Origin of the sequence: Aeromonas sp. 600948 (assembly GCF_049174875.1) — a bacterium.
In the GTDB taxonomy this organism is placed as follows: Bacteria; Pseudomonadota; Gammaproteobacteria; order Enterobacterales; family Aeromonadaceae; genus Aeromonas; species Aeromonas veronii_A.
The window spans coordinates 344,387-402,057 of the sequence record NZ_JAAKTY010000001.1; the positions used below are offsets into that span (position 1 = coordinate 344,387).

Consider the following 57,671-nt stretch of genomic DNA (forward strand, 5'->3'; position numbering starts at 1 on the left):
ATCCCGACCTGGATCATGCAGGGTTACTCCACTCTGGCCGACGAAGCGGTCGAGCAGATGCAGGCCATGGGCATCAAGCAACCGACCCACGTGCTGCTGCAGGCCGGGGTCGGGGCGCTGGCGGGCGGCGTGCTCGGTTATCTGGTGGACTGCTTCGGGGCGAAAAACCTGCACAGCATCGTGGTCGAGCCGGATCAGGCCGACTGCATCTACCGCTCCGGCGTGGCGGGGGAGATGGTCAACGTGGGGGGCGACATGCGCACCATCATGGCCGGTCTCGCCTGCGGCGAACCCAACCCCCTAGGTTGGCCACTGCTCAGAAGCTGCACCACCCAGTTCATCTCCTGCCACGACAAGGTGTCGGCATTGGGAATGAGAGTGCTCGGCAACCCTCTTGGCAATGATCCGCGCATCATCTCCGGCGAATCCGGCTCGGTCGGCACCGGCGTGTTGGCGGCGGTGCGTCACCACCCGGATCGTGAGGCGCTGATGGATCGTCTCGGGCTGGATAGCAACTCGGTCGTACTCATCATCAACACCGAAGGTGACACCGATGTGACCCACTACCGGGAAGTGGTGTGGGAAGGCAAACATCCTGCCTGCGACTAACTCTCCCGTCAGAGCAGAGACACGAATTGAAGCATTGATCGCGCCTCGCCAACGGGGTGCGGTAACGGGCACAGGGCGCTGCCGACGAACAGGCCGCGCACTCTCAGTTGTTATGGAGAATCACAATGAGCAAGCAAATTCCGTTTGAAATGGTGTTGGAGAAGGCCTACCAGTACAAGGCCGAGATGACTCAGTTCCTGCGCGACATGATCGCCATCCCGAGCGAGAGCTGCGATGAAGAGCGGGTGGTGCTGCGCATCAAGCAGGAGATGGAAAAAGTCGGCTTCGACAAGGTGGAGATCGACCCCATGGGCAACGTGCTGGGCTATATCGGTCACGGCCCGCACCTGATCGCCATGGATGCCCACATCGATACCGTGGGGGTCGGCAACATGGCCAACTGGACCTTCGACCCTTATGAGGGGATGGAAGATCACGAGATCATCGGTGGCCGCGGCGCCTCCGATCAGGAAGGGGGCATGGCCTCCATGGTCTACGCCGGCAAGATCATCAAGGATCTGGGGCTGGAAGACGAGTATACCCTGCTGGTGACCGGCACCGTGCAGGAGGAGGACTGCGACGGCCTCTGCTGGCAGTACATCATCGAGCAGAGCAAGATCCGTCCCGAGTTCGTGGTCAGTACCGAACCGACCGACTGCCAGATCTACCGTGGCCAGCGTGGCCGCATGGAGATCCGCGTGGAGGTGCAGGGGGTCAGCTGCCACGGCTCCGCGCCGGAGCGCGGTGACAACGCCATCTTCAAGATGGGCCCGATCCTGGGCGAATTGCAGGAGCTGAGTCACAACCTCGGCAACGACGACTTCCTCGGCAAGGGCACCCTGACCGTCTCCGAGATCTTCTTCACTTCGCCAAGCCGCTGCGCCGTGGCGGACAGCTGCGCCGTCTCCATCGACCGTCGTCTCACCTGGGGCGAGACCTGGCAAGGTGCACTGGACGAGATCCGCGCCCTGCCTGCGGTGAAAGCCGCCGGTGCCGAGGTCTCCATGTATCAGTACGACCGTCCGGCCTACACCGGCCTGGTCTATCCGACCGAGTGCTACTTCCCGACCTGGAAGGTGGAAGAGGATCACATCACCGTTAAAACCCTCTCCAAGGCTTATCGCGAGCTGTTCAACAAGGCGCCGGTGGTGGACAAGTGGACCTTCTCGACCAACGGGGTCTCCATCATGGGTCGCCACGGTATCCCGGTGATCGGTTTTGGCCCGGGTAAAGAGCCGGAGGCCCACGCCCCGAACGAGAAGACCTGGAAGGAGCATCTGGTCAAGTGCGCCGCCATGTACGCCGTGATCCCCATGCTCTATCTGGCCGAGCTGGACAAGTAAGGGGGCTGCCGGGTGGTGACTCTCATCACCGCCCGGTGTTGCCTGTGTGGCCAGTGCCCCGTCTTTAGCAGGCGGGGCCTTGCTGTTTGACGCGATCGGATGTGCGAGGGGGTGGGGATGAAACGGCTGATCAAACACGGTGTGCTGGTCGATGCGCAGGGTGAATATCGTCAGGATCTGCTGATCGAGAACGGGGTGATCCTTGAGCGCGCCGCCGCTATCGAGCCCGATGGCGAGACCGAGCTGATCGATGCCAGTGGCTGCTACGTGATGCCGGGTGGTATCGACGTCCATACCCACTTCAACATCGATGTCGGGATTGCCCGCAGTTGCGATGATTTCTTCAGCGGAACCCGTGCCGCCGCCTGTGGTGGGACCACCACCATCGTCGATCACATGGGATTTGGCCCGGCGGGCTGCAACCTGCATCACCAGCTGGCTCGCTATCACGACTACGCTGCCGATCAGGCAGTGGTCGATTACAGCTTTCATGGCGTTGTTCAGCATGTGGATGACGCCATCCTCCACGAAATGGCCGCCATGGTGCAGGAGGAGGGGATCAGCAGCTTCAAGCTCTATCTCACCTACCAGTACAAGCTGGGGGACCACGACGTGCTGCGTGCGCTGGTTCGCCTCAAAGAGGTGGGGGCGCTCGCCACCGTCCACCCCGAGAACGATGCCGCCATCGCGGCGCGCCGGGCGGCCCTGCTGGCCGCCGGCCACTGTGAGCCCTGGTATCACCCGCAAAGCCGCCCGCTGGAGTGCGAGGCGGAGGCGATCGCCAGGATGATCAATCTGGCGGGTCTCGCGGGCAATGCGCCGCTCTATATCGTCCACCTCTCCAACGGCTTGGGGCTGGAGTATCTGAAACTGGCGCGCCGGCAGGGGCAGCCGGTCTGGGTGGAGACCTGCCCGCAATACCTGCTGCTCGATGAGCAGTGTTATTACAAGGAGAACGGGGTCGACTATCTGCTGAGCCCGCCGCTGCGCTCGCGCCGCGAGCAGGACAAGCTGTGGGTCGGTATCGCTGCGGGTGACATCGACACGGTGGCGACCGATCACTGCAACTTCTCCCACGCCCAGCGCATGACCCTCTCGGGGGGCGATTTCAGCCGCTGCCCCAACGGCTTGCCCGGGGTCGAAAACCGGATGCTGCTGCTGTTTGCCTACGGGGTATTGGGGGGGCGCATCTCGCCGTCCCGCTTCGTGGCGCTCACCTGCGCCAACCCGGCGCGCCTGTTTGGCCTCTGGCCGCGCAAGGGCAACCTGCAACTTGGATCTGACGCCGATCTGGTGTTGATGGATCCCCGCGGTGACACCCTGATTTCTCACCCACTGCTGCACGACAACGGCGACTACAGCCCCTACGAGGGGATGCGTTGTCCCGGCCAGATCAGGCTGACCCTGAGTCGCGGCGAGACAGTCGCGCGCGACGGCGAGTTTCTGGGGCGCCGTGGTCACGGCCGTTTTCTGGCCAGAGCGCCGTTTGATCCGGCGTTGGTGCCGGAGCTGCACTCGCCTTGCCCCGTGGTGGCAGGCTAACAATCCGTTCAAAACACGCAGAGCAGCAAGGTTATGTGAACAACGAAAGGTGGGCCGGTATCGCGCTGGCTTGTCCCATCACTGGAGATAACAAGATGAAACAGAGAATCGTACTGGCCCTGGGGGGCAATGCGCTGGGCAATAACCTGCCCGAGCAGATGAAGGCGGTGCAGAGCACGGCGCACACCATCGCCGACCTGATCGCCCGGGGGCATGAGGTGGTGGTGACCCACGGCAACGGGCCGCAGGTGGGGATGATCCAGCAGGCGTTCGAAGTTGCGGCCCGCCACGAGCCAAAATCCCCCCATCTGCCGATGTCGGTCTGCGTGGCCCTGAGTCAGGGGTATATCGGCTATGACCTGCAAAATGCCCTGCGCGAAGCCCTGCTGGAACTCGGCATCCACAAGCCGGTCGCCACTCTGGTGACCCAGGTTGAGGTGGATAAAAACGATCCCGCCTTCCTTGACCCGAGCAAGCCCATCGGCGGCTTCTTCAGCAAGGAGGAGGCCGAGGCATTGATGGCCAAGGGCGAGCGGCTCAAAGAGGATGCCGGCCGTGGCTATCGCCGGGTGGTCGCATCCCCCAAACCCGTCGATATCATCGAGAAAGAGACCGTCTCTGCCATGCTGGCCGCCGGTCAGGTGGTGATCACCGTCGGGGGCGGCGGTATTCCGGTGCTGCGCGAGGGCAATCACCTGCGCGGTGCCAGCGCGGTGATCGACAAGGATTGGGCCAGTGCCAAGCTGGCGGAACTGATTGACGCCGACATGCTGATCATCCTTACCGCGGTAGAGAAAGTGGCCATCAACTTCGGCAAGCCCGAGGTGCAGTGGCTCGATCAGCTGAGCGTGGGTGATGCCCAGTGTTTTATCGAGCAGGGGCAGTTTGCCAAGGGATCCATGCTGCCCAAGGTGGAGGCGGCGCTCTCGTTCGCTACATCCTTGCCCGGGCGAAAATCCCTGATCACCCTGCTGGAAAAGGCAGCCGAGGGCATTGCCGGCAAGACGGGAACCCTTATCAGCCGCTAGGCGTTCCAGCTCGGGTTGAGTGTGATTGCGGGGGCCGTCGGCCCCCTTGTTCATTTCGGGGCGGCCATGGTCAGCAGAGGATGGGAGGCGTAAGATGGCCGCCTTCAAGCGCGGGCAAGACGCCGAGAGCAGACCCGGCGCAATGAGTGACAAGAGGTGAGTAACAAGCAAATGAGCGGAAAGATCAATATGGCGGCGTTGGTGGGATTGATCCTGCTCACCACCATCTGGAGTTACAGCTGGATCGTGATGAAGCAGGTGATGCTCTACGCGGGGGCCTTCGAGTTCACCGCCCTGCGCTGCCTGTGCGGGTCTCTGGTTCTGCTGCTGGTACTGGCCCTGCGCGGGCGGCGTTATCTCAAACCCACCCCGTTTCGCTATACCCTCGCCATCGCCCTGTTCCAGACCTGCGGCATGGTGGGGTTGGCCCAGTGGGCGCTGATCAGCGGCGGGGCGGGCAAGGTGGCTATTCTGAGCTACACCATGCCGTTCTGGGTGGTGATCTTCGCGGCGCTCTTTCTCGGCGAGCGGATGCGCAAGCTACATTATCTGGCGGTCGGGGTGGCCGCCTGCGGCCTGCTGCTGGTGATCGAGCCCTGGCAATTGCATCTGGATTCCATGAAGAGTGCGCTGCTGGGGATTGCCTCCGGCATCTGCTGGGGGATCAGCGCCATCATCGCCAAGCGGATGTATGCCCGCCATCCCGCGGTGGATCTGATGTCCCTCACCACCTGGCAGATGATCTACGCCACCATGGTGATGGCCGTGGTGGCGGCGTTGGTGCCGGAGCGCCCCATCGACTGGCAGCCCTACGTGATGGGGGCGCTGGCCTATAGCGCTATTTTTGCCACCGCCATTGCCTGGAGTCTCTGGCAGTTTGTGTTGAAAAAACTGCCGGCGGGTATCGCCAGTCTCAGTACCCTGGCGGTGCCGGTGAGCGGCGTGCTGCTCTCCTGGTGGCTGCTGGGCGAAAATCCGGGGCCGGTGGAGGGGAGCGGCATTGCCCTTATCGTGCTGGCGCTTCTCGTCATCAGCCGCAAGGGCAAGCGCTCTGTGGTGTCGGTGGCGGGGGAAACCCGTATCAAGCACGGTTGAGTGGTGACTGAGCTGCCAGTGCTACGATAAACGGCACTCAAAAGAGCCCGCGACAGGGGACCAGCCCCTAGTTACAATGGCGTGGTCTGACTGTGCTGGAGCACAGGTATCTGATTTATTGTGATTATTTCAACGAACCTAACGGCAAGGATGAGACCGTATGATGACGCTGGTGTGGTTGGCTGTAGGCCTGGTGTGTCTGGTTGTGGGGGCCGAATCTCTGGTGCGGGGCGCATCTCGCCTCGCCACCATGATGGGGATATCGCCACTGGTGGTGGGATTGACCATAGTGGCCTTTGGGACCAGTGCTCCCGAGCTGGCTGTGAGCATCCAGTCTGGCCTCGAGGGTCAGGCAGGGATAGCGGTGGGGAACGTGGTTGGCAGCAATATCTTCAACGTGCTGTTTATTTTAGGTATTTCGGCACTGATCGTACCGTTGACCGTCTCCCAGCAACTGGTACGTCTCGACGTTCCCTTGATGATAGTGGTCTCTTTTCTGGTGTTGTTGCTGGGCTACGATGGCCGTATTGCGCCACTGGAAGGGGCGCTGCTGTTTGCCGGCATCATCGCCTACACCGTGTTTCTCTTTGTCCAAAGTCGACGGGAAAATAAAGCGGTGCAGGCGGAGTACGAGCAGGAGTTTGGTACCCGTGAAGCGAGTACGGCGGGCAACTGGTTGCGCAATCTGCTCTTTATTGCCGCAGGTCTGGGTCTGCTGATCCTCGGCTCCCGTCTGCTGGTTGGCAGTGCGGTTGAGATTGCCCACTACTTCGGGGTGAGCGATCTGATCATCGGCTTGACCATAGTGGCGGCCGGTACCTCCTTGCCCGAAGTGGTGACCTCCATCGTCGCAGCCCTGCGCGGGGAGCGGGATATCGCTGTGGGGAACGTGGTGGGCAGCAATATCTTCAATATCCTCTGCGTGCTGGGGCTCACCTCCATCGTCACTCCCGGTGGGCTTGAAGTGTCGGCCACCGCCCTTCAGTTCGATATTCCGGTAATGATTGCGGTGGCGCTTGCCTGCCTGCCCATCTTCTTTACCGGTTACACCATCGCCCGCTGGGAAGGGGCGCTGTTTCTGGCCTACTACATCGGCTACACCTGCTGGCTGATCCTCCACGCCACGTCCAGTCCGCTGCAAGGTCAGTTCAGTGCAGCGCTAACCGGTTTTGTGTTGCCGCTCACCGCCATCACTCTGGTTGTGCTGGCGGTGCGAGCCTGGCGATTGCAACGAACCCGGTCGTGATGCAGGTTCTCCTGATGTAAAGGAGCTGCATCAACCGACAGGCCGAAAAAAGCCCCACCATCATGGTGGGGCTTTTGCTAGGTGAGGGGGACGCGAAGAGCCGTTATCGGCGCTGGGCCAGATGCATCATGGCTTCGAGTACGGCGCCACCGATAGCGCGCGCCTTGTCCGATACCGTAGTGGCGTCGGCCCGCTCGCCTCTGGGGTCGATGTCACCGATCTTGAAGCCGACGGTGACCTCGATGCCATCGCTGAGCAGACCTCGCACCATGCCGGAGAGCGGCGCGATAATGGGAGCGTCCCCTACATGGGCAATCACATCCCCCTCCTGCACCAGATCACCGAGCTTGATAAAGCTCTTCATCACTCCGGCGACGGGCGCGCGCACCACCCGGCGGGCGGAGTGCCCCTCGATCACCCCGGGAATACCGGTATTGGGCTGGGCAGGGCCCTGATAGATGACCCGGCCCAGATGATGACCGCGGTTGGTCTCAATGACCGCATCGCAGTCGCGCCCCGCCTCAAACCCCGGGCCAAGGGCCACCGTAATGGGGGCCATCTCCTTGTGGGTGCCGAGATTCTGCTTGGCGAGGATGGCATCCACCAGATAGCGGGGCTTGAGCTCGGCGAGGGTGGCACAGTCAGGGTCAACCAGTAGCGGAATGACGCCCCGATCCAGCTGCTCGAACGCCTGTTCGACGCTCTCGACCCGCTTGGCACGCACTCCCTCGACCCTTGTTTCACCGTCGAACATCCCCTGGGCGAAGGCGACAGTGCGGCGGATCACGGTGGGCTTGTCGAGATCCAGCATTACCACCTTGAAGCCGGCATTGTGCAGGCGCAGCGCCACGCCGGTGGCGATATCGCCGGAGCCACGCATCACCACCAGCTGATCCCGCTTGAGGCGCACATCATCCTGCATCAGTCCACCCGCTTTGCCGTTTTTCACCTGCAGCAGCTCGGCGAGAATGCTGATGGCGATCTCCTCGGGGGTTTCGGCACCTATGTTGTAGCCGATGGGGGCGTGCAGCTGCTGCAGTTGATCCTGGCTCACCCCTTGCTGGCGCAGCGCCTGGGTGAAGGTCTGCACCTTGCGCTTGCTAGCGAGCAGCCCCAGATAGGCGAGGGGACGGCTGATGAGCCGATCCAGCGCCTCCTTGTCCTGATGGTTGGTGGCGATGATGACGAAGTTGGCGGGCTCGATGGCCAGTTTCTCGATCACCGCGCTGATGGTATCGGCCTGCACCAGATGGGTACCGGCGGGGAAGAGATCAGGGTTGAGGCTCCCCTCGAAGCAATCCCCTACATGGACATCAAAGCCGAGCGGCGCCGCAGCATGGGCCACAGCCCGGTTGACGTGACCGGCACCAATGAGCACCAGCCGTGGCCGCAGACCATAGACATCGATATAGACCGACATGGCACCACCGCAATCCGACCCGACCGCATGCTCACCGTTGCGTGCCATCCGGCCGTGGAAGATACGGGGCTTGCGTTCGGCAATGGCGGCCATCGCTTCCTCGATCACCAGCCGCTCGATCATGCCGCCGCCGATGGTACCGAGGATCTGGCCATCGGCCATCACCAGCATCTGGGCCTGATGGCGCGGGGTGGAGCCCCGGCTCTCGATGATCTGGGCCATGGCAAACGGCGTGTTCTCCTGTTCCAGTCGGGCTGCGTGTGCAAACAGATTCATAAGGTACCTCTTTTCATCCTTAAAACGTCAGGGGTGAGGCTAAAGCGCCTCCCCGTGCGGAGCTGTGCAGATCAGGTGACGGATGGGGGGGGATTCGCGCACGGCCCCCTGCCAGATGGCGTGGATCTCGGGGTGGCGGCTCTGCAGCTTTATCAATTCCGCCAGCCACGACGCCTCATTTTGATAATCGCCATTGATAAACCAGATCCGGCGCGCCCCGGGCGGGGTGCCCTTGAACACCCCCTCGGGGTGGGAGAGCAGCCTGTCAAACAGTGCCCAATCCAGTGGCTCACCGGCCGCAATCTCGCACAGGGCCTGAAGCTCTGCCCAGCGGTGGATCTGCTGCGGGTCGGCCTTGGCCCCCACCATGGCGCCGCCCGTCAGGGCGATCACCCAATCACTGCTTTGGGGAATGCAAGGTTCGTGCAAAGCGGGCACTTTCAATAACTTGTGATGGGCGCCATCTGCTTCGACCAGGATCAGATCGAAGCGCTGCTGTCCTTTGAGCAGGTCGATTTGGCGCAGATCCGGCCCTGCAACCTTGCCGGTGCGCTCGTCGAGATGGCTGAACAGGGCAACCAGGGTCGGGCCATCCGGCAGCGCCTGACAGCGAGTAAGTTGACGAACGGGATCCGTCTCGATAATCAATTCCCGATAGTGTGATGGGGCTGGCAGAAACATCCGGGTGGTGGTGGTAATTAGCACCCTTTTGCCCTGTTGATAAAAATATTCCGCCAACCAGAACAGGGTGCTGGTTTTTCCACCGGCCCCGCAGAGGCTAATTAAGGTAGTATGGCTATCAATATTTTTGGTGAGCGGGTTTAATAGCGGATCTATATCTGGAAATGCGACAGCAACAACGTGTGGGTGCGACATAATGACGACCAAAATAAATATCGAAGGGAGTGGAAAACAACGTTGCCAGGAACAAGTGCAGTGTGACTGTATAATAACGGCGGCGGGTTTATCTTCCCGAATGGGGGCCTGGAAAATGATGCTACCTTATTGCCAGGGGACAATGCTTGATGCAAGTCTCAAAAATGCCCTGGCCTTTTGTCAGCGGGTTATTCTGGTGGTGGGCCATCGTGGCGAGGAGCTTGAAGCGCGCTACGGATCACGGCCGGATATTGTTGTCGTCCACAACCTCTACTATCTACAGGGGCTGGGCAGCTCCATCCGCAGCGCGCTGGCGGCCAGTGACGCTGACTACCTCTTTATCAGCCACGGGGATCTCCCCTGTATCCCGCGCGAGGTCTATCAACAGCTCTGGCTGGCACGGGGCAGGGAGGCGCTCTTTCCCACCTGGCAGGGAGAGGCGGGCCATCCGGTGTTGCTGCCCAAATCCCTTGCCCGCGAGCTGGCTGCGGCCCCGGTGCAGCCGTCGGTACGGCGCTGGTTGCAAGGGCATCCCCACCGCCTGGTGCCCGTCGACAGCCCCGCCATCCTGTTTGATGTGGATACCCCGGAGCGCTATCAGGCGCTGCTGGGTGGCATTCTTGAAAATGAGAGTTAGCCCACGAAATAACCCAGTTTAAAAAGATAACGGGGAGATAAATGGCGTATCAAAGTGATATTTCTCGCACTTGATCTGATAGGGCGAGTTCTTTTTGAACTGCTCATTAAGTAAATTCCAGAGTGATTGATAACTACTCGCAATACCCATAATGGTGGTATCGTAAATTCTCTCCATTAATTGGAGCTGTCTCACGCTTTTACCGTAAAAAATAGTTTTGTAACTGTAGTGGCCTGATTGTTGCTCTTCTCCTTGCCAAGGGGGAACACCCGTGCGGGATACCCCATTTATTCATGCTGCCAATGGGCAGAACAGCTGCAAGGAGATAGCCATGGGCGATATTATGCGACCCGTTCCGTTCAAGAACCTGCTGACCCGTATTTTTGCGGAATATAAAGAGAGTCAGAGCATTTTCGGTATTCCCGCCGCGCAATTCTATCGCAAGCAGGACGAGCGCAAGATCAAGGTGTTCGGTGAAACCTGCGAGACCCCCATTGGCCCGGCAGCCGGCCCCCATACCCAGTTGGCCCAGAACATCGTCACCTCCTGGCTGACTGGCGGGCGCTTTATCGAGCTCAAGACGGTGCAGATCCTGGACCGTCTCGAACTGGAAAAGCCCTGCATCGATGCCGAAGACGAGTGCTTCAACACCGAGTGGTCTACCGAGTTCACCCTGCCCAAGGCGTTTGATGAGTATCTGAAAGCCTGGTTTGCCCTCTACCTGCTGGAGGAGGTGTTCGACCCGCGCCTCGACGGAGAGGCCAAGTCCTTTATCTTCAACATGAGCGTGGGTTACAACCTCGATGGCATCAAACAGCCACCGATGCAGCAGTTCATCCACAGCCTGATGGATGCCAGCAGCAATCCGAAATTTGCCGAGTACCAGCAGGTGGTACGTGAGCTGTTGGCCGACGAGCAGTTTATCGCCGAGCTGGGACTGGGGGCGCGCCGCGATCGCCTGCAACAGCTGGTAGATCGTATCCCGGCCAATCTGGTGCACGGCGTTACCCTCTCTACCATGCATGGCTGCCCGCCCAACGAGATTGAGGCCATCTGCCGCTACATGCTGGAAGAGAAGGGGCTCAACACCTTCGTCAAGCTGAACCCGACTCTGCTGGGCTACCCGCGGGTGCGCGAGATCCTCGATACCTGCGGCTTTGATTACATTGGTCTGAGCGAAGAGTCGTTCGATCACGACCTCAAGCTGGATCAGGCCAAGGCGATGCTGACCCGCTTGATGGCGCTGGGGGCCGAGAAGGGGCTCACCTTCGGGGTCAAGCTGACCAATACCCTTGGCACCATCAACCGCAAGGGGGCGCTGCCCGGCGATGAGATGTATATGTCCGGCCGGGCGCTGTTCCCGCTCTCCATCAACGTGGCCGCCGTGCTGTCCCGCGCCTTCGAGGGCAAGCTGCCCATCTCCTACTCGGGCGGTGCCAGCAAGTTCAACATCGCCGAGATCTTCGAGACCGGTATCCGTCCCATCACCATGGCCACCGACCTGCTGAAACCGGGCGGCTACCTGCGTCAGATCGAGTGCCTCAAAGAGATCGACGCCTCTGACAGCTGGGGCATGAGTCAGGTGGATGTGGCCAAGCTGGAAGCGCTTGCCGCCAAGGCGCTCACCATGGATTACACCCAGAAGGAGTGGAAGTCCGAGGATCGGATCGAAGTGGGTGGTGGCCTGCCGCTGACCGACTGCTACGTGGCGCCCTGCGTCACCGCCTGCGCCGTGCATCAGGATATCCCCGAGTACATTCGTCTGATGGGCGAGGGAGAGTATGTGGCAGCCCTTGAGCTGATTTATCAGCGCAACGCCTTGCCCGCCATCACCAGCCACATCTGCGATCACCAGTGTCAGTACAACTGCACCCGTCTCGACTACGACAGCGCGCTCAATATCCGCGAGCTGAAAAAAGTGGCGCTGGAGCGCGGCTGGGAAGGGTACAAGGCCCGCTGGCACAAACCGGCCGGCAGTGGTGACAAGCACCCGGTGGCGGTGATTGGCGCAGGCCCGGCCGGTCTCTCCGCCGGTTACTTCCTGGCCCGTGCCGGCCATCCGGTCACCGTGTTCGAGCGCGAAGCGGATGCCGGTGGCGTGGTCAAGCACATCATCCCCGAGTTCCGCATTCCGGCCGAGCTTATCCAGCACGATATCGACTTTGTCGCCGCCCACGGGGTCAAGTTCGAGTTTGGCTGTGATCCGGCGCTCACCGTCGACAAGCTGCACGCCCAGGGCTTTACCTATGTATTCGTCGGCATCGGCGCCGACAAGAATGGCGGCATGCGCCTCGAGGGGGGTCACGAGCGGATTTACAAATCCTTCCACTTCCTGCGCAGCTTCAATCAGGGCAAACCGCTGCCACTCGGCCGCCATGTGGCGGTGATCGGCGCCGGTAACACCGCCATGGACTGCGCCCGCGCCGCCCTCAAGGTGCCGGGTGTCAGCGATGTGACTGTTATCTACCGTCGCAGCGAAAAAGAGATGCCCGCCTATCGCGAGGAGTATCTGGAAGCGGTGGAGGATGGGGTACGTTTCTGCTTCCTCACCAATCCGGAGCGTTTTGACAAAGATGGCAAGCTTGTCGTGCGGATGATGGCACTGGGGGAACCTGACGAGCAGGGCCGCCGCCGTCCGGTGCCCACCGAGCAGACCGAAGTGATGCAGATGGATGCCCTGATCACCGCCATCGGCGAGCAGCCTGACTGCGAGGTGCTCAAAGCCATGGGCATTCCTCTTGGCAGCGATGGCTGGCCCGAGGTGGACAGCCAGACCGGCGAAACCAGCCGTCGCAACGTCTTCCTCATCGGTGACGTGCAGAGTGGCCCATCCTCCATCGTCGGAGCCATCGGTGGTGCCCGCCGCGCCGCGGATCTGGTGCTCTCTCGCGAGCATATCGCTGGCAGTCAGGCCGAGGTCTCAATCCAGCCGTCGGGCAAGGACGAGATCTACCGTCGCAAGGGGAGCATCGCCGTCACTATGGTAGACAAGAGCGAGCGCGATGCCTTCGTGGCGCAAGAGGCGCACCGTTGCCTCGAGTGCAACTACCTCTGCAGCAAGTGCGTGGATGTCTGCCCCAACCGGGCCAACGTCGCCATCGCGGTGCAGGGCTTCAAAGACCAGTTCCAGACCCTGCACCTGGATGCCTACTGCAACGAATGTGGCAACTGCGCCCAGTTCTGCCCGTGGCAGGGCAAGCCCTATCAGGACAAGGTCACCATCTTCAGCCTGCCCGAGGATTTCGACAACAGCCGCAACCCCGGTTTCTATCTGGCGGATAGTGGCGAACTGCGGGTGCGTCAGGATGGCGAGACCTATCGCCTGACCATAGACGCCCAGAGCCGGATCAAGGATGCGCCTGCGGCCCTTGGCGATATGTGCCGGATCATCAGCCATGTCCATGCTCATCACCACTACCTGCTGGGGGCCGTCGAGGCCTGAGCGAACCACGAATAAGCGAAGGAGCACACCATGTTTATTCTGAAGAACGTCATCGCTGTCCAGCTGGAGCCGACCCGGGTGCTGGAAGGGGTGGATATCGCCATCGAAGGATCGCTTATCAAAGCGGTGGGGCCCAATCTGCGGGCCCTCTACCCGCAGGCCAACTATCGGGAGATGGGCGGCAAGCTGGTGATGCCGGGCATCGTCTGTGCCCACAACCACTTCTACTCCGGCCTGTCGCGGGGGATCATGGCCAATATCGCCCCTTGCCCGGATTTTATCTCCACCCTGAAAAACCTCTGGTGGCGCCTCGATCGGGCGCTTGATGAAGAGTCCCTCTACTACAGCGGTCTCATCTGCTCGCTGGAAGCGATCAAGAGCGGCTGCAGCGCGGTGATCGACCACCACGCTTCGCCCAACTTCATCAAGGGCTCCCTGAATGTGCTGCGCAAAGGGTTTATGGAGGCGGGGCTGCGCGGCATGACCTGCTTCGAGACCACGGATCGCAACGGCGGCCTCGCCGAATTGCAGGCCGGGGTGGAGGAGAACATCCTGTTCGCGCAGGCCATTGATGCCGCCAAGGCCAAGGGCAGCGAACCCTATCTGGTGGAGGCTCATATCGGTGCCCATGCCCCCTTCACCGTGCCCGACGAGGGGCTGGCCATGTTGCGCGAAGCGGTGCAGGTCACCGGTCGCGGTCTGCATATCCATGTGGCGGAAGACCGCTACGACATGGCCCACGGTCACCACCACTATGGCAAGGAGCCCATCGCCCGGCTGGACGAGTTTGGCCTTATCGACAGCAAGACTCTGATCGCCCACGGCATCTACCTGAGCCCGGCTGACATCGAGCTGCTCAACAGCCGCGATGCCTTCCTGGTGCACAACGCCCGCTCCAACATGAACAACCACGTGGGCTACAACATGCACCTGCCGGAGTATCGCAATCTGGCGCTCGGCACCGACGGCATCGGCTCCGACATGCTCGAAGAGCTCAAGTTTGCCTACTTCAAGCACAAGGATGCCGGTGGTGCCCTGTGGCCCGACAGCTTTGCCCGGTTCCTGTGGAACGGCAACACCCTGCTGGAGCGCAACTTCGGCGCCAAATTTGGCCGCCTGGAGCCCGGCTACAAGGCCGACCTCACCATTTGCGACTACGACGCACCGACCCCGCTGGCGCCGCGCAACCTCGGTGGCCATCTCGCCTTTGGTATGGGATCGAACAGCGTCAACAGCGTGATGGTGGAGGGGCGCATGGTCTATCAGGATCGCGAGTTCCCGTTCGATGTCGAGCCCATTTATGAGCAGGCCAGCAAGGTGGCGAGCCGCCTGTGGCAACGGATGGATCAGCTGGCTTAAGGCCACCTTCCACAGTTTTGGACCGGATTGCCCGCCCTGTGGATTTTCCCGGCGGCGGGCAGCAAGAGTAAGGACGACACATGATTGAGCAATTCTTCCGACCCGAGCAACTGGGTCAGGCTTTGGAACTCAAGGCCAGTTTCGGCAACGACGCCGTCTACATGGGGGGCGGCAGCAAGCTTAACGCCGCCCCGACCCGCACCGACAAGAAGGTCGCTATCTCGCTGGATAGGCTGGGACTGAACCAGATTGAGCAGCAGCACGGCCAGCTCCATATCGGCGCCACCGTCACCCTGCAGACCCTGAAAGATGATCCCCGTACCCCGGTCGCCCTGTGCGACGCGCTGGGGTTTGTCTACTCCCGCCATTTGCGCAATCAGGCCACCATTGGCGGCGAAATTGCCTGCCAGCAGCAGGACTCCCCGCTGCTGCCGGTACTGCTGGTACTCGAAGCCGTGGTGGTGCTGGAGAACAACCTGCTGCAACCCATCGACGCCTATCTGGCGGGCCAGCGCAATGCCCTGGTGCTCGGGGTTGTGCTGCCGGAGCCCGAACTGCGCTGCGCCACCCGCCGCATCAGCCGCAACGCCGACGGTCTGGCGGTAATGACCGCCGCGGTAGCCCTCGACAGCATTGGCGAAATGCGGGTCGCCGTCGCTGGCGTTACCCCGCAGCCGATGCGCCTGCGGGATCTGGAGCGCCGCGATCTGCACGATGCCGCGCTGGAGGCGGCAGTGAGCGAACTGGTTGCACCCCGTGAGGATCTCGGCGGCAGCGTGACCTACAAGCGCTATATCAGCGGCGTGGTGGTGGCAGATCTGCTGGTAGAGTGCCAGCAGCAGGAGGTACAGGCATGATGGAACTCAACTTCACACTGAACGGCGCCTTGCGCACCGTCATCACTCCGGCTGGCGAGAATGCCCAGCGGGTGCTGTTCAACCAGTGCCGGATGCACTCGGTGCGCAACAGCGACGACGGCTTTGGCTTTGCCGGCTCCGATGCCATCCTCTTCAACGGCAAGGTGATCAACGCCTCTCTGCTGATCGCCGCCCAGCTGGATGGATCAGAGGTGCGCACCGCCGAGTCGCTCGGCAGCTGGAACCAGCTCAGCCTGGTACAGCAGGCGATGGTAGATGTGGGCGTGGTGCAGTCCGGCTACAACGATCCGGCTGCGGCACTCATCGTCACCGACCTGCTTGATCGCCACCCCGAGCCTACCCGTGATCAAATCGACGATGCCCTCTCGGGCCTCTTTCACCGGGACGGCGGTTATCAGCAGTTTTATCAGGCCATCGAGCTTGCCTGTTCACGGATGAAGGATCCCGATTATCTGTGCCAGATTGCCCCGGAGTTTCGCGACGATCTGCGCCATATCGGCAAGAGCTGCCCGAAAGTGGACGCCGCCAAGATGGTGCAGGCCAAGCCCTGCTACGTGGAGGACAGGGTCAGCGAGGATGCGCTGGTCATCAAGATGCTGCGCAGTCCCCATCCTCATGCGGTGATCACCAAACTCGACGTGAGCCGCGCCGAAGCCATGCCGGGCATTGTGCATGTCATCACCCACCTCAACTGCCCGGATATCTACTACACCCCGGGTGGCCAGAGTGCCCCCGAGCCGTCACCCCTCGATCGCCGCATGTTTGGCCGCAAGCTGCGTCACGTCGGTGACAGGGTGGCCGCCGTGGTGGCCGAGAGCGAAGCCATCGCATTGGCCGCGCTCAAACTCATCGAGGTCGAGTACCAGGTGCTGCCAGCAGTCATGAATATCGATGAGGCGATGGCCCCCAACGCACCGCTGGTGCACGACGAACCCATCGTCTACATGGCTGGTGCCCCTGCGGATCTCGAGCAGCAGAACGCCTGCTCGGTGCGCCGCGGCAACGAGCACATGATCATCAACTTCCCCATCGGTTCCCGCCCGCACGAGAACCTGGCCGCCAGCGTTCATGGCCAGATCGGTGACGTGGCAAAAGGGTTTGCCGAGGCGGACGAGATTGTCGAGCGCACCTACGAATCGACCCAGGCCCAGCAGTGCCCGACCGAGCCGCACATCTGCTTCACCTACATGGATGGGGATCGTCTGGTCATCCATGCATCCACCCAGGTGCCGTGGCATGTGCGCCGTCAGGTGGCGCGCATCGTCGGCATGAAGCAGCATCAGGTGCATGTGATCAAGGAGCGGGTAGGGGGCGGCTTTGGCTCCAAGCAGGACATCCTGCTGGAAGAGGTGTGCGCCTGGGCGACCAAGGTTACCGGCCGTCCCGTCACCTTCCGCTACACCCGTGAAGAGGAGTTCATCAGCAACACCTCCCGCCATGTAGCCAAGGTGAAAGTGAAAGTGGGGGCCAAGAAAGATGGCACCATCACCGCCATCGACATGGATTTTCGTGCCAACACCGGCCCTTACGGCAACCACTCTCTGACGGTGCCGAGCAACGGCCCGGCGCTCTCCCTGCCGCTCTATCCGTGCGACAACGTGCGCTTTACCGTCAACACCTACTACAGCAACATCTGCCCGACCGGCGCCTATCAGGGTTACGGCGCACCCAAGGGCAACTTCGCGCTGACCATGGCCATTGCGGAACTTGCCGAGAAACTCGGCATCGATCAGCTCGACATGGTGGAGCACAACCGGGTGCATGAAGGAGACATCCTCAAGGTGCTGGGTGCCATCGGCGAGGGCAAGATGCCTACCTCGGTGCCCCACGCGGCCAGCTGCGCCCTTGAGCCCATCCTCAAGCAGGGCCGCGAACTGATCGCCTGGGATAGCCCCAAACCCGCCGACGGGGATTGGCGCATCGGTCGTGGCGTCGCCATCATCATGCAAAAATCGGGGATCCCGGATATCGATCAGGCCAACTGCATGGTCAAGCTGGAATCGGACGGCACCTTTATCGTCCACTCCGGTGGCGCCGATATCGGCACCGGCCTCGATACAGTGGTCGCCAAGCTGACCGCCGAGGTGCTCGGTTGCCCGCTCAGCGATGTGCATGTGATCTCCGGCGACACCGACCACGCCCTGTTCGACAAGGGGGCCTACGCCTCGTCAGGTACCTGCTTCTCCGGCAACGCGGCCAAGATGGCGGCCGAGAACCTCAAGGCGAAGATCCTGTTCCACGGCGCCGCCATGCTGGGCGAGCCGGTGGAGGATGTGGAGCTAGTTCACCCGGGCATAGTACGCGGCAAGCAGGGGGAGGTGAGCCTCGCCAAGCTGGCCCACAAGGCGGAGACCGGTACCGGCTTCGGCATTCTGGTGGGCACTGCCAGCTACATCACTTCGGAGCTTGCCTTCCCATACGGGGCCAACTTCGCCGAGGTGGCGGTCAACGTCAGAACCGGCGAGATCCGGCTCGACAAGTTCTACGCCCTGCTCGACTGCGGTACCCCCATCAACCCGGAGCTGGCCCTCGGCCAGATCTACGGGGCGACCATGCGGGCCATCGGCCACACCATGACCGAAGAGATCTGCTACGACAGCAAGGGCATCCCGCTCACCCGGGATCTCAAGAGTTATGGCGCGCCCAAGATTGGCGACATTCCGCGCGACTTCCGGGCCTTCCTGGTACCGAGTGATGACAAGGTTGGCCCTTACGGCGCCAAGTCCATCTCGGAGATCGGGGTGAACGGCGCGGCGCCTGCCATCGCCACCGCCATCCATGACGCCTGCGGTGTCTGGCTGCGCAAGTGGCACTTCACGCCGGAGCAGATCCTGCGCGAACTGGGCAAGCTGGAGCAAAAAGTGTCGGCATAACAAAAGAAAAGGTGAGGGGCGGGCGCCAGCTCGCCCCCAACGCCTGACGGCGGAATGAGTACTCCGCCTACCTTCTGTGTGATGGGACAAACACGATGTCTAAAACAACACGCAAGCACTCGGATCTCATTTACGAGCTGGAAGACAAACCCCCGTTTTATCAAACCCTGATGGGTGCAGTGACCCATCTGCTGGCCATTTTTGTTCCCATGGTAACCCCGGCGCTGATCGTCGGCGGCGCCCTGGGCCTATCCACCGAGACCACCGCCTATCTGGTCTCCATGGCGATGATCGCCTCCGGTATCGGCACCTGGCTGCAGGTGAACCGCTATGGCCCCATCGGTTCGGGGCTGCTCTCCATCCAGTCGGTCAACTTCTCCTTCGTGACCGTGATGATCGCGCTCGGCGGCGCCATGAAAAAAGATGGCATCCACGAGGAGCTGATCGTCTCGACCCTGCTCGGGGTCTCCTTCGTCGGTGCCTTTCTGGTGATGGGCTCCTCCTTCGTGCTGCCCTACCTCAAGCGGGTGATCACCCCGACCGTGAGCGGAGTAGTGGTGCTGATGATTGGTCTGAGCCTTATCAAGGTGGGGATCATCGACTTTGGCGGCGGCTTCTCAGCCATGAGCAGCGGCACCTTCGGCAAATACGAGCACATCGGGCTGGGGCTCTTGGTGCTCTGCGTCATCGTCGCCTTCAACTGCAGCCGAAGCCCGCTGCTGCGGATGAGCGGCATTGCCATCGGCCTGATGGTGGGTTATGCGGTGGCCCTGATGCTCGGTATGGTGGATTTCTCTGCCCTTGAGGACCTGCCGCTTATTACGGTGCCGATCCCGTTCAAGTACGGTTTCTCCTTCGATTTTCACGCCTTTATGCTGGCGGGCACCATCTATCTGTTGAGCGTGCTGGAGGCGGTGGGGGACATCACCGCCACCGCCATGGTCTCCCACCGGGATATTCAGGGGCCTGAATTTCAAAAGCGGCTCTCCGGCGGCGTGCTGGCGGATGGGTTGGTCTCGGTCATTGCCTCGGCCCTCGGCTCTTTGCCGCTCACCACCTTTGCCCAGAACAACGGCGTCATCCAGATGACCGGGGTGGCGTCACGCCATGTGGGCAAGTTTATTGCCGTCATCCTGGTGCTGCTGGGGCTTTTCCCCGTAGTGGGACGTTTCTTTACCACCATACCGTCACCTGTGATGGGGGGCGCCATGGTCATCATGTTCTCCATGATCGCCATCGCCGGTGGTCGCATCATCATCAGCCACGGTTTCGATCGGCGGGAGACTCTGATTGTCGCCACTTCGCTGGGTCTTGGGCTCGGCGTCTCCTATGACCCGAACGTCTTCAAGGTGCTGCCGGCGGGTATCTACATGCTGGTGGAGAACCCCATCTGCGCCGGCGGCATCACCGCCATCATCATGAATCTGGTGCTGCCGCAAAGCCGCAAGCGCAAGGCAGCCGTCAGGGATGCCGAGGCGGTGGAGGTGATCCAGCTGAGCGACAAGCCGGATGTGATCTTTACCGCCCGCAGTGCGGGCCAGCCATCGGCCAGCAAGGGTGAGGGGTCACCAGAGCCAGTGCCCGGGCAGGCGGTGGCGCCACAAGTGGAACGGATCTGACGGTTAAACCGGCAAAAAACGTTAACAGAACAAGAAAAACAGGGAAACGGTTATGAAAAACGACAACTCTGTCAAAGCGGTACGCGGCAGCTTCTTCGATATCACCCGGGTGGTGGATCAGCCCGAGGAGATTGAGTCCAACGCGCGCCTTATCGAGGATGGTCTGCTGATCATTCGCAACGGCAGCATCGACTGGTTCGGTGAGTGGGAGGAGGGCAAGGATCGCATTCCGGCCGAGGTGCGGGTGCGCGATTACCGCGGCAAGATGATAGTGCCGGGCTTTGTCGATACCCACATTCACTATCCCCAGAGCGAGATGGTGGGCGCCTATGGCGAGCAGCTGCTGGAGTGGCTCAACCGCCACACCTTCCCGGCCGAGCGGCGCTACAACGATCTCGAGTATGCCCGCGAGATGTCCACCTTCTTTATCAAGCAGTTGCTGCGTAACGGCACTACCACGGCGCTGGTGTTCGGCACCGTTCACCCCGAGTCGGTGGATGCCCTGTTCGAGGCGGCCAGTCGCATCAATATGCGGATGATCGCGGGCAAGGTAATGATGGATCGCAATGCGCCCGATTATCTGCTCGATACCGCCGAGAGCAGCTATGTGCAGAGCAAGCAGCTTATCGAGCGCTGGCACGGCAATGGTCGCCTGCTCTATGCCATCACACCACGATTTGCACCCACCTCGACACCCGAGCAGCTGGCGATGGCGCGGCGACTGCGCGAAGAGTTTCCCACCACCTATCTGCACACCCATCTGTGCGAGAACAAGGACGAGATCGCCTGGGTCAAATCCCTCTTCCCGGCGCACAAGGGTTATCTCGATGTCTATCACCAGCACGGCCTCACCGGCCACAACTGCGTGTTTGCCCACTGCGTCCATCTGGAAGAGCAGGAGTGGGATTGCCTGAAGGAGACCGGCTCCACCATCGCGTTTTGTCCCACCTCGAATCTTTATCTGGGCAGCGGTCTCTTCAAGCTGCACAAGGCGTGGTGCAAGCAGGTGAAGGTGGGGATGGGCACCGACATCGGCGCCGGCACCACCTTCAACATGCTGCAGACCCTCAACGAGGCCTACAAGGTGATGCAGTTGCAGGGTGAGCGGCTCTCGGCCTATCAGGCTTTCTATCTGGCCACCCTGGGCGGCGCCCATTCGCTGGGGCTGGACGAGAAGATCGGCAGCTTTGCGGTGGGCAAGGAGGCGGACTTCGTGGTGCTCGACCCGGTCGCCACCCCGCTGCAGCAGCTGCGTTATGACAACTCTACCACCCTGCGGGACAAGCTCTTTGTGCTGTTGACTCTGGGGGATGACAGATCCATCTACCGCACCTATGTGGATGGCCAACTGGTGCATGAACGGGGGTAGGGGCTGGAATGGGCTGCCGCGGCGCAGCCCCAACGAATACGGCGGCTGGCGTACCCAACAGGAGGCCAGTCTTGCCGCACCACAGGGGATCTCCCCGCATAGAACGTGAAATGGCCCGGTTTTTTTGATCAGCAAGGCAAACGTTTGAGTCAAGGCTGCCTGCCCTGGTCTGTCTGTCGCATCCTCTGCCACCATCGCCTGTTTCTCATCAGACTGGCGTTCGGCAGACCCGCAGATCCTGTCGCCATTTCGTCATGGAACATTCAGGCGCGTGTGAAGGAGTTGGGTATGACCCAAGCAAACAGCAGGACAAACAGCGTGGAACAGCTGGCCAATGATGACGCCAGCCAGAGCGCACCAAAGCAACAGCCGCTCACGGCTCTTGATCGCTACTTTATGATCAGCGAGCGGGGCAGCAACGTCAGACAGGAGGTGCTGGCGGGCCTCACCACCTTCCTTGCCATGGTCTACTCGGTGATCGTGGTGCCAAGCATGCTCGGCAAGGCGGGCTTTCCCCCCGGCGCCGTGTTTGTCGCCACCTGTCTGGTGGCGGGGTTCGGTTCGCTCTTGATGGGGCTCTGGGCCAAGTTGCCGATGGCCATCGGCTGCGCTATTTCCCTCACGGCGTTTACTGCATTCAGTCTGGTGCTGGGGCAGCAGATCCCCATTCCGGTGGCGTTGGGCGCCGTCTTCCTGATGGGGGTGCTGTTTACCGCCATCTCGGTGACCGGGGTGCGTAGCTGGATCCTCGACAACCTGCCGATGGGGATTGCCCACGGCACCGGCATCGGGATCGGCCTCTTCCTGCTGCTTATCGCCGCCAACGGGGTGGGGCTGGTGATCAAGAACCCGCTGGAGGGGCTGCCGGTGGCGCTGGGGGCCTTCACCTCCATGCCGGTCATCATGTCCCTGATCGGCCTTGCGGTGATCTTCGGGCTGGAGAAGCTGAGAGTACCGGGGGGGATCCTGCTGGTGATTATCGCCATCTCCATCTTCGGCCTTATCTTCGATCCGGCGGTGAAATATCAGGGGCTGTTCGCCCTGCCGAGCCTGTCGGACGATCAGGGCAAGTCCCTCATCTTCAGTCTGGATATCATGGGGGCCCTCTCGCCGCTGGTGTTGCCCAGCGTGCTGGCGCTAGTGATGACGGCGGTATTCGATGCCACCGGCACCATCCGCGCCGTGGCGGGGCAGGCCAACCTGCTCGATAAGGATGGTCACATCATCAACAGCGGCAAGGCACTCAGTGCCGACTCGGTCAGCAGCATCTTCTCCAGTCTGGTGGGGGCGGCGCCCGCTGCCGTCTATATCGAATCGGCGGCGGGCACGGCGGCGGGGGGAAAAACCGGCCTCACCGCGACTGTGGTGGGCGGTCTTTTCCTGCTGATGCTGTTCCTCTCGCCGCTCTCCTATCTGGTGCCCGCCTATGCCACGGCGCCGGCACTGATGTATGTGGGGCTCTTGATGCTGAGCAACGTCACCAAGCTCGATTTCAACGATTCGGTCGGTGCCATGTCCGGGTTGGTGTGCGCGGTCTTTATCGTGCTCACCTGCAACATCGTCACCGGCATCATGCTCGGCTTCAGCTCGCTGGTGATCGGCCGCATCTGTTCGAAGGAGTGGCACAAGCTCAACGTCGGCACCGTGGTCATCGCCCTGGCGCTGGTGCTCTTTTATGCTGGGGGGTGGGCTATTTAGGGATAACCCTCCCGTTTGGGGTCGCTCTGGCGGCCCCATTTTTATATCTGCGGCGCTCTGACCGTCAACGCTGGTTACCATGCCTTAGCCGCTAGTGCCATCGCGATACCATTTTGATAAATCCCCCTACCAGATTGATAGGCTCCCACCCTTGCTCTCCTCGCTCTGCCGATTTTTTCACCGCTGATGTGCCCCATTTGCTCAGGGGCTGCCCTTGGCTTGTCGCTTCGGGCCAACAAAAGCGGGCTAGATGGGATCCCCTTCACACTTCTCCCCATTCTCCTGACGATGGCGGGAAACAGGCGCATATCTTGCTGTTTTTTATGCCGGTTCCAGATTTTTCCATTCGAAAAAGGACTTGCATATGTCCATAGGATTACCGCTCAAGCGGGTGGATGCCGAGGCCAAGGTGACCGGCAGCGCCCGCTATACCGATGACAACATCATGCTCGGGATGCGCCACGCCAAGTATGTGCGCAGCAATATTGCCCACGGCAAGGTGCTCGCCATCGACGCGACCGAGGCGCTGGCCCTGCACGGGGTTGAAGCCGTGTTTACCCATGAAGATGTCCCTACCACCTGTTTTCGCACCGCCGGTCACGCCTGGTCCCTTGATGAGGAGAAACGGGATGTGAAAGACCGCCGTTTGCTCACCGACCATGTGCGTCACTTTGGTGATGGGGTCGCCATCGTGGTGGCGCGCGATCCGCTGGTCGCCGAGAAGGCTGCCGCCCTGGTCAAGGTGACTTACGAGCCGCTACCGGTGATGACGGATGCCGAAAGTGCGCTGGCCGACGATGCCTATCCCATCCACCCGAGCGGAAATCTGCTGCGCCAAAGCCAGCTTCGTGCCAATGACCCGGAGCAGGCCATCGCAGCGGCCGATCTGCAGTTTCAGGGGCACTACCGGACGCCGGTGGTGCAGCACTGCCATCTGGAGACGGTGACCTGCTACGCCTATATGGATCAGCCGGACCACATCATCGTGGTCAGCAGTACCCAGATCCCCCAGATAGTGCGCAGCCGGGTGGCCAAATCTCTCGGCCTGCCCTGGTCGAGCGTGCGGGTGATCAAACCCTATATGGGCGGCGGCTTTGGCAACAAGCAGGATGTGCTGGAAGAGCCGATGGCGGCGTTTCTGAGCTACAAGCTTGGCGGTGTGCCGGTCAAGGTGACCCTGAGCCGGGAAGAGTGCTTTTTTGCCTCCCGCACCCGCCACGGCTTTGCCATCGACGGCAAGATGGGTCTCAACCGCGACGGCACCCTCAAGGGCTATCAGCTCGACGTGCTCTCCAACACCGGCGGCTATGCCTCCCATGGCCACTCCATCGCCAGCGCCGGTGGCAACAAGATCAGCTACCTCTATCCGCGCAGCGCCTTCGGTTATGACGCCAAGACCTTCTACAGCAACCTGCCCACCGCCGGTGCAATGCGCGGTTACGGCGCGCCGCAGGCGATTTTTGCCCTCGAGTGCATGCTGGACGATGCCTGCGCCGAACTGGGGCTGGATCCGCTTGATGTGCGCATCGCCAACGTGGCGCGCGAGGGGGATGTCAATCAGGTCAACCAGAAGACCATCTACAGCGCCGGGTTGCCGGACTGCCTGCTGCGTGGTCGCGAGATGTTCGAGTGGGATCGGCTCAAGGCCGAGTGCTTGGGGCAGGATCCTGCCAGTCGGGCTCGCCGTGGCATCGGGGTGGCCTGTTTCAGCTACGGCTCCAACACCTATCCGGTGGGGGTCGAAATTGCCGGCGCCCGCATGCTGCTCAATCAGGATGGCACCGTCAATCTGCAGATCGGCGCCACCGAGATAGGGCAGGGGTCGGACACCGTCTTTGCCCAGATGGCGGCCCAGACGTTGGGCATTCCGTTTGAGCAGATCCGGGTCATCTCGACCCAGGATACCGACATTACTGCCTATGATCCTGGCTCGTTCGCCTCGCGTCAGAGCTATGTGGCGGCCCCCGCCATCCATCAGGCGGCGCTGCAGTTGCGGGCCCGCATTTTGTCGCTGGCGGCCCAACTCTGCCATCAGGATGTAGGATCGCTGACCCTGATCGACGGCTACGTGGTGCTGGCCGGTGCGCCGGACAAGGTGCTGATCAGCGTCGCCGAGGTGTCGGTCAACGCCTACTACCACCTCACCATCGGTGGCCAGATCACCTCCGAGGTCTCCCACAAGACCACCACCAACCCGCCCAGTTTCGGCTGTACCTTTGTCGATCTCAGCGTCGATATCGATCTCTGCAAGGTGACCATCAATCGCATCATCAACCTGCACGATGCGGGCAAGATCCTCAACCCGCAGCTGGCGGAGGGACAGGTGCATGGCGGCATGGGGATGGGGATCGGCTGGTCCCTGTTCGAGGAGATGATCATCGACGCCAAGAGCGGCGTGGTGCGCAACCCCAACCTGCTCGACTACAAGTTTCCCACCATGCTGGATTTGCCAGAGCTTGAGTGCGACTTCGTGCAGACCTACGAGCCCCAGTCGGTCTATGGCCACAAATCCCTGGGGGAACCGCCCATCATCTCGCCGGGCCCTGCTATTCGTAACGCCATTCGCATGGCGACCGGGGTGGCCATCAACGAGCTGCCCATCACCCCCAAAACCCTGTTTCGGGAGTTTGTCGCGGCGGGTCTGATTGGCGAGGGAGCAGGGGAGGAGCAACACCATGTTTGATATTGCCCGTTACTACAAGGCGCACAGTGTGGCCGAGGCGGTCGCCCTGCGTCAGGCTGACCCCGAGGCGCGCCTTCTGGCCGGTGGCACCGATGTGATGATCCAGCTCCATCACCTCAACGCCGCCTATCGCCATATCGTCGATATTCACGACTTGCCCGAGCTCAAAGGGGTGAGCGAGCTGCCTGATGGGTCGATCCGTATCGGCTCCGGCACCACCTTTACCGAGCTGATTGAAAACGAGCTGGTGCAGCGCCGCCTGCCGATGCTGGCCGAGGCGGCCGCCACCATCGCCGGCCCGCAGATCCGCAACGTCGCCACCTATGGCGGCAATATTTGCAACGGCGCCACCAGTGCTGACTCGGCGGCGCCGACCGTCGCGCTCGAGGCCGAGCTTGAGATTGCTGGCCCTAACGGTACGCGCCGCATCCCCATCGCCGGTTTTCACACCGGCCCCGGCAAGGTGGCGCTGCAACCGGCGGAAATTCTGGTGGCGTTTCACTTTGCGCCGGATTCTCACCCCCATGTGGGCTCCCACTACTTCAAATACGCCATGCGCGATGCCATGGATATCGCCACCATCGGCTGCGCCGCCTACTGTCAGATTGAGGATGGTCACTTCAAGCGCCTGCGGCTGGCCTATGGCGTGGCGGCCCCGACGCCGGTGCGTACCCCGCACGCAGAAGCTGCGGCCGAAGGGCAACCGCTGACTCGCGCCACACTGGCCGCCATTGCCGAGGCGGTGGTGGCCGATGTGGCGCCACGATCCTCCTGGCGGGCAGAAAAGGAGTTTCGCCTACACCTCATCAAAACCCTGGCGCAGCGGGTGGTCGCCTGCGCAGTCGAACGTGCCGGAGGCAAGATCCTATGATGCAACCGCAAAGCTGTCCCGCCGTAGAGATCCAGTGCGAGATCAACGGCAAGCCTTACTCCTATGCAGTGCCGCCCACCATGTCGTTGCTCCGCTTCCTGCGCGGGCAGGGGCTTATCAGTGTGAAAGAGGGGTGCAGTGTCGGTGAGTGCGGCGCCTGTACCGTGCGGGTGGATGGCACTGCTATCGACAGCTGCCTCTATCTGGCGGTGTGGGCCGATGGCAAATCCATTCGTACCGTGGAGGGGGAGCGTAAGGGGAATGAGCTCTCCGATGTGCAGCAGGCCTTTATCGACGAGGGGGCGGTGCAGTGCGGTTTTTGCACCCCGGGCCTCGTGATGGCGAGCGCCGCTCTGCTCGACAAGACCGCACGTCGTCCGCTGACCGATGCGGAGATCCGCCGCGGGCTGTCGGGCAACCTCTGCCGCTGTACCGGTTATCAGAACGTGGTACGGGCGGTGAAGAAGTGCTGCAAAGGGTGATAGTTCGGGTGCCGTGAGTGGTGCGTGCTGTTGTGTGAGAAAGGAAATCAAGCCGCCCAAAAACACAGGCCCGCCTCGAAAGAGGCGGGCCTGCTGCTGAGTGGGGTCAGGATAAATCACACTTTTGGCTGGTCGATCACCAATTTGCCATCTTTGACCGGAATGGTGGCGCCCGGGGCTTGCTTCATGCGGATCACCCCCTCCTGACCGGCGAGGCGATAGGTCACGTCATAACCAATGGTGTTGACGCTCGTATCCTGTACGGTTTTGCAGCGCTGCTCGGTGGTGGTGTAGGTATCGCCCGCCTGCATATTGCCCTGCACCTGATTACCGGCATAACCCCCCGCGACGGCCCCGGCTGCGGTGGCCACCTTCTTGCCGCTGCCGCCGCCAAACTGGTGGCCAACCACGCCACCCAGCGCCGCACCCACCACTGTGCCGAGGATCTTGTGCTCATCCTGTACCGGCTTGCGGTGGGTCACGGTGACGTTGCGACACTCCTGGCGGGGGGTCTTGATGGTCTCGGTGATCGGCTTGCTGGCGATCACCTCGGCAAAGGTGGGCTGGGGTGTAAAGAGGGAGCCGCTGGCCGCCGCCGAGAGTGCCAGGGCCGAGGCGATGCCAATACCGATACCTGCCATCATGGATCTGTTCATCTTATGGTTCTCCTGCATACCCATCCGGGCTGTTCCAATCTGGCGCCATCTTGTCATAACCGGTTGGCCGGACAAGGCGCGGGGGATGGGCCTGCGACAGGCGCTGGCAAGGTCAAAAAACAGCCACCATGAAAAACTGTCTGGCTTTGGCGACAACGGACTAAAAGTGACCAGTTTCCGGCGCATGGCGGGCTTTGCCAGTGTGATAAGGAGCAATTCGAGTCGCAATTTGCAAGGCGGGCGGTGAGCAGAATGCCAGAGTGCTGACGGGTGCAGGTCAAGGGAGGTCTTGAACAAGGGCTCTGTTCGTTGAGATGGCCACGCAAGTGGTTGATAAATGGCTCCAGCCCCATCGGATGTTGGCCGATAAGAGATCACGGCAAGCATTTTGCCTTGATTGGGTGAAGCAGAGGGTGAACGGGTCGGCAGACAACTGCGTAAGACCTGATATGAAGATGTTCACCCGAGATCACCGGATCAACGAGGTGGAGATATGTCAATGTTACCCAGCTGGATCACCCCGGCCATCCAGGCCAACATCATTACGGTGCAGCAGGCCGAACGTCTGCTCTCATCCCTCTACCGGCCCTTGGCCGAGCAGGGAGAGGAGCTTCCCGCCGATATCGCCGACATCAGCCTAAAGCTCTACTGCTTCCGCCAGCAGGGGCGGGTGCGCCACTAAGGCTGACAAAAGAACACCCCGCGCCAGGCACGGGGTGTTGTCACTCATGTATCACAGGCCCATCAGGCCAACATCACTTGCGTCACCAGCATCAGGGCGCCAAATCCCAGCACAAAGCCCACCATGGGCAGCACGAACTTGACCCACTTGTTGAACTGGATGCCGAGCATCTGCAGAGTGACCAGCACCAGTCCGGTGGGGGCCAGGAACAGCATGGCGTATTGGCCCCAGTTGTAGGCCGACACCACGATATAGCGGGGGATCATCACAGTATCCGCCAGCGGCGCCATGATGGGCATGGAGAGCACCGCGAGCCCCGAGGAGGAGGGCACCACCAGCCCCAGCAGGGTGAACACCAGCATCTGCGCCACTGCGAACACGGCGCCGTGCATGCCGGAGACCAGATCGGAGGCGTAGGCCAGAATAGTGTCCGAGATCATCCCCTGATCCAGCACCAGATTGACCCCCCGTGCCAGCCCGATGATGAGCGAAACGGCCACCAGCTCCGACGCCCCCTGAGTAAAGGCCTCGACAGCCTCTTTCTCTTTGAGACCCGAGATAAAAATGATGATGATGGCGATGGTCAGGAAGGAGGCCGCCATCTGCGGGAACCACCAACCGGCCATGGAGACGCCCCACACCATCAGCGGGAAGGCGAGGATAAACAGGGTCAGAATAATCTTGCGGCGCAGGGTGAAGGGCACCCCTTCGTCCATAGAGCCCTCTTTGAGAAAACGGGCGCGAAAACTCTCTCTGTCCTCATAGGTGTAGGAGAAGGCTGGATTGGCCTTGATCTTCTTGCAGTACCAGTAGAGATAACCGATCACCACCAAGGTGCCCACCAGACAGCCAATGGCGCGAAAGATCAGCCCCTCGGTAAAGGGAATGCCGGCGGCATTGGAGGCGATCACCACCGAGAAGGGATTGATGGTGGAGAAGGTGGTTCCCATGGAGGCGGCGAGGAAGATGGCCCCTACGCAGACGATGGAGTCATAGCCGAGCGCCAGAAAGATGGGTACCAGTATGGGGTAGAAGGCGACCGCTTCTTCCTCCAGTCCGCAGGTGGTGCCTCCCAGCGCCATCACGAAGCAGACCAGCGCCACAAACAGGAACTCGTTGCCCCGGGTCTTGTGTGAGAGGGCGACCAGCCCCGCACTGAATGCGCCTGTCTTGTTGATGACGCCGATCAGCCCCCCGAGCACCAGAATAAAGACGATGATATCCGCCCCCTCGATGGTGCCCTTGACCATGCTGACTGCCACGTCACTGAGCCCCTTGGGTGCTTGCTCCAGCCGTGCATAGGTGCCGGGAATGGCGATGGGCTTGCGGATGGTGCCGTTGGTAAATTGCTCCACCGCAATATTGATATTGAGTTTTGCCAAGGCATCCTGGGTTGCGGGAAGTCGGCTTATTTCCCCCTGTGGGCTATTGACCATCAGGCTTTCACTGGCTGTATTATAAGAGAGCTTGGCATAGGCGCCCGCCGGAATTATCCAGGTCAGTGCAATGGCCAGTAACATAATAAGAAACAGAATGGTAAATGCAGTAGGGAATTGTCTGCGTGGTGTGGTATTCGGCACGGCACACATAAAATGCTCCTTGATAAAGCAGGTTTGGGCTCGGCGGAATATCGGGTCGATAGGGTTTCTGCGTCATACATCCAAGGTACGCAAAATCACTGTAGATTGCGTAGTGATTGGCGAGAAATCTGGCCTGATATTGAACATCCGGTGGATTGTTTCACGTTGTAACCGTAACCCGTGTGCGGCTGGATGAACATGGTGCCATGCTCGCTTTATGGGATGGCTCACAGAATTTATTTGTCATGTATTTAATGACTGGGGTGAAATAAATGGCGTTATGCAATAACTATTTCAGCTTTCATTTAACGTGCTTTGCCTTAAATAAACGGCATGAAAATAGTGCGTGCCGAGATGAATGAAATGACACATAAAGCAGCTTTGACGGAATAATATTCCACTATCGTCATTTTTTTTTCGCCAAAAACAGCCTGTGAAAAAAATGGCACGCTTTCCAGTAACGAAATATTTTTTGCAACGAAAACAGGGGTCCCCTATTGGCAGCAGGCTGCCCCTGTCTAAGACGTTTTGCTAATACCTGCCGCCACAGGCTCACTGTTAGGCTGTCATCCCCATAAGAGACCAGTGACGGGCAGGATGCCCATGTCGCTTGCTGATCTCTGAATCATCCCGAAACTGCCCGTTTTGTGCCACTTGTGAGGAAGGAATCCGATGACAGTGCAGAACATCTATGAGCGCAACCTTGCCAAAACCGCCGCCAATTTTGAGGCCCTGACCCCCATCAGCTTTTTGGGGCGGGCGGAGCGGGTCTATCCCGACTATCCGGCGCTGATCCACGGCTCGCTACGCCAGAGCTGGGGCGATACCGCCCGCCGTTGCCGCCAGCTGGCCTCGGCCCTGCGGCTTAGCGGTATCGGGGAGGGGGATACCGTCTCCATCGTTGCGCCCAATATCCCGGCGATGTTTGAAGCGCACTTCGGGGTGCCCATGAGCGGCGCTGTGCTCAACACCATCAATACCCGGCTCGATGCCGAGTCGATGGCTTTTATCTTTCAGCATGCCCAGAGCAAGGTGGTGCTGGTGGACAGGGAGTTTGGCGCCGTGGTGCGCAAGGCGCTGGATCTGCTGGAGCGCCAACCGCTGGTCATCGCCATCGACGATCCCCTCTACCGGGAAGGGGCGCTTGTCAGTGACCTCGACTATGAGACCTTTATTGCCACTGGTAACGGCGATGAACCCGGCTGGTTGCCAGAGGATGAGTGGCAGGCCATCTCCCTTAACTACACCTCCGGCACTACCGGCAACCCCAAGGGGGTGGTCTATCACCATCGCGGCGCCCACCTCAACGCCATCAATAACGTACTCTCCTGGGAGCTACCCAAACATCCCGTCTACCTCTGGACCTTGCCGATGTTTCACTGTAACGGCTGGTGCTTCCCCTGGACGCTGGCTGCGACCGCCGGGGTGAGCGTCTGCTTGCGCCATGTGCAGGCCGCCGCCATTTATGAGGCGCTGCACGAGCACAAGGTGAGCCACTTCTGCGCGGCGCCCATCGTGCTCAATATGCTCAACAATGCCGATCAGGCGCTCAAGCGGGGGCTGGATCACCCCATCAAGGTGATGACCGCTGGCGCTGCGCCCCCCGCCACCGTGATCGCTGGGATGGAGGCGATGGGGATTGCCGTGACCCACGTCTATGGCCTCACCGAAACCTATGGCCCCTGCGTGTTGTGCGAGCCGCAAAGAAGCTGGCAAGGTCAGGATGCCACTGCGCTCTCCCGCCTCAAGGCGCGGCAGGGGGTTGCGTCGCCTCTGCAGGGGGAGATGCGGGTCATCAATCCGGTCAGTGGCGAGCCGGTGGCCAAAGATGGCAAAACCATGGGGGAGATAGTGCTGCGGGGCAATGTGGTGATGAAAGGCTATCTCAAGAACCCGGCGGCCAGCGCCGAGGCGATGGCGGACGGCTGGTTTCGCAGTGGGGATCTGGCGGTGTGGCACCCGGACGGTTATGTGGAGATCAAGGACAGATCCAAGGACATCATCATCTCGGGCGGGGAGAACATCTCCAGTCTGGAGGTGGAAGATGTGCTCTATCGCCATCCGGATGTGGACGAAGCGGCGGTGATCGCCATGCCCGATGAGAAGTGGGGGGAGGTGCCCTGCGCCTTCGTCAAACTGAAAGAGGGGCGAGAGACTACCCAGGCGGAGCTGATCGCCTTTTGCCGTGAGCAGATGGCCCACTTCAAGGCGCCCAAGCGGATCATCTTTACCCCGCTGCCGAAGACCTCGACCGGCAAGGTGCAAAAGTTTGTGCTGCGCAAACAGTTGGGTTAGGTGCTAATCGAGCGTGAGTGAAAGCAGCGTGCAATAGGATGACTAAGCTGTCGGGATAAATGCAGCAAGGGAAGTGGGAGTGCCTGACTGGCCAGCCAGCTATCGTGCCTTGCACGCGACGCAGTTGCGGCCGCTCTGTTTGGCCTGATAGAGCATCTGATCGGCGCGCGCGTAGAGGCTCTCCATCTGCTCCCCCTTGCTATTTTCCACCAGCCCGGCGCTGATGGTGATGACCAGCTCATCCCCATCGGCAAGGGGTAACGGGCTTTGCATCACCTGCTTGCGCAGCCGTTCGGCCAGTGATGCGGCGGCTGAGAGGGTGGTGTTGGGCAGCAAGATGGCAAACTCGTCACCGCCGATGCGGGCCAGCACATCTTCGCTGCGCAGCACCGATTGCATCACCCTGCCCAGATGGATCAGCGCCTGATCGCCCAGCGGGTGACCGTAGCGATCGTTGATGCATTTGAACTGATCCACATCCAGCACTATCAGCACCGAGGTGAGCTGGTGGCGCATGTTCATACTCAGGTTCTTTTCGCACACCTCGAAGAAGAAACGGCGGTTATAAAGTCCGGAGAGGCTGTCACGAACCGATTGATATTGCAGTTGTTCCTTGAGCTGGTGCAGCTCGGTGATATCGGAGGAGATACCGATCAGGGTGGGGGTACCATCAGCCAGCTTGAAGGGGACTTTGACAGACCAGTAGTAATGTTGCTTGCCTTCGGTATCGGTCAGTGACTCTTCACCGGCTTGCAGCTCACCCGTTTCGAACACCCGGTTGTCCAGCTGCCACAGCTGGTTGGCTCCGTGTGGGGAGAACAGCTCATTATCGCTGCGGTTGATGATCTGTTCGGCGGGTAAACCGAGCAGGGCACACACCTTCTGATTGACGTAGAGAAAGCGGTGCTGGCTGTCCTTCATATAGATATGGGCATCCACGTTGGCCAGGATGATCTCCAGCAACTGATGCTGCTCGGCCATACGGGCCTCAATCAGCTTGTGTTCCGTGATATCGGTGGAGATGCCGCACAGACCGATCAGCGTGCCATCCCGGTCGTACATCGGCTTTTTCACGCTCCAGTAGACCCGTTTCTCTCCCGTGGGTTTGAGGTAGTTGATCTCCTCCCGGGCGATGGCGACCTGCTGCTCCAGCACCTGACGATCATTTCGTCTCAGATCTTCCGAGAAGTCGAGGTCAAAAAAGGCGCGATCATCCTTGCCTTGCAGTTCGGCCAGGGTACAACCAAAGAGATCCAGCACAGCCTGATTGGCATAGATATAACGGCCATCCAGATCCTTGGTAAAGAGGTAAACCCCCATCTCGTTAAAGATGGATCTGAGGTGATCCAGCTCGTGCTGCAATCGGGTGGAGAAGGGTTCATCCTTCATGAAGTTGGCCATCCTTGGGTCGCTGTGATGGGTTGGCTGAACGCGAGGCCAACGTGCATCAACTGCTTTAAATTAAGCACTCTTCACGGCATATTTCTCATTTATTTCCGCAGGTTCTGCGTTATGTCACATGGTTGTAACCTCTTAGCAAATCAAAGGAAATCAGTTGAGTCCATGGTTGTTGAGATAGCTTGCCACCATGTATCGACCCCGTATCATCGGCTCTCGACAGAGAAGTTGAACAACAGCTAAATAAACCTCCCCGAGTGGCAAAAAGGGTAACGAACAGGTCTTTAGTCAAACTATTTCCTCGGTGTCCCTGATATCATCTCCAGCAACGCAATATGGAGAGATACGAGATGGTAGTGGCACCGTTTAATTGGAATGACGCAGTTCAGTGGGACGGGCCGGGGGCCATTGCGGGTAGCGAAGAGAGTTTGAGCGCAGATCGGCTGGATCGCGCCCGCTATGCCGAATTTCTGACCAACTACCTCGCCGCCGAAGGCAAGCAGCGCAACTATGTGCTCAACCTCAATGCCGAGTGGGGGGCGGGTAAAACCTGGTTTATCAAGCGCTGGTATATGGAGCTGAAAGCGCACTATCCCACCGTCTATATCGACGCCTGGCAGCAGGACTTTTCCGATGATCCCTTATTGACGGTGATTTCGTCGATTATCGATCAATTGAAAGATGCAACAGGAAATAAGGTTTCCATACCTGATGGCATCAAGCCCAAGCTATTGGGTTTGCTCAAGGTAGGCGGAAAATTGGTACTCAAGTCAGCCATTAAAAAAGCTGGATGGGAAGATAGTGACTTTTCTGTGGAAGGAGAAGACGCAGATAAGCTGGTTGATACACTTTGTAGCAATCACAAAGAGCGTTATGAATCTATCCAGTTTCTTAAACAAGAGATCCGGCAATGGGTTGAGGGAGCTGTTGGTTTAAGTGAAGGAGAACTGGATTATCCCGCATTTATTTTGATAGATGAGCTTGATCGTTGTCGTCCCTCTTATGCTGTAGAAATGCTGGAGACCATCAAACATATTTTTGATATTCCCGGGGTGGTGTTTGTACTGGCAACAGATACTGAGCAGTTGCAGCATGCTATCAAGGTCATTTATGGCGATGGTTTTGATGCAGAAAGCTATCTTGGACGATTTTTTCATAGACGATTTACGTTAGGCAGTATCTCTAGGCGAGAGTTTATTCAGCAGGCAATTGTAGATAAAAAATTGCATTTTGAGCATATCAATGCATGGCCGAAAATAACTGATAGTCAAGTGTTGGTAAATGTATTAACAGCTGTCTGTGATCATTTTTCATTGAGCTTAAGAAGAACAGAGCAAGTGTTGGACCGAATGATTGCTTCCATCGTCAATTACCAAGGTTGCACAATAAATCTGATTTTTCTTGTTTATCTGTTTTCTCTGTGCGAGAAAAACAATGAAGATTATCGAGCTGTAGTGGATGGAAAAATGCCTACTACAGATAATCACCCTAAGCTAAAAGGCTTTAACGCTCTAATCAATGAATATGTAGAACAAAATTTTTCTTGTTTTATAAAGGCAGAAAGCTCCATGGGTACTCATATAGAGTTTATGGGTGATGGTAAATATCGAAACCCCTTCGAAGACAAGGAGTATAATGTTTCTTTAAAGGAACTGTTGGTGGCGTCATATAAAAGTATGCTAAATCCAGCACTAGATTATAGTTATTCGAATCGACTTCTAGATTTAGTAAAAGAATATTCAAGTCAATGTCGTAAGTTAACAGTAAAAGAGAGTTCTACTTTGGCAGAAAAAGAGCTGTCACAGTTGGAACGACGTTTAACAACGTATAAGAATTTAGTTGAGTTGGCCGTGCATCTTGACTAAATAAAGCCGGGATAACCCGGCTTTATTATCAGTTTATTTATTGTGCCGCTCATTAAGCCGCTGTACCACATCCTGTAATCCCAACCCTTCGTTTTGCAGCAGCACGGTGAGGTGGTAGAGCAGATCGGCGGATTCGTTAATGAGCTCCTCCCGATCCTTGGCCATGGCGGCCAGCGCCACCTCAACTCCTTCTTCACCGACCTTCTGGGCGATGCGCTTGGTGCCTTTGCCGTAGAGGCTGGCGGTGTAGCTGGTGGCCGGATCGGCCCCTTTGCGGGCAGCCAGTACCTGCTCCAGCTCTGCCAAAAAACCGAGCGGTGGCAGCGGGTGGCCATTAAAGCAGGAGGTTGTCCCTTTGTGGCAGGTGGGGCCGACGGGGTTGGCGGCAATCAGCAGGGAGTCCTGATCGCAATCGGTGCTGATGGCCACGAGTTGGAGCACATTGCCCGAGCTTTCACCCTTGGTCCAGAGCCGCTGTTTGCTGCGGCTAAAGAAGGTGACCTGACCTGTGGTCTGGGTCTTTTCCAACGCTTCGCGGGTCATAAAGCCCTGCATCAGCACCTCGCCGCTGGCGGCGTGCTGGACGATGGCAGGGATCATGCCATCACATTTAGCCCAGTCGAGTTGCTCGGCAAGGGGGCGCGCGCTGGCGGTTGTTTGCGTGTTATCAGAGAAGTTATTCACGGATGGCGACTCCTTCGGTTTTCAGCCAGCGTTTCAATTCGGGAATGGGGATAAGGCCCTTGTGGAACACAGAGGCGGCCAGCGCCCCGTCCACATCGGCGAGGGTGAAGGCATCGCGAAAGTGCACCATGGCACCGGCGCCGCCGGAGGCGATCAGCGGCACCTTGCAGACGCCGCGAACCAGCTTGAGCTGATCGAGCTCATAACCCTGACGCATGCCGTCCTGATTCATCACGTTCAGCACGATTTCGCCCGCGCCACGCTTTTGTACCTCCTGTACCCAATCGAGAGTGTGCCAGGCGGTGGTGCGGGTGCGGCTCTCGTCACCGGTAAACTGTTTGACCTGATAGTGACCCGTTTCGGCGTCGAAGTAGGAGTCAATGCCCACCACCACGCACTGCACGCCAAAGCGCTCGGCCAGTCGGCTGATAAGGGTCGGATCGGCCAGCGCCGGAGAGTTGATGGAGACCTTGTCGGCACCAAATTCGAGGATCTGGCGGGCGTCTTCGACGCTCTTGATGCCACCGGCGACGCAGAAGGGGATATCGATCACCTCCGCCACCCGGCTCACCCAGCTCTTGTCTACCACCCGGGCATCGCTGGAGGCGGTGATATCGTAGAACACCAGCTCGTCAGCGCCCTCTTCGGCGTAGCGGCGCGCCAGCTCGACAATGCCGCCCATCACCTCGTGGTTGCGAAACTGCACCCCTTTGACCACCACACCATCTTTCACGTCGAGGCAGGGGATAATGCGTCTTGCCAGCATCAGTTGCCTCCTGTGGTGTCGGCTGCGGGGGCTTGCCAGCAGGCGATGGCGTCACCCACCGAGAACTTGCCCTCCAGCAGGGCGCGGCCAAGGATGATCCCCTTGACGCCGGAGCCCTTGAGCGCCTCGATGTCTTTGATGCCGCCAATGCCGCCGGAGGCCTGAAAGGCGACGCTCGGGTAGCGGGCACAGAGATCCCGATAGAGTTCGACGTTGGTGCCAGCCAGGGTGCCGTCACGGCTGATGTCGGTGCAGAGCACATGCTTGAGCCCGGCGGGGAGGAAGCGCTCGATCAGCGCCTCGATGGTCACACCGCTGTTCTCCTGCCAGCCTGCTACCGCGATATGGCGATTGCCCTGCTCATCGATATTGACGTCCAGCGCCAGCACGATTTGCTCGGGGCCATATTTCTCCATCCAGCTCGCAACCAGATCCGGGGATTTGACGGCGGTGGAGCCAATCACCACCCGGCTGGCGCCGGCGGCCAGCAGATCCGCCACATCCTGTTCGGTGCGCACGCCGCCGCCGACCTGCACCGGCGCTTCGGTGGCCGACAGCAGTTGGGTCAGCAGGGGCAATTGGCGCGCCTTGGCATCCTTGGCACCGTCCAGATCCACCAGATGGAGCTGCACCGCCCCCTGGGAGACATATTCATCGAAGCGGGCCTGCGGGCTGCTGCTGTATTCGGTCTTCTGCTCGTAGTCCCCCTGATAGAGGCGAACTACCTGACCGTTGATAAGGTCAATTGCGGGAATGATCATTCATAGCTCCAGAAAATTTTGCAGCAAACGGGCACCGGCTGCGCCAGAGCGCTCCGGGTGGAATTGGGCACCAAAGAAGTTGCTGCGCTCTGCAACCCCGGCGACGATGGCGGTAAACGGCTGGCCGTAGTCACAGGTCGCCAGCGTCGCCTCGGTCACCTCCAGCGCATAGGAGTGGACGAAATAGAAGTAGCTGCCGCTCGGGATCCCCTTGAGCAGAGGATGGGTCTCGTCATGCTCAATCTGGTTCCAGCCCATGTGGGGCAAACGCAGGTTGCCCACCTCCATCAGCTTGATCCTGCCCGGCACTATGCCAAGGCAGTCGATAAGCCGCTCTGACGAGTCATCCGTACCCATGCTCTCTTCGGAGGCCTCTGCCAGCATCTGCATGCCGAGGCAAAAGCCCAGCAGCGGCTGCTTGGCGGCGCGAATAAGGGGCACCAGCCCCCGTTCATTGAGGTTCTTCATGGCGGCCACCGCAGTGCCGACACCGGGCAGGATCAGCTTGTCCGCCTCCTCGATATCGGCGGCCTGGCTTGAGACCAGCGGCTGCACGCCGAGGCGCTCGAACGCCATTCTGACCGAGGCCAGATTGGCGCAGCCGGTATCGATAATGACCAGCTTCTGCTTGCTCACATCCATCACAGCACTCCCTTGCTGGAGGGAAGTTCGCTCCCTTCCACCCGAATGGCCTGACGCAGGGCGCGGCCAAAGCCTTTGAACAGCGCCTCTACCTGATGGTGGGTATTGCCGCTGCCCACCTTCATCTGCAATGTGATGGCCATGGCATCGGAGAGGGAGCGGAAGAAGTGGGGCACCATCTCGGTGGCCATCTCACCCACCTTGTCGCTGCCAAAACCGCTCGGGCAGTCAAACACGAAGTAGGGGCGACCGCTGAGATCCAGCGCGGTGCTCACCTCCTGCTCGGTCAGTGGGCGTGCATCGATCACCGCCTGCACCTCGTCCATTGCCAGCACGAAGCCGAAACGGCCGATCCCGCGCTTGTTGCCAAGGGCCTGACGCAGTGCCTGACCCAGCGCCAGCCCCACATCTTCCACCGTGTGGTGATCGTCGATATGCAGATCGCCGCTGACGTTCAGCTTGAGCTGGAAACCGGCGTGGGTGGCAATTTGATCCAGCATGTGATCAAAGAAGCCGATGCCGGTGGCGATCTGGTTGCCGCTACTCTTGTCCAAATCTAGCGCCACTTGAATTCGCGTCTCCTTGGTGTAGCGCTCCACCGAGGCTACGCGCCCCTTGGACAACAGCTGATCACGGATGGCGAGCCAGTCGTGATCCTGCGGGTGGTAGCGAATCCCGCTAATGCCCATGTTCTCTGCCAGCTGCAGATCGGTCTGTCTGTCACCAATCACGAAGGAGTTGGCAAAGTCGATGCGGCCCGAGGCGAGGTACTCCTTCACCAACCCGAGGTGGGGCTTGCGACAGCTGCAACCGTCGGTGGGGAAGTGCGGGCAGATCAGCACCTGTTCCCACTTCACCCCTTGCGATTCAAACAGGTGCATCATCAGGTCGTGGGGTGGCTGGAAGTTCTCCAGCGGCAGGCTGGCGGTGCCCAGTCCATCCTGATTGGTCACCATCACCAGCACGTAACCGGCGGCCTGCAACTCGCGCAGCACCGGAATGACCATGGGCTCGAAGCGCAGCTTGGCGAGGCTATCCACCTGCTTGTCGGTCACCGGCTCTTCAATCAGGGTGCCGTCGCGGTCGATAAACAAAAACGGGGTCTTCATCGCTACATCCTTGTTTTAAAGAGAGGGAGAGGGCAGATCACGCAGTACCGCCAGTACGGCATCCATCTCGCCCTGATAGCCGATGGTGACGCGAATGCTGTTGTCCAGACCCGGCTTGCTGGAGAAATCCCGCAGTATGATGCCGGCGGCCTTCATGGCGGCAAAGACGGTGGCGCCATCCACAAAGCGCACCAGCACGAAGTTGCCCTTGTCTTCGAACACTTCCTTCACGCAGGCAAGCGTTGCCAGCTCTGCCTTGAAGGCGGCTTTTTGCTTGTTGAGCTCCACCACTCGCTCGCGCATCAGCTCCAGCCCCATGGGGGAGAGGGCCTGCGCCGCGATCTGGGCGATGGGCTCGGGGATGGGATAGGGGGCGATCACCTTGGCCAGCATGGCGATCACCTCGGGGCTCGCCAGCGTAAAGCCGCAGCGGATCCCCGCCAGAGCAAAGGCTTTGGAGAGGGTGCGGGTCACCACCAGATTGGGGAAGCGAGCAAGCAGATCCACCACGGATGCCTCGGGGCAGAACTCGATATAGGCCTCGTCTACCACCACGATGGCGCGATCCCGCGCTTTTTCCAGCAGGGCGATAAGGCCGTCGCGCCCCACCAGATCCCCGGTGGGGTTGTTGGGGGAGCAGAGGAACACCAGTTTCACGTCACTGAGGCGATCGGCGATGGCGGGCCAGTCAGGCTGGCGGCTGGCGGTCAGCGGCTGCTCGACGATGCCCACGCCACAGGTCTCGGCGCTGATGGCGTACATGCCGTAGGTGGGCGGGCAGATGAGGATCTGATCTTCACCCGCTTCGCAGAAGGTGCGAATAAGCAGCTCGATGGCCTCGTCGGCGCCGCGGCTCACCAGCACCTGATCCGGATTGACCCCGGCATAGGCGGCATAGCCGTTCACCACCTCGGCCGGTTGGCACTCGGGGTAGCGGTTGAGGCGGCTCCCCTCGATGGTGAAGGGATAGGCCAGCGGTGCTTCGTTGGCATTGAGCCAGACGTGGCCCTTGCCGCCGATGCGGCGGGCAGATTGATAAGGGGTGAGGGCCCGCACCACGCGGCGCGCCAGATTGGCAATACTCATAACAAATCCTTCTGCTGTGCTGTTTGTTGGGGCGCGGCGGCCAGGGCGTTCAACCTGAGGGTGACGGCATTCTTGTGGCCATCGAGCCCCTCGGCCTGGGCGATGCGCTCGACTATAGGGCCAAGGCCGCGAATACCTTCGGTGCTCAGCTCCTGCACCGTGTAGCGGCGCTGATAATCGGCAAGGCCAAGGCTGGAGCAGGTGCGGGCATAGCCATAGGTAGGCAGAGTGTGGTTGGTGCCGCTGGCGTAATCGCCGACTGATTCTGGTGTCCATGCTCCCAGAAAGATGGAACCGGCATTCTCAAGCTGGTCCAGCAGCTCGCGGGGTGCGCGGGTCTGCACAATCAGGTGCTCCGGCGCGTAGGCGTTGGAGATGGCACACGCCTCGGCCAGATCGTCACAGAGGATCACCAGACTGCTGCCGAGCGCCTGCGCGGCGATATCGCGGCGGCTCAGTTTGGCCAGCTGGCTCTTGATCTCCCCTGCGATGGCATCGGCCAGCAGCGGTGAGGTGGTCACCAGCACCACCTGGCTGTCGGGGCCATGCTCGGCCTGGGAGAGCAGATCCGCCGCCACGAAGGCGGGGTTGGCGCTCTCGTCGGCAATCACCAGCACCTCGGAGGGGCCAGCTGGCATGTCGATGGCAGCGCCGCGCCAGTCGCGGGAAACCTGCCCCTTGGCTTCGGTCACATAGGCGTTGCCCGGGCCGAAGATCTTGTCCACCTTGGGAATGCTCTCGGTGCCGTATGCCATCGCCGCGATGGCCTGGGCGCCGCCGATGGCGAACACCTTCTCGACCCCGCAGGCGCGGGCGGCAAACAGGATCTCGTCGCTGGCGGGGGACGGGGTGCAGAGCACCACTTCACGGCAACCGGCGATAGCCGCCGGAATAGCCAGCATCATCACGGTGGAGGGGAGCGGCGCGCTGCCGCCAGGCACATAGAGGCCGACCCGGTTGATGGGCTGGGTGCGCAGCTCGCACACCACCCCGGGCTGGGTTTCCACCCGTACCACAGGCTGCACTTGGGCGGCGTGGAAGGTGCGAATATTGGCAATCGCCGCTTCGATGGCGCTTTTGATGTCGTCATCCAGCCGCGCGCAGGCAGCTTCAATCTCATCTTCGCTGACGCGCAACCGCTCACGGGGGGCGCGCTCGAAGCGCAGGCTGAGCTCGCGCAGGGCCTCATCGCCACGGCTGCGTACCGCTGCGATGATCTCTTTGACCACGGCGCCGATATCGGCCTCGTCATTGAGGGCCGGTCGGGTCAGCACGTCGGCCTGCTGGGCGGGGGAGAGGGTTTTCCAGATCAGGGTCTGCATGATATCCCTTCCTTATTCCATCATTTTTTCGATGGGCAGCACCAGAATGGAGCTGGCACCGAGGGCCTTGAGCTGCTCCATGGTCTCCCAGAACAGGGTCTCGCTGGAGACGACGTGCAGCGCCACCTGATTGGTGTCACCGGCCAGTTGCATGATGGTGGGGCGCTCGGCACCCGGTAGCAGATCGGTGATGGCATCGAGCTTGTCTTTGGGGGCGTGCAGCATGATGTACTTGCTCTCGCGGGCCTGCTGCATCCCCTGAATGCGGGGCAGCAGTTTGTCGATGAGCTTCTGCTTGGCATCGGACAAGGGGTTGGGGGCCTGTACCAGCACCGCTTTGGAGCGGTAGATCACCTCCACCTCTTTCAGGCCATTGGCTTCCAGGGTCGCGCCGGTGGAGACCAGATCGCAGATGGCATCGGCCAGGCCCGCGCGGGGCGCCACTTCCACCGAGCCGCCCAGCATCACGCTCTTGAAGCCAAGGCCCTTTTCATCAAAGAAGCGCTTGAGCAGCCCGGGGTAGGAGGTCGCGATGCGCTTGCCGGCAAGGCTCTCTGGCCCTGTGTAGGTCACATCTTCCGGCACCGCCAGCGAGAGGCGGCAGCCACCGAAGTCCAGCTGCTTGAGGGTTTTGACCTCGAAGGGCAGTCCCTGTGAAGCGCGAATAAGCTGCACCTCTTCCAGCACGTTCTCGCCGATGATGCCAAGGTCAACCACCCCTTCCATCACCAGACCCGGGATGTCGTCATCGCGCACCCGCAAGATATCGATGGGCATGTTCTCGACATGGGCGATAAGGCGCTGCTCGCGCAGGTTGATTTTCAGGCCGCAGCTCTTGAACAGGGCTTGGGAGTCCTGGCTCAGACGACCGGACTTTTGCATGGCGATACGCAGACGTTGTGTTTCCATTGCTCGATTTCCTTCTAGTCAAAAACGAAAAAACCCTCGGAAGTGGGTGCTTCCGAGGGTTTATGAATCTTGCGGTCCTTTTGGAAGTCACCAGTTAAGTGTCTTCCAGCAGTCAACCTCCTGAAAGACTAGTCGGGATGATGATGGTGGTGATGAGTCTTCAGGGTGGTGAACTTCATGTAATCAATCCTTTACAAAATAAGATGTCGTAATTGACGCCTGATTTAAACTACCTGCCTTGACAGAAAATGCAACCCGAAATTGTGATTTGATCGATTAAAGTGGCGGAAACGGTTTTCTGGTCGATAACTAGACAATAACCCCTGCAGGAGTCGCCATCATGCCCAGCCAGGACCTGTTGTTCCCCATTTTGCCCCGGGCACCTGCCGCGCCCGGCAGCGAAGAGATCAAGCGGGAAGTGAATCAGATCAGCAAGAAGCATCAGCTGCGCAAGACCAGCACTGACAACAGTGATTCTCAGCAGCGCCAGCAGGCGTATAACACGCCCGCCAAACGTGATCAGCCCAAGGCGGAGGAAGGTGATCACAAGCCGGATCCCGAGCATCAGATCGATCTGTTCGTCTAGGCAGATTATCTGTCCCGCTTTTGCCGCGCTTTTGGCATAATGGCCGCTTTTGCTGCGGGACGCCCTTTTGACCATCCAGACCCTGTTCAAGCCAGATGGCCCTCTGGCCAGCCATATCGACGGTTTCAAAGCCCGCGCTCCCCAACTGGAGATGGCCGAAGCGGTCGCGCGCGCCATCAAAAGTGGTGGCCGTCTGCTGGTGGAGGCGGGGACTGGTACCGGCAAGACTTACGCCTATCTGGTGCCAGCGCTGAAATCCGGCAAACGGGTGGTGATCAGCACCGGCTCCAAGAACCTGCAGGAGCAGCTCTTCTATCGGGATCTCCCGACCATCACAGGAGCGCTCTCCTACACCCCGCCGGTGGCCTTGCTCAAGGGGCGCAGCAACTATCTCTGCATCGAGCGGATGAACCGGCTCTTGAGCGAATCCCATCTGCAAAAGCCTGAGATCCTGAACGATCTGGTGAAGGTCAAATCCTGGTCTACCGCCACCGATAACGGCGATGTGGGGGATATTCCGGGATTGCAGGAGAACGCCGAGATCCTCGCCCACGTCACCAGCACCAACGACAACTGCCTCGGTCGCGACTGCCCCTATTACGACGACTGCCATCTGGTGGTGGCCCGACGCCGAGCCATGGACGCCCAGGTGGTGGTGATCAACCACCACCTCTTCTTCGCCGATATGGCGGTGAAAGACACCGGATTTGGCGAGTTGGTGCCCGAAGCGCAAGTCTATGTCTTTGACGAGGCACATCAGCTGCCGGAGATCGCCACCAACTACTTCGGCAAGTCGGTGGGCAGCCGAACGATTCAGGATTTGGCGCAGGATATCCAGCTTGCCTATCGGGCCGAGGCCCGCGACATGGCCCAGCTTGGCAAGGCGGCAGACCGGCTCGCTATCGCCAGTCAGGATTTACGGCTCGCCTTCGGAGTGGATGGCGGTCGCGGCAATACCCGCGACATGCTGCGCCAGCCGCTCTGGGGTCAGGCCTTGGCTCGTCTCAACGATGCTATCGGGCTCTGCTACGAGGTGCTGAAACTGGCTCTCGGCCGGGGCGAGCAGCTGGATCACGCCTTCGAGCGCATCAGTGAATTGCGCACCCGCTTGGGTGAAGTGCTGGCGGTCAACCAGACCGGTTTCTCCTACTGGTACGACTGCTCGCGGCTTCATTTCACCCTCAATCTGACGCCGCTATCGGTGGCCGAGCGATTCAGTGCCGAGGTGCAAAGACCGGAAGTGGCCTGGGTCTTCACCTCCGCCACCCTGACGGTGGATATGCGTTTTGATCACTTCAAGGCCGAGCTGGGGCTGGCGGGCAGTGCTGAGCTTATTCTCGACAGCCCGTTCGACTATGGCGAGCAGGCGCGGCTCTGTGTGCCCCGTTATCTGCCGGAGCCCAATGCCTTTGGCCGTGGCGAGCAGCTGGCCAATCTGATGATCCCGCTGATCAACAAGACGCCGGGTGGCTGTTTCTTCCTCTGCACCAGCCATCAGGTGATGCGTCAGGTAGCCGAGGTGCTGCGCCGGGAGATTGGCCGCACCGTCTTGTTGCAGGGGGAGGACAACAAGCAGCGGTTGCTCAAGGAGTTTGTCGAGAATGGCCGCGCCGTGCTGGTGGCGACCAGCAGCTTCTGGGAGGGGATCGACGTGCGAGGGGCGGCGTTGTCGTGTGTTATCATCGACAAGCTGCCGTTTGCCAGCCCCGATGATCCGTTGCTCAAGGCGCGGGTGGATGATTGCAAGCTCAAGGGGGGGGATCCCTTCGCCGAGCTGCAGTTGCCCAAGGCGGTGATTGCCCTCAAGCAGGGGGTGGGGCGGCTTATTCGTGATCGCAGTGATCACGGCGTGCTTGTGATCTGTGATCCACGAATGGTCAACAAGCCTTACGGCGCCACCTTTATCAAGAGTCTGCCTGCCATCCCCCGTACCCGGGAGTTGGGAACGCTGGGGAGTTTTTTCGATCGCACTGAACGCGGTGAACAAGTGTGCCGTCAGCTAACAGATTTGAACAACGGGTGAGCATATCTCGCTTGCCGGTTATGTAATTGACTGATTTTATAGAGATTGGAAAGCATGAACGAGTTGAAGATCCTGGCCGTAGATACCGCCACCGAAGCCTGCTCCGCCGCCTTGCTGGTGGGTGACAAGCTGTTCTCCCGCTGGGAGGAGGCGCCACGGGATCACACACGAAAAATACTGCCCATGGTTCAGGCTGTGTTAGAGGATGCCGGGATAAGTTTGAGTGACCTTGATGCTATTGCGTTCGGTCGCGGCCCGGGCTCCTTTACCGGCGTGCGGATCGGCATCAGTGTGGCGCAAGGTCTGGCGTTTGGTGCGGGTGTCCCGCTGATCGGTATCTCGACGCTGGCCGCCATGGCGCAAGGGGCCTATCGACTGGATGGCGCCCAGCAGGTGCTGACCGCCATCGATGCTCGGATGAACGAGGTCTATTTCGGCCGCTATGAACTGATTGATGGCCGCATGCAGCTGGTGGGGGACGAGGTGGTGAGCGAGCCCGCGGCACTGGTTGACGTCCGTGGCAAGCTGGCGGGCCCTGTGACCTGCGTCGGCACCGGTTTTGAAACCTATGGCGAGACCCTGAGTGGTCTGGCCGATGAGCTGGCGGTGAGCCAGGTGCGTTTCCCGGCGGCAGAAGACATGTTGCCGCTGGCCCGCGCCGCCTGGCTGGCGGGGGAGGCGGTGCCGGTTGAACAAGCAACTCCGGTCTATTTGCGTGACAAGGTGACCTGGAAAAAACTGCCGGGTCGCGAATAAGGGCAGGAGCACTGACAGCATGTCGCTCTTGCCGCTCATCAGCTGCAACACAAGCGGATGGCCCGACGGGCCACGCTGGCAACAGGAGAGTGACATGATGCGTAATACCAGAAGCGACATGATGAAACGCGGGATGGTGGTCGGGGCGCTGGCTCTGCTGCTCGGGGCCTGCAGCTCGGTCCCCAAAGAGCTGGCCTATGAGCCAGAAAACCAACTGGTGGCCTATCAGCCCGCCCTTGGCGGAATGGAGGGCAAACCGGCCCGCTGGAGCGGCGTTATCTCGGCGGTGCACAACAAGGCGGATCAGAGCGTCATTGAAGTGGTCTACTTGCCGCTCAAGTCCAACGGTGTGCCGGAGCAGACCGAGCAGAGCCCGGGTCGCTTTCTGGCCATCATGAAGGGATTTGTCGACCCGACCCTCTACGCCAAGGGGCGTAGCCTGACAGTGCTTGGCACCATAGGCAAACCGGTTGATAGCCAGATTGGCGAGCACAAGTACCGCTTTTCGGTGCTCAATGTGACGGGCAGCAAGCTGTGGCCGCCAGTCAAGGAGGTGGAGGTGCACTATATGGACCCCTACTTCTACGACCCCTTCTATGATCCCTTCTGGCCGAGACGGCCGCTGCGTCGCTAAGGCTTGCCATGATCAACAGCATCAAAAGCACTCTGCACGAACGTCTGCTCACCTTGGCTGATGGTCGGCAGGTGGCCCTGCTTGAGAATCAACTCGCGGATCAGGCTCAGCAGGGCAAACCCCTACTGATTGCCCTGCACGGCTGGCTCGACAACAGTGCCAGCTTCTTGCCGCTGGCGCCCCATCTGGGGGATTTTCACCTCATCTGTGTCGATCTGCCGGGACATGGTCACTCCGATCACAAAACCACCCCTTATGTCTTTGTCGACTGGCTGGACGATCTCTACCAGATCGTGCTGGCGGCAGGGTGGTCGCGCTTCACTCTGCTCGGTCACTCCCTCGGGGCGTTGATCGCCTCGACCTATGCCGGGGTGTTTCCCGAACAGGTGGAACGGCTGATCATGCTGGAGGGGCTGGGCCCGCTCAGTCAGCCCGATGAGGAGGTACCTGCCCAGCTGCGACGTGCGATTTTAAACCGCAGTCGCACTCGGGAGCGCAGTGCCAACGGCTTTGCCTCCATCAATGACGCTGTCGCCGCTCGTTGCAAAGTGGCGGATATCACGCCGCAGGCGGCGCGTCTTATCTGTGAGCGGCAGCTTGAAGAGCGGGCTGGTCGCTGGCACTGGCGCAGCGACCCCCGTTTGCGGGATCTTTCACCCCTGAGAATGAGCGAAGGGCAAGCCCGGGCACTGATGGCGGCTATCCGTTGTCCTGTGCTGTTGATTCAGGGGGAGCAGGGCTTTGCTGCGCTTGAAGCCCAATGGCAGGCCCGTCAGGATGCCTTCCAGCAGATCGAGCGGGTCATATTGGGTGGAAACCACCATTTTCATATGGAAAATTCGGTTGATACGGCCGTTTGTATCGTAAAGTTTTGTCAAGTTCGGTAGAATCGCCAGCTTTCAATAATTCCAGGTTTGTTTTCTCCCTCACATTTTCTGTTGTTAATTTGCTGTTAATTGATGTTGCGCTGTGTAAATATGTGCGGCATTAGAGCATCAGCTTAAAACAACCGATTAAAATGGATGTGAACCGGGACGGAGGCAACACAGTGAGCGCACAGGTGCTAGTTATGCAGGAGAAGTTTGTGGAAAAAGTCTGGCTGAAACGTTATCCGGAAGGGGTCCCCGCCGAGATCAATCCAGACCAATACAGCTCCCTGGTCGAGATGTTCGAATCCTCGGTAACCCAGTTTGCCGATCAGCCCGCCTTCGTCAACATGGGCCAAACCATCACCTACCGCCGGCTGGAAGAGCAGTCCCGCGCCTTTGCTGCCTACCTGCAAAACGAGCTGAAGCTGGAGAAAGGGGATCGGGTTGCGGTGATGATGCCGAACCTGCTGCAATACCCCATCGCCGTATTCGGCATCCTGCGCGCCGGCATGATCGTGGTCAACGTCAACCCGCTCTATACCCCGCGCGAGCTGGAGCATCAGCTCAAAGACTCCGGTGCCAAGGCCATCGTCATCGTCTCCAACTTCGCCCATACCCTGGAAAAGGTGGTCTACGACACCCCGATCAAGCACGTTATCCTGACCCGGATGGGTGACAATCTGGGGCTGGCCAAGGGCACCCTGGTCAACTTCGTGGTCAAGTACGTCAAGAAGCTGGTGCCGAAATACAATCTGCCCCACGCCACCACCATGCGTCAGGCCCTCTCCAAGGGGCGTTTCCTGCAGTACATCAAGCCGGAGATCACCAACGACGATCTCGCCTTCCTGCAGTACACCGGTGGCACCACCGGCCTCTCCAAAGGGGCCATGCTGACCCATCGAAACATGATTGCCAACGTCGAGCAGTGCCTCGGCGTCTACGGCCCCATGCTGGAGCGTGGCAAGGAGTTCGTGGTCACCGCATTGCCCCTCTATCACGTCTTCGCCCTGACCGTGAACTGCCTGCTCTTTATGCGTATCGGCGGTTACAACCTGCTGATCAGCAACCCGCGCGACATCCCGGGGTTTGTCAAAGAGATCAAGAAGTACCCCTTCACCTGCATTACCGGCGTCAACACCCTGTTCAACGCCCTGGTCAACAATGCCGAGTTCCAGAGCATCGCTTTTGACAAGCTCAAGCTCACCATCGGTGGCGGCATGGCGGTGCAACGGGCGGTGGCGGAGCAGTGGAAGAAGCTGACCGGCACCCCGCTGCTTGAAGGTTACGGCCTGACCGAGTGCTCACCGCTGGTGAGCGTCTGCCCCTACGATCTGAGTGATTACAACGGCTCCATCGGCCTGCCGGTCTGCTCTACCGAGATCCGTCTGGTAGATGACAACGGTCAGGTGATCCACGCCCTCGGCACCCCCGGCGAAATGCAGGTTCGTGGCCCGCAGGTGATGGTGGGCTACTGGCAGCGCCCAGAGGCCACTGCCGAAGTGATGCAGGATGGCTGGCTCTGTACCGGTGATATCGCGGTGTGCGACGAGCAGGGCTTCTTCAAGATCGTTGACCGCAAGAAGGACATGATCCTGGTCTCCGGTTTCAACGTCTATCCGAACGAGATCGAAGATGTCGTTGCCCTGCACCCGAAAGTGCTGGAAGTGGCCGCCGTGGGTGTGCCGCACAAGGTCTCCGGTGAGCTGGTGAAGATCTTTGTGGTCAAGAAAGATGCAAAATTGCATGAGGACGAGATTATTGCCCACTGCCGCAAACATCTGACTGCCTATAAGGTGCCGAAACTGGTAGAATTTCGTGACGAACTTCCCAAGACCAATGTGGGCAAGATCCTGCGCCGCGTACTGCGCGACGAGGAGATTGCCAAGCAATAACCGGACTGCGGCTGCAGAAGCCTCTGCAAACCAGCACCGTCGTTATGCAAAACCGTGGGTCATCCCACGGTTTTTTCTTTTTGGCCCTGATCAACCGCGCAGGCACAGATGCACTATCAACTTATCACTCAGCAAGACGAACTTGAGCAGTATCTCGCTTCTCTGGCCGACGTTCCCCTGGCTATCGATACTGAATTCGTTCGCACCCGTACCTACTACCCCCAGCTTGGCCTGTTCCAGATCTATGACGGCGAGCATCTGGCGCTGCTGGATCCGCTGACCCTGGATCTCTCCGCCCTCTGGCAGCGACTGGGCAGGGAAGGGCAGATCGCCATCCTGCACGCCTCTGGCGAAGATCTGGAGCTTATCCAGCATCAGGCTGGCCACCTGCCCAACCAGATGCACGATACCCAGCTGGCTACCGCCTTTCTCGGTTACGGCGTCTCGGTCGGCTTTGGTGCGCTGGTGAATGAATTCCTCGGGGTCGAGCTGGAAAAAGATCAGGCGCGAACCGACTGGCTGGCCCGCCCGCTTACACCGCGTCAGCTCGAATACGCGGCAGCGGATGTCTTCTACCTGATGCCGCTCTACGAGAAGGTGATGGCCAAACTGCGGGAAAGCGGCAAGTTTGCCTGGTTCGAGCAGGAGTGTCAGAACCACTCTGCCCGCAAGACCCAGGGTAGCGATCCCCGTCAGGCTTATCTTGAAATCGTCAACGCCTGGCAACTGGGTCGCCGCGAGCTCGCCATTCTGCGCGAGCTGGCCGCCTGGCGCCAGCAAGAGGCGGTGCGCCGCGATCTGGCCCTCAACTTCGTGGTCAAAGAGCTGCACCTGTTCAAGGTGGCGGAGCGTCGTCCTGTCTCCCTGCGGGATCTCAACGAGCTCGGCCTCTCGCCCATCGAGATCAAGATCCACGGCAAGCGGATGCTCGATATTGTCGCCAAGGCGCAGCAAAGCGATCCTGACAGCTGGCCCGAGCCCATTCGTCGGCTGGTCGACTTCCCCCAGTACAAGGCCGAGCTCAAGCGCATCAAAGCCATGGTGGAAGAGAAGGCCAAGGCGAGCAATATTCCGCCCGAGCTGATTGCCAGCAAGAAGATCATTCACCAGTACTTCACCTGGAGCTGGCGGATGAACGACGAAGAGCGGGCCCGCAGCGACAAGCCGATGCTGCTGCAAGGGTGGCGTCATGAGCTGGTCGGTCACCTGCTGGCACAATAAGCCACCAGACGGTTGCACCTATAAATCAATCCTCACCCCCGGGTGGGGATTTTTATTGGGCGAAAGAGACAAACAGGCATGCTGAACTGGAGAACGCAGAGGGGACATGGCTGGCCGGTTGGCAGGAGTCGAGAATGAAAAAGAGAGCAGAGAAGAAAAGGCAGCGGCTAACACCGCTGCCTTTTTTGATCACCAGATAGGCTGGGTCAGGTAGGGGTTGCTCACCTTCTCGCGGCCGAAGGTAGAGCTGGGGCCGTGGCCCGGGATAAAGACGATTTCGTCACCCAGCGGCAGCAGGGTCTCGGTGATCGACTTGAGCAGCGTACCGTGATCCCCACGGGGGAAGTCGGTGCGGCCGATGCTGCCGGCAAACAGCACATCGCCAACCCAGGCGAGTTTTTCGGCCTGACTCAGCAGCACGATATGGCCCGGGGTGTGGCCGGGGCAGAAGTAGACCTCCAGTTCGCACTGGCCAACCTGCACCTTGTCACCCTGCTCCAGCCAGCGATCCGGCGTGAAGGCGGGGGTATGGGCAAAGCCGAACATCTGGCTCTGCTGGGGCAGCATGTCGAGCCAGAAGGCGTCCTCCTTGTGGGGGCCGGTAATGGCGACGCCGGTCTTTTCCCGCAGAGCGGCGGCGGCACCTACATGATCCAGATGACCGTGGGTCAGCAGGATATGAGTCAGGGTCAGGCCGCGCTTGGCGATGGCGGCCAGCAGTTTTTCCGCTTCGCCGCCCGGATCGATCAGGGCCGCCTGATGGGTCTCGTCACACCAGATGAGGGAGCAGTTCTGGGCGAACTGGGTGACCGGGATCACCTCGAATTTCAACATAGAGTTCCTCTCTTGGGATGGGTCAGCCGCGCAGCGAGCTGGCATGCTGCTCGGCGAAATAGTCGAGACAGGCCTGTTTGTCACCGCGGAATACGATGCGCTCCTGCTTGTTGCCAAGCTGGTAGAGATACATGGGGTCGTAGTAGCGGGTCAGCAGCAACGTGATCCAGGCTAGATGCAGCGCGGTATCACCGCTCTTTTCCTGCTCGGTGAGAGCGGTCTGCATCAGGGCATCCAGCTCGCGGTGGGCCTGATCGCCGAGGCGGCGCTTGAGACGGGCCAACGCATCGGTGAGATAGGCGGCAAACAGCGGCCATCCCTCTTCTTGGCCATACATGGCTTGATAGCGCAGCCAGAGATCGTGCACGTAATCTTCGCGGATCTGCTCGGCCCGATCGCACTGCGGCACATCCACCACCACCAGCGGTGCCTGACTCATGGCCTCATGGAGGGAGAGGGGCAGGCAGCAGCGGCCGATCAGGCGACTCTCATCTTCCACCACGAAGGCATGCTCACCCTGATGGCGGCGCTTGAGCAGCTCGATGGCCATGTTGTTTTCAAAATTGATGTTGCTGGGCTGGCCGCCGGGCAGTTGACCAAACGACGAGCCCCTGTGATGGGCGTGTCCTTCCAGATCGAGCGCCTGGGCCACGTGGTCCAGCATATGGGTCTTGCCGGAACCGGTCATGCCGGTCAGCACAGTCCAGTGGCACTCGGCAGAGGCCTTGTCCTGGGTGTCGATCAGGAAGCGGCGCAGCTCCTTGTAGCCACCGGCGACGCGGGGGCGAGTCACCCCCGCTTCAGCCAGCCACTGTTGTACGGTTTGCGAGCGCAGGCCGCCGCGAAAGCAGTAGAGCATGGCATCGGGCTGCTTGCGCAACTGCGCCAGCCAGCCTTCGAGTCGCTCGGCCCGTACTGCTCCCCCCACCAGCTTGTGTCCAAGCTCAATGGCGGCGGCCTGCCCCTGCTTCTTGAAGCAGGTCCCCACCTGGGCGCGCTCATCGTCTGTCATCAAGGGCAGGCTGGTCGAGCAGGGGAAGGCCCCCTCCTTGAACTCGATGGGGGCGCGCACATCAATCAACGGCACATCGCCTAAAAAAATCTGGGCGTAGTCCGTGGCCAGTGGCAATTCACTCATTGGACAATCTCGATAAAGCGGGAGCCCTCAAGGGGCTTGATCTGACCGATGGGCGAGAGTTTTAGCCCAGCGTCTTGCGCGATGGCGAGCAGCTCGGCTTCGCTCTCTTTACCCACGGCGACCAGCAGGCCGCCGCTGGTTTGCGGGTCGCACATGATGTTGCGGGTGCGATCGTCCATGGCATCCAGCTTGTGGCCGTAGGAGTCGTGGTTGCGCAGAGTCCCGCCCGGTACGCAGCCCTCGGCGAGGTAGTAATCTACCTCGTCCAGTAGCGGCAGCGCCTTGAAGTCGAGGCGGGCGCTGACATTGGATCCTTCACACATCTCCAGCAGATGGCCAGCCAGACCAAAACCGGTGACGTCGGTCATGGCGTGCACACCCGGCAGCTCGGCAAAACGCTGGCCAATCTTGTTGAGGGTGCACATGGCGTTGGGGGCCAGCTGCTCGTGTTCAGGCTTCAGCTTGCCCTTCTTCTGGGCTGTGGTGAGGATGCCGATACCAAGGGGCTTGGTCAGATAGAGGGTGTCACCCACCTTGGCGGTGTCGTTCTGCTTGATGGCATCCAGAGGCACGATACCGGTCACCGCAAGACCGAAGATGGGCTCGGGGGCATCGATGCTGTGGCCACCGGCCAGCGAAATGCCCGCTTCATGGCACACCTGACGGCCACCGTCGATCACCTGCTGGGCCACTTCCGGCGCCAGGGTATTGATGGGCCAGCCGAGGATGGCGATGGCAACGATGGGCTTGCCGCCCATGGCGTAGATATCGCTGATGGCGTTGGTGGCGGCGATGCGGCCAAAGGTGAAGGGGTCATCGACGATGGGCATAAAGAAGTCGGTGGTGGAGACAATGCCCTGACCGTTGCCGATATCGACCACGGCCGCGTCATCCTTGCTGCTGTTGCCAACGATCAGGGTCGGGTCGTTGAAGCCCGGGATCTGGCTCTTGAGAATGGTGTCGAGCACCTTGGGAGAGATTTTGCAGCCACAGCCAGCGCCGTGGCTGTATTGGGTCAGACGAATGGAAGACATACTTACCCCTTGTTTGTGCACCGTGTGCAGAGGCTCTGCGGGAGCCATCTTGGTCAATGCGCGGCCATCTACCGTCATGTAAAGAGCCGCAAAAATAGGTGGCCTTGGCTGCTTCTGGAAGCAGTGATGTCAGGCAGTCACGCAGGGCTGCCGGGTAGGACGGGGAAGAAGAGGCGACAGATGCGCCAACACAGCCCCGCCAAGGGCCACAGGACAGGGCATTATGCCATAAATGCCCCCTCCGGTTCGAACAGGAATTCACACAAAGCGAAGGGGATTGGCGGGTGGAAGTTAAGGGAGTAGAGCGCACGCTTGAGCCACTCAATTATCGGCAGGGGTGAAGAGAACTCGCGGACTTGCCCCGCTGAGGTCGGTTTAACCTCAGCGGGGCTATCAGTTGGCGAAAACGGGTTAGCCGGCTTGCTCCAGCACCGGCTGGCGAGCCTTGCCCCAGCGGCGCAGGCGCCGTTGCAGTGGCCGCTCCAGCAGGTTGTAGCTCAACGCCGAGAGTCCGATCAGCACCGCCAGCATCAGCAAGGTGGCCACTACCCCCAGCAGCGGGTTGGTTTGGCTATACCACCACTCGGTGAGCCCCGGCGCCAGATAGTGGATGAGCTCGCAGCCGGTGAGCAGCACCAGCGCATGGAGCAGGTAGATGGAGTAGGAGAGATCTCCCAGCCAGCTGGTGAAGCGGTTATCCAAAAGGCGCAGCAGCGGACTCCGGCGCTCCCCCTGGGCGGCGGCAATCCAGATCAGCAGCACGTAGGAGGCGATCAGCAGCAGTGTCAGCTGCGGCGTCATGGCGAACTGCATCAGCGCGAAGGGCAGCACAAAGGCGATCAAGAGCGGCAGATCATGCTTCATCATGGGCGAGCCTTTCGCGGCCTTCACCCTCGGCAGCAGCCAGAGGCCGAGCACAAATTCACTCACCCCGCGTCCCACTGCAAGCGCGCCGCTGGTGACATCCAGGGTGCTGCGACTGTGCACGATAAAGGCCAGCACCGTCAGCGCCAGCAGGGGGGCGAGATGGCTCCAGCGAGTGCGGGTCACCGCCAGCGGGATCAGCAGCGGGAACAGCAGGTAGCTTATCCACTCTACGCTCAGGGACCAGGCGGCGAAGTTCCAGGTCAACCCGTGATCGGTTACCACCTGCAGCAGCAGTAAGGCGCTGGGCAGCGCTTCGGCTGGCGTGAAGGGGGAACCGAAAGGCGGCATCCCTTCCCACTCCCACATCTTGAACAAGGGGCCGGCATAGAAGCCTACTCCGTGCTGCGCCTTGTAAAGTTCCCAGCCGACCAGCAACAGCAGGGTTACCAGGTAAAGGGGGTAGACGCGGGTCAGCCGCAGCCAGAGAAAGCGGCCATAGCCCACGGTGCGGGGCGTGCGGGTGAAGGCCTCCCCATAGACATGTGCCAGCACCACGCCGCTCAAAATAAAGAACAGATCGACCCAGAGGTAGCCGTTCTCGATGAGTTGGGTGTGGCCTGCGATCAGCTCCATCCACTGAGGAAAGAGCAGCAAGCGGGCATGGAACAGCACCACCATCAGGGCAGCGATGCCCCGCAGCGGCGTTAACAGCGGCAATGATTGATTCATAACGGGATCCCTTGTGATGTTCAGCTTGGCCTGACATCTATTTTGTTGTTGTGCCGCCCATCAATCCTGACGGTGCGGCTGCCCCGGCTTGGCTGCCGCAGGCGAGATCACACTACGGAAAAGAGAGTCATACGGGTGTGATTTAAATCATAAATGTGCAGTTATTTTGCAAAGAGATTTAAACAGAGCTGGTAGGGAAAGAGGAGGAGAGAGAACACGAATAACGCAGAGAGGGTTGTCATCGGGATGACGTCAGGCTCAGGCCCATACGGCGCGATGCAAAGCAATCAGGCCCGCAAGGGGCCTGATTGATCACAAGGGGAGGGTGGTTGCCGATCAGCGGGCGCGTACCACCAGACCCTTGAGGTAGAAGCCTTCCGGATAGGCGGTACCGATAGGGTGATCAGAGGCCTGGGAAAGCAGCTCCAGGATCTGGGCATCGCGACCGGCATCGAGCGCCGCATCGGCAACGATCTTCTGGAACAGGCTCTGCTCCATCAGGCCGGAGCAAGAGTAGGTCAGCAGCACGCCACCCGGCGCCAGCAGCTGGAATGCCAGCATGTTGATGTCCTTGTAGCCTCGGCAGGCACCCAGCAGCTGGGCCTTGCTCTCGGCAAACTTGGGCGGATCCAGCACGATGACGTCGAACTTCTCGCCCTTCTCGCGATATTCACGCAGCAGCTTGAACACGTCGTGACGAACGAACTGGGTGTTGCTGGTATCCAGCCCGTTCAGCTCGGCATTCTGGCGGGCGATATCCAGCGCATTCTGGGAGAGATCGACGTTGACCACCTCCTTGGCGCCGCCCTTGAGGGCATAGACGCCAAACCCGCCGGTGTAGCAGAAGCAGTTGAGGACGCGCTTGCCTTCGGTGTACTTGGCGGCAGCCTGACGGTTGTCCCGCTGATCCAGATAGAAGCCGGTTTTATGGCCGTTGCGAATATCCACCAGGATCTTGACGCCACCGTTCTCCTCGATGACCACCGGCTCGTTCGGGGTCTCGCCATAGATGACGCCGGTGCGCTCTTTCAGCCCTTCCTTCTTGCGCACTGCCACATCGGAGCGCTCATAGATGCTGCACTCGGGGTAGAGGGTACGCAGCGCCTGCGTTATCAGCTCACGCTGGAACTCGGCACCGGCAGAGAGGATCTGGCACACCAGAAAATCGGCATAACGGTCGATGGTCAGACCCGGCAGGCCATCGGATTCGGCGGCGCAGAGGCGATAGCCGGTGAGGCCCTGACGCTTGATCAGCGGATCGCGAGACTCCTGCGCATATTTGAGACGACGGATAAAGAAATCGAGATCGACGGTCTCATCCTTGTCGAAGGTCCAGACCCGGGCACGGATCTGGGAGCTGCCTGACCAGGCGCCACGGGCGAGCCACTTGCCATCGTTGGCATAGATCTCGACGGTATCGCCGTCAATGGGGTTGCCCTGAACCCGCTCAATCCCCTTGGAGAAGATCCAGGGGTGGCGACGCAGCAGGGATTTTTCGCGTCCTTTGACGAGATAGATGGAAGCGCTCATGGATGTTTGCCGATGGTAGAAAGAAAAGGGGCCACATTCTATGTGGCCCGCAGGTAAAACTCAAACAACCCTGTGTAATGGATGGGGTTGCCCTGATCTGACACCTCATACGGTCAGAGCTTAATCCCCTTGAGTGCCTGGGTCAGCTCGCTGGCGGTGGCTTTGAGCCCCTGCGTACCGGCTACCGAGGCGCTGGCGGACTCTTCCACCTGCGCCGCTTCATGGCGCACCTGATCGAGATTGTGGGTGATCTCGGCGGCCACCGAGCTCTGCTCCTCGCTGGAGGTGGCGATCTGGGTGCTCATCTCCAGCACCGCATCGCTGTGGTTGCTCAGCTTCTCGATATCGAGCCCCACCTCGCTGATGAGCTGCTGGCTGCTGGCGGCGCGTCCCACGGTTTTCTCCATGATGTCGTTCAGCGCGGCGGTACCGGTCTGCAGCTCTTCGATCATCTGCT

Annotated in this window: 47 protein-coding genes and 1 other annotated feature (2 of these 48 running past the window's edge); of the genes, 28 read left to right on the forward strand and 19 right to left on the reverse strand. The window is 60.1% G+C overall.

The annotated features are described in order from the left end of the window. From dpaL to G5182_RS01495, 6 genes are all read left to right on the forward strand, one after another. Positions 1-609, forward strand: partial view of a diaminopropionate ammonia-lyase gene (gene dpaL / locus G5182_RS01470; RefSeq protein ID WP_421254117.1) — the 3' portion only. The gene continues 591 nt to the left of window position 1, outside the view; 609 of the gene's 1,200 nt are visible here — the last part of the coding sequence; its start codon lies beyond the left edge, outside the window; its stop codon occupies positions 607-609. Positions 610-734: 125 nt separating this feature from the next. Then, a complete protein-coding gene (locus G5182_RS01475) occupies positions 735-1,952 on the forward strand; it encodes a YgeY family selenium metabolism-linked hydrolase (RefSeq protein WP_421254118.1) in 1,218 nt (405 codons plus the stop codon). Positions 1,953-2,069: 117 nt separating this feature from the next. Continuing rightward, positions 2,070-3,494: a dihydropyrimidinase gene (gene hydA, locus G5182_RS01480; RefSeq protein WP_421254119.1), complete on the forward strand. Its 1,425-nt coding sequence runs from the start codon at positions 2,070-2,072 to the stop codon at positions 3,492-3,494. Between the two features lie 95 nt (positions 3,495-3,589). Further along, positions 3,590-4,522, forward strand: coding sequence for a carbamate kinase (gene arcC, locus G5182_RS01485; protein WP_421254120.1), 933 nt, complete (start codon positions 3,590-3,592; stop codon positions 4,520-4,522). A 171-nt stretch (positions 4,523-4,693) separates the two neighbouring features. Further along, positions 4,694-5,617: a DMT family transporter gene (locus G5182_RS01490; RefSeq protein ID WP_421254121.1), complete on the forward strand. Its 924-nt coding sequence runs from the start codon at positions 4,694-4,696 to the stop codon at positions 5,615-5,617. A gap of 160 nt (positions 5,618-5,777) precedes the next feature. Then, on the forward strand, positions 5,778-6,863 hold the full coding sequence (locus G5182_RS01495) for a calcium/sodium antiporter (protein WP_151285962.1): 1,086 nt from the start codon (positions 5,778-5,780) through the stop codon (positions 6,861-6,863). A gap of 103 nt (positions 6,864-6,966) precedes the next feature. Here the strand turns inward: G5182_RS01495 and yqeB are convergent, their stop codons facing one another. Further along, on the reverse strand, positions 6,967-8,559 hold the full coding sequence (yqeB, locus tag G5182_RS01500) for a selenium-dependent molybdenum cofactor biosynthesis protein YqeB (protein WP_421254122.1): 1,593 nt from the start codon (positions 8,557-8,559) through the stop codon (positions 6,967-6,969). A gap of 39 nt (positions 8,560-8,598) precedes the next feature. Next, positions 8,599-9,435, reverse strand: coding sequence for a selenium cofactor biosynthesis protein YqeC (gene yqeC, locus G5182_RS01505; protein ID WP_421254123.1), 837 nt, complete (start codon positions 9,433-9,435; stop codon positions 8,599-8,601). Position 9,436: 1 nt separating this feature from the next. Between yqeC and mocA the strand changes: the two genes are divergently transcribed. The 11 genes from mocA to xdhC all read left to right on the forward strand — a co-directional run bounded on the left by mocA (position 9,437) and on the right by xdhC (position 27,346). Next, on the forward strand, positions 9,437-10,072 hold the full coding sequence (mocA, locus tag G5182_RS01510; protein ID WP_421254124.1) for a molybdenum cofactor cytidylyltransferase: 636 nt from the start codon (positions 9,437-9,439) through the stop codon (positions 10,070-10,072). Positions 10,073-10,403: 331 nt separating this feature from the next. Next, on the forward strand, positions 10,404-13,514 hold the full coding sequence (gene ygfK / locus G5182_RS01515) for a putative selenate reductase subunit YgfK (protein ID WP_227340613.1): 3,111 nt from the start codon (positions 10,404-10,406) through the stop codon (positions 13,512-13,514). Between the two features lie 30 nt (positions 13,515-13,544). Beyond that, positions 13,545-14,873, forward strand: coding sequence for a putative aminohydrolase SsnA (gene ssnA, locus G5182_RS01520; protein ID WP_421254125.1), 1,329 nt, complete (start codon positions 13,545-13,547; stop codon positions 14,871-14,873). A gap of 80 nt (positions 14,874-14,953) precedes the next feature. Further along, positions 14,954-15,730 carry a molybdopterin-dependent oxidoreductase FAD-binding subunit gene (ygfM, locus tag G5182_RS01525; RefSeq protein ID WP_227340611.1) on the forward strand — a complete coding sequence of 259 codons (777 nt, stop codon included), beginning with the start codon at positions 14,954-14,956 and terminating at the stop codon, positions 15,728-15,730. Next, on the forward strand, positions 15,727-18,624 hold the full coding sequence (locus G5182_RS01530; RefSeq protein WP_227340610.1) for a molybdopterin-dependent oxidoreductase Mo/Fe-S-binding subunit: 2,898 nt from the start codon (positions 15,727-15,729) through the stop codon (positions 18,622-18,624). The genes ygfM and G5182_RS01530 overlap by 4 nt, the downstream gene beginning before the upstream one ends. Before the next feature lie 95 nt (positions 18,625-18,719). After that, a complete protein-coding gene (locus G5182_RS01535) occupies positions 18,720-20,243 on the forward strand; it encodes a nucleobase:cation symporter-2 family protein (protein ID WP_227340609.1) in 1,524 nt (507 codons plus the stop codon). Positions 20,244-20,295: 52 nt separating this feature from the next. Next, entirely contained in the window at positions 20,296-21,612 is a 1,317-nt protein-coding gene (gene guaD / locus G5182_RS01540; protein ID WP_227340608.1) for a guanine deaminase, read from the forward strand. Positions 21,613-22,008: 396 nt separating this feature from the next. Beyond that, positions 22,009-23,310: an NCS2 family permease gene (locus tag G5182_RS01545; RefSeq protein ID WP_227343057.1), complete on the forward strand. Its 1,302-nt coding sequence runs from the start codon at positions 22,009-22,011 to the stop codon at positions 23,308-23,310. A gap of 364 nt (positions 23,311-23,674) precedes the next feature. Continuing rightward, entirely contained in the window at positions 23,675-25,993 is a 2,319-nt protein-coding gene (xdhA, locus tag G5182_RS01550; RefSeq protein WP_227340607.1) for a xanthine dehydrogenase molybdenum-binding subunit XdhA, read from the forward strand. Next, the gene (gene xdhB / locus G5182_RS01555; RefSeq protein ID WP_227340606.1) at positions 25,986-26,864 is read left to right on the forward strand and encodes a xanthine dehydrogenase FAD-binding subunit XdhB; all 879 of its coding nucleotides are present in this window, start codon (positions 25,986-25,988) and stop codon (positions 26,862-26,864) included. The genes xdhA and xdhB overlap by 8 nt, the downstream gene beginning before the upstream one ends. After that, complete coding sequence (gene xdhC, locus G5182_RS01560; RefSeq protein WP_216977724.1) at positions 26,861-27,346, forward strand: xanthine dehydrogenase iron sulfur-binding subunit XdhC; 486 nt, start codon at positions 26,861-26,863, stop codon at positions 27,344-27,346. The genes xdhB and xdhC overlap by 4 nt, the downstream gene beginning before the upstream one ends. A 116-nt stretch (positions 27,347-27,462) precedes the next feature. On the opposite strand, the gene G5182_RS01565 is transcribed toward xdhC, so the two are convergent. Beyond that, positions 27,463-28,002, reverse strand: a complete 540-nt coding sequence (locus G5182_RS01565; RefSeq protein WP_026035120.1) for a glycine zipper 2TM domain-containing protein — start codon at positions 28,000-28,002, stop codon at positions 27,463-27,465. Between G5182_RS01565 and G5182_RS01570 the strand changes: the two genes are divergently transcribed. Next, positions 27,989-28,249: a hypothetical protein gene (locus G5182_RS01570; RefSeq protein ID WP_227340605.1), complete on the forward strand. Its 261-nt coding sequence runs from the start codon at positions 27,989-27,991 to the stop codon at positions 28,247-28,249. The two genes, G5182_RS01565 and G5182_RS01570, sit on opposite strands and share 14 nt — an antisense overlap. Positions 28,250-28,495: 246 nt before the next feature. Further along, a complete protein-coding gene (locus G5182_RS01575) occupies positions 28,496-28,684 on the forward strand; it encodes a hypothetical protein (protein ID WP_005345660.1) in 189 nt (62 codons plus the stop codon). A 62-nt stretch (positions 28,685-28,746) separates the two neighbouring features. Here G5182_RS01575 and G5182_RS01580 read toward each other — a convergent pair whose 3' ends face one another. Beyond that, positions 28,747-30,273 (reverse strand): YfcC family protein, encoded by a 1,527-nt coding sequence (locus tag G5182_RS01580; protein WP_227340604.1) that lies wholly within the window; start codon positions 30,271-30,273, stop codon positions 28,747-28,749. Between the two features lie 663 nt (positions 30,274-30,936). On the opposite strand from G5182_RS01580, the gene G5182_RS01585 reads away from it, so the two are divergent. Next, positions 30,937-32,559 (forward strand): acyl-CoA synthetase, encoded by a 1,623-nt coding sequence (locus G5182_RS01585; RefSeq protein WP_227340603.1) that lies wholly within the window; start codon positions 30,937-30,939, stop codon positions 32,557-32,559. 99 nt (positions 32,560-32,658) lie between these two features. Here G5182_RS01585 and G5182_RS01590 read toward each other — a convergent pair whose 3' ends face one another. Beyond that, the gene (locus G5182_RS01590; protein ID WP_227340602.1) at positions 32,659-33,948 is read right to left on the reverse strand and encodes a sensor domain-containing diguanylate cyclase; all 1,290 of its coding nucleotides are present in this window, start codon (positions 33,946-33,948) and stop codon (positions 32,659-32,661) included. A gap of 359 nt (positions 33,949-34,307) precedes the next feature. On the opposite strand from G5182_RS01590, the gene G5182_RS01595 reads away from it, so the two are divergent. Further along, positions 34,308-35,822, forward strand: a complete 1,515-nt coding sequence (locus G5182_RS01595; RefSeq protein ID WP_227340601.1) for a KAP family P-loop NTPase fold protein — start codon at positions 34,308-34,310, stop codon at positions 35,820-35,822. Positions 35,823-35,855: 33 nt separating this feature from the next. Here the strand turns inward: G5182_RS01595 and hisIE are convergent, their stop codons facing one another. From hisIE to hisG, 8 genes are read right to left on the reverse strand one after another with little or no spacing between them, the layout of a single operon-like run. After that, the gene (hisIE, locus tag G5182_RS01600) at positions 35,856-36,506 is read right to left on the reverse strand and encodes a bifunctional phosphoribosyl-AMP cyclohydrolase/phosphoribosyl-ATP diphosphatase HisIE (protein ID WP_421231018.1); all 651 of its coding nucleotides are present in this window, start codon (positions 36,504-36,506) and stop codon (positions 35,856-35,858) included. After that, positions 36,499-37,272, reverse strand: a complete 774-nt coding sequence (hisF, locus tag G5182_RS01605) for an imidazole glycerol phosphate synthase subunit HisF (RefSeq protein WP_421254126.1) — start codon at positions 37,270-37,272, stop codon at positions 36,499-36,501. Before hisF ends, hisIE begins: the two co-directional genes overlap by 8 nt. Next, complete coding sequence (gene hisA, locus G5182_RS01610; protein WP_421254127.1) at positions 37,272-38,033, reverse strand: 1-(5-phosphoribosyl)-5-[(5-phosphoribosylamino)methylideneamino]imidazole-4-carboxamide isomerase; 762 nt, start codon at positions 38,031-38,033, stop codon at positions 37,272-37,274. The genes hisF and hisA overlap by 1 nt, the downstream gene beginning before the upstream one ends. After that, entirely contained in the window at positions 38,034-38,675 is a 642-nt protein-coding gene (hisH, locus tag G5182_RS01615) for an imidazole glycerol phosphate synthase subunit HisH (protein WP_182925519.1), read from the reverse strand. It abuts the gene before it with no gap. Continuing rightward, complete coding sequence (hisB, locus tag G5182_RS01620; protein WP_421254128.1) at positions 38,675-39,784, reverse strand: bifunctional histidinol-phosphatase/imidazoleglycerol-phosphate dehydratase HisB; 1,110 nt, start codon at positions 39,782-39,784, stop codon at positions 38,675-38,677. Before hisB ends, hisH begins: the two co-directional genes overlap by 1 nt. Before the next feature lie 15 nt (positions 39,785-39,799). Further along, positions 39,800-40,870: a histidinol-phosphate transaminase gene (gene hisC, locus G5182_RS01625; protein WP_421254129.1), complete on the reverse strand. Its 1,071-nt coding sequence runs from the start codon at positions 40,868-40,870 to the stop codon at positions 39,800-39,802. After that, the gene (hisD, locus tag G5182_RS01630; RefSeq protein WP_421254130.1) at positions 40,867-42,192 is read right to left on the reverse strand and encodes a histidinol dehydrogenase; all 1,326 of its coding nucleotides are present in this window, start codon (positions 42,190-42,192) and stop codon (positions 40,867-40,869) included. The genes hisC and hisD overlap by 4 nt, the downstream gene beginning before the upstream one ends. Positions 42,193-42,204: 12 nt before the next feature. After that, positions 42,205-43,101 (reverse strand): ATP phosphoribosyltransferase, encoded by an 897-nt coding sequence (hisG, locus tag G5182_RS01635; RefSeq protein WP_071910208.1) that lies wholly within the window; start codon positions 43,099-43,101, stop codon positions 42,205-42,207. Positions 43,102-43,129: 28 nt separating this feature from the next. Further along, positions 43,130-43,254, reverse strand: a sequence feature (His leader region). 187 nt (positions 43,255-43,441) lie between these two features. Here hisG and G5182_RS01640 point away from each other — a divergent pair. The 7 genes from G5182_RS01640 to rnd all read left to right on the forward strand — a co-directional run bounded on the left by G5182_RS01640 (position 43,442) and on the right by rnd (position 51,082). Next, positions 43,442-43,687, forward strand: a complete 246-nt coding sequence (locus tag G5182_RS01640) for a hypothetical protein (protein WP_047440092.1) — start codon at positions 43,442-43,444, stop codon at positions 43,685-43,687. 67 nt (positions 43,688-43,754) lie between these two features. Further along, on the forward strand, positions 43,755-45,710 hold the full coding sequence (locus G5182_RS01645; protein ID WP_421254131.1) for an ATP-dependent DNA helicase: 1,956 nt from the start codon (positions 43,755-43,757) through the stop codon (positions 45,708-45,710). Between the two features lie 54 nt (positions 45,711-45,764). Then, the gene (gene tsaB / locus G5182_RS01650; protein WP_180349466.1) at positions 45,765-46,466 is read left to right on the forward strand and encodes a tRNA (adenosine(37)-N6)-threonylcarbamoyltransferase complex dimerization subunit type 1 TsaB; all 702 of its coding nucleotides are present in this window, start codon (positions 45,765-45,767) and stop codon (positions 46,464-46,466) included. 118 nt (positions 46,467-46,584) lie between these two features. After that, complete coding sequence (locus tag G5182_RS01655) at positions 46,585-47,100, forward strand: Slp family lipoprotein (RefSeq protein WP_421254139.1); 516 nt, start codon at positions 46,585-46,587, stop codon at positions 47,098-47,100. Between the two features lie 8 nt (positions 47,101-47,108). Further along, entirely contained in the window at positions 47,109-47,987 is an 879-nt protein-coding gene (locus G5182_RS01660) for an alpha/beta fold hydrolase (RefSeq protein ID WP_421254132.1), read from the forward strand. Positions 47,988-48,184: 197 nt separating this feature from the next. Beyond that, positions 48,185-49,861: a long-chain-fatty-acid--CoA ligase FadD gene (fadD, locus tag G5182_RS01665; RefSeq protein WP_421254140.1), complete on the forward strand. Its 1,677-nt coding sequence runs from the start codon at positions 48,185-48,187 to the stop codon at positions 49,859-49,861. Between the two features lie 108 nt (positions 49,862-49,969). Beyond that, entirely contained in the window at positions 49,970-51,082 is a 1,113-nt protein-coding gene (rnd, locus tag G5182_RS01670) for a ribonuclease D (RefSeq protein ID WP_236767279.1), read from the forward strand. Positions 51,083-51,271: 189 nt separating this feature from the next. Here the strand turns inward: rnd and G5182_RS01675 are convergent, their stop codons facing one another. From G5182_RS01675 to G5182_RS01700, 6 genes are all read right to left on the reverse strand, one after another. After that, positions 51,272-51,916, reverse strand: coding sequence for an MBL fold metallo-hydrolase (locus G5182_RS01675; protein WP_421254133.1), 645 nt, complete (start codon positions 51,914-51,916; stop codon positions 51,272-51,274). 22 nt (positions 51,917-51,938) lie between these two features. Then, positions 51,939-53,054 carry a tRNA 2-selenouridine(34) synthase MnmH gene (mnmH, locus tag G5182_RS01680; protein WP_421254134.1) on the reverse strand — a complete coding sequence of 372 codons (1,116 nt, stop codon included), beginning with the start codon at positions 53,052-53,054 and terminating at the stop codon, positions 51,939-51,941. Beyond that, a complete protein-coding gene (gene selD / locus G5182_RS01685) occupies positions 53,051-54,088 on the reverse strand; it encodes a selenide, water dikinase SelD (protein ID WP_227340590.1) in 1,038 nt (345 codons plus the stop codon). Before selD ends, mnmH begins: the two co-directional genes overlap by 4 nt. A 411-nt stretch (positions 54,089-54,499) precedes the next feature. After that, positions 54,500-55,684, reverse strand: coding sequence for an acyltransferase family protein (locus tag G5182_RS01690; RefSeq protein ID WP_227340589.1), 1,185 nt, complete (start codon positions 55,682-55,684; stop codon positions 54,500-54,502). Between the two features lie 336 nt (positions 55,685-56,020). Then, positions 56,021-57,214 carry a class I SAM-dependent methyltransferase gene (locus tag G5182_RS01695; RefSeq protein ID WP_005336736.1) on the reverse strand — a complete coding sequence of 398 codons (1,194 nt, stop codon included), beginning with the start codon at positions 57,212-57,214 and terminating at the stop codon, positions 56,021-56,023. Positions 57,215-57,327: 113 nt separating this feature from the next. Next, positions 57,328-57,671 carry the end of a methyl-accepting chemotaxis protein gene (locus G5182_RS01700; protein WP_421254135.1) on the reverse strand. It continues 1,087 nt past the right edge of the window, so 344 of the gene's 1,431 nt are visible here — the last part of the coding sequence; the start codon falls outside the window, past its right edge; the stop codon is at positions 57,328-57,330.

Excerpts from the sequence above, each read along its gene's own strand:
- xdhA (WP_227340607.1), top strand. The coding sequence starts at position 23,675 with ATGTCCATAGGATTACCGCTCAAGCGGGTGGATGCCGAGGCCAAGGTG.
- xdhC (WP_216977724.1), top strand. The coding sequence starts at position 26,861 with ATGATGCAACCGCAAAGCTGTCCCGCCGTAGAGATCCAGTGCGAGATC.
- hisD (WP_421254130.1), bottom strand. The coding sequence starts at position 42,192 with ATGCAGACCCTGATCTGGAAAACCCTCTCCCCCGCCCAGCAGGCCGAC.
- G5182_RS01695 (WP_005336736.1), bottom strand. The coding sequence starts at position 57,214 with ATGAGCGCTTCCATCTATCTCGTCAAAGGACGCGAAAAATCCCTGCTG.
- G5182_RS01655 (WP_421254139.1), top strand. The coding sequence starts at position 46,585 with ATGATGAAACGCGGGATGGTGGTCGGGGCGCTGGCTCTGCTGCTCGGG.
- G5182_RS01690 (WP_227340589.1), bottom strand. The coding sequence starts at position 55,684 with ATGAATCAATCATTGCCGCTGTTAACGCCGCTGCGGGGCATCGCTGCC.
- G5182_RS01490 (WP_421254121.1), top strand. The coding sequence starts at position 4,694 with ATGAGCGGAAAGATCAATATGGCGGCGTTGGTGGGATTGATCCTGCTC.
- G5182_RS01545 (WP_227343057.1), top strand. The coding sequence starts at position 22,009 with ATGATCAGCGAGCGGGGCAGCAACGTCAGACAGGAGGTGCTGGCGGGC.
- yqeB (WP_421254122.1), bottom strand. The coding sequence starts at position 8,559 with ATGAATCTGTTTGCACACGCAGCCCGACTGGAACAGGAGAACACGCCG.
- yqeC (WP_421254123.1), bottom strand. The coding sequence starts at position 9,435 with ATGTCGCACCCACACGTTGTTGCTGTCGCATTTCCAGATATAGATCCG.
- G5182_RS01595 (WP_227340601.1), top strand. The coding sequence starts at position 34,308 with ATGGTAGTGGCACCGTTTAATTGGAATGACGCAGTTCAGTGGGACGGG.
- rnd (WP_236767279.1), top strand. The coding sequence starts at position 49,970 with ATGCACTATCAACTTATCACTCAGCAAGACGAACTTGAGCAGTATCTC.
- G5182_RS01675 (WP_421254133.1), bottom strand. The coding sequence starts at position 51,916 with ATGTTGAAATTCGAGGTGATCCCGGTCACCCAGTTCGCCCAGAACTGC.
- hisF (WP_421254126.1), bottom strand. The coding sequence starts at position 37,272 with ATGCTGGCAAGACGCATTATCCCCTGCCTCGACGTGAAAGATGGTGTG.
- ygfK (WP_227340613.1), top strand. The coding sequence starts at position 10,404 with ATGGGCGATATTATGCGACCCGTTCCGTTCAAGAACCTGCTGACCCGT.
- G5182_RS01660 (WP_421254132.1), top strand. The coding sequence starts at position 47,109 with ATGATCAACAGCATCAAAAGCACTCTGCACGAACGTCTGCTCACCTTG.
- tsaB (WP_180349466.1), top strand. The coding sequence starts at position 45,765 with ATGAACGAGTTGAAGATCCTGGCCGTAGATACCGCCACCGAAGCCTGC.
- mnmH (WP_421254134.1), bottom strand. The coding sequence starts at position 53,054 with ATGAGTGAATTGCCACTGGCCACGGACTACGCCCAGATTTTTTTAGGC.
- ygfM (WP_227340611.1), top strand. The coding sequence starts at position 14,954 with ATGATTGAGCAATTCTTCCGACCCGAGCAACTGGGTCAGGCTTTGGAA.
- G5182_RS01640 (WP_047440092.1), top strand. The coding sequence starts at position 43,442 with ATGCCCAGCCAGGACCTGTTGTTCCCCATTTTGCCCCGGGCACCTGCC.
- guaD (WP_227340608.1), top strand. The coding sequence starts at position 20,296 with ATGAAAAACGACAACTCTGTCAAAGCGGTACGCGGCAGCTTCTTCGAT.
- xdhB (WP_227340606.1), top strand. The coding sequence starts at position 25,986 with ATGTTTGATATTGCCCGTTACTACAAGGCGCACAGTGTGGCCGAGGCG.
- hisB (WP_421254128.1), bottom strand. The coding sequence starts at position 39,784 with ATGAAGACCCCGTTTTTGTTTATCGACCGCGACGGCACCCTGATTGAA.
- arcC (WP_421254120.1), top strand. The coding sequence starts at position 3,590 with ATGAAACAGAGAATCGTACTGGCCCTGGGGGGCAATGCGCTGGGCAAT.
- G5182_RS01585 (WP_227340603.1), top strand. The coding sequence starts at position 30,937 with ATGACAGTGCAGAACATCTATGAGCGCAACCTTGCCAAAACCGCCGCC.
- G5182_RS01590 (WP_227340602.1), bottom strand. The coding sequence starts at position 33,948 with ATGAAGGATGAACCCTTCTCCACCCGATTGCAGCACGAGCTGGATCAC.
- G5182_RS01475 (WP_421254118.1), top strand. The coding sequence starts at position 735 with ATGAGCAAGCAAATTCCGTTTGAAATGGTGTTGGAGAAGGCCTACCAG.
- hydA (WP_421254119.1), top strand. The coding sequence starts at position 2,070 with ATGAAACGGCTGATCAAACACGGTGTGCTGGTCGATGCGCAGGGTGAA.
- G5182_RS01565 (WP_026035120.1), bottom strand. The coding sequence starts at position 28,002 with ATGAACAGATCCATGATGGCAGGTATCGGTATTGGCATCGCCTCGGCC.
- G5182_RS01570 (WP_227340605.1), top strand. The coding sequence starts at position 27,989 with ATGGATCTGTTCATCTTATGGTTCTCCTGCATACCCATCCGGGCTGTT.
- G5182_RS01495 (WP_151285962.1), top strand. The coding sequence starts at position 5,778 with ATGATGACGCTGGTGTGGTTGGCTGTAGGCCTGGTGTGTCTGGTTGTG.
- G5182_RS01535 (WP_227340609.1), top strand. The coding sequence starts at position 18,720 with ATGTCTAAAACAACACGCAAGCACTCGGATCTCATTTACGAGCTGGAA.
- G5182_RS01575 (WP_005345660.1), top strand. The coding sequence starts at position 28,496 with ATGTCAATGTTACCCAGCTGGATCACCCCGGCCATCCAGGCCAACATC.
- mocA (WP_421254124.1), top strand. The coding sequence starts at position 9,437 with ATGACGACCAAAATAAATATCGAAGGGAGTGGAAAACAACGTTGCCAG.
- hisC (WP_421254129.1), bottom strand. The coding sequence starts at position 40,870 with ATGAGTATTGCCAATCTGGCGCGCCGCGTGGTGCGGGCCCTCACCCCT.
- selD (WP_227340590.1), bottom strand. The coding sequence starts at position 54,088 with ATGTCTTCCATTCGTCTGACCCAATACAGCCACGGCGCTGGCTGTGGC.
- ssnA (WP_421254125.1), top strand. The coding sequence starts at position 13,545 with ATGTTTATTCTGAAGAACGTCATCGCTGTCCAGCTGGAGCCGACCCGG.
- hisG (WP_071910208.1), bottom strand. The coding sequence starts at position 43,101 with ATGGAAACACAACGTCTGCGTATCGCCATGCAAAAGTCCGGTCGTCTG.
- G5182_RS01530 (WP_227340610.1), top strand. The coding sequence starts at position 15,727 with ATGATGGAACTCAACTTCACACTGAACGGCGCCTTGCGCACCGTCATC.
- hisA (WP_421254127.1), bottom strand. The coding sequence starts at position 38,033 with ATGATCATTCCCGCAATTGACCTTATCAACGGTCAGGTAGTTCGCCTC.
- hisH (WP_182925519.1), bottom strand. The coding sequence starts at position 38,675 with ATGGATGTGAGCAAGCAGAAGCTGGTCATTATCGATACCGGCTGCGCC.
- G5182_RS01580 (WP_227340604.1), bottom strand. The coding sequence starts at position 30,273 with ATGTGTGCCGTGCCGAATACCACACCACGCAGACAATTCCCTACTGCA.